Annotated in this window: 46 protein-coding genes, 1 tRNA gene and 1 pseudogene (1 of these 48 cut by a window edge); 30 read left to right on the forward strand and 18 right to left on the reverse strand. The window is 72.6% G+C overall.

Annotated elements, in window-relative coordinates:
- The first annotated feature begins 269 nt into the window (after nucleotides 1–269).
- The 8 genes from ACIBNE_RS32970 to ACIBNE_RS33005 all read left to right on the forward strand — a co-directional run bounded on the left by ACIBNE_RS32970 (nucleotide 270) and on the right by ACIBNE_RS33005 (nucleotide 13321).
- The gene (locus ACIBNE_RS32970) at nucleotides 270–929 is read left to right on the forward strand and encodes a small secreted protein (protein ID WP_399278153.1); all 660 of its coding nucleotides are present in this window, start codon (nucleotides 270–272) and stop codon (nucleotides 927–929) included.
- 178 nt (nucleotides 930–1107) lie between these two features.
- Complete coding sequence (locus ACIBNE_RS32975; protein ID WP_399278155.1) at nucleotides 1108–2625, forward strand: methyltransferase; 1518 nt, start codon at nucleotides 1108–1110, stop codon at nucleotides 2623–2625.
- 600 nt (nucleotides 2626–3225) lie between these two features.
- On the forward strand, nucleotides 3226–3423 hold the full coding sequence (locus ACIBNE_RS32980; RefSeq protein WP_399278157.1) for a hypothetical protein: 198 nt from the start codon (nucleotides 3226–3228) through the stop codon (nucleotides 3421–3423).
- Between the two features lie 348 nt (nucleotides 3424–3771).
- Nucleotides 3772–6612 carry a type I DNA topoisomerase gene (gene topA, locus ACIBNE_RS32985; RefSeq protein ID WP_399278160.1) on the forward strand — a complete coding sequence of 947 codons (2841 nt, stop codon included), beginning with the start codon at nucleotides 3772–3774 and terminating at the stop codon, nucleotides 6610–6612.
- 168 nt (nucleotides 6613–6780) lie between these two features.
- Nucleotides 6781–10128, forward strand: coding sequence for a dTMP kinase (gene tmk, locus ACIBNE_RS32990; RefSeq protein ID WP_399278162.1), 3348 nt, complete (start codon nucleotides 6781–6783; stop codon nucleotides 10126–10128).
- 61 nt (nucleotides 10129–10189) lie between these two features.
- The gene (locus ACIBNE_RS32995) at nucleotides 10190–11395 is read left to right on the forward strand and encodes a DNA polymerase III subunit delta' (RefSeq protein WP_399278164.1); all 1206 of its coding nucleotides are present in this window, start codon (nucleotides 10190–10192) and stop codon (nucleotides 11393–11395) included.
- Nucleotides 11396–11559: 164 nt separating this feature from the next.
- Nucleotides 11560–13161, forward strand: coding sequence for an alpha/beta hydrolase (locus ACIBNE_RS33000; RefSeq protein ID WP_399278165.1), 1602 nt, complete (start codon nucleotides 11560–11562; stop codon nucleotides 13159–13161).
- 86 nt (nucleotides 13162–13247) lie between these two features.
- A tRNA-Thr gene (locus tag ACIBNE_RS33005) sits at nucleotides 13248–13321 on the forward strand.
- A gap of 415 nt (nucleotides 13322–13736) precedes the next feature.
- Here ACIBNE_RS33005 and ACIBNE_RS33010 read toward each other — a convergent pair.
- Together ACIBNE_RS33010 and ACIBNE_RS33015 are read right to left on the reverse strand one after the other, a co-directional pair.
- Complete coding sequence (locus ACIBNE_RS33010) at nucleotides 13737–16016, reverse strand: NACHT domain-containing protein (RefSeq protein ID WP_399278166.1); 2280 nt, start codon at nucleotides 16014–16016, stop codon at nucleotides 13737–13739.
- A 381-nt stretch (nucleotides 16017–16397) separates the two neighbouring features.
- Nucleotides 16398–16466, reverse strand: a pseudogene (locus ACIBNE_RS33015) (YdcF family protein); the annotation flags it as partial.
- 146 nt (nucleotides 16467–16612) lie between these two features.
- Here ACIBNE_RS33015 and ACIBNE_RS33020 point away from each other — a divergent pair.
- Nucleotides 16613–17686, forward strand: coding sequence for a hypothetical protein (locus ACIBNE_RS33020; RefSeq protein WP_399278168.1), 1074 nt, complete (start codon nucleotides 16613–16615; stop codon nucleotides 17684–17686).
- Nucleotides 17687–17783: 97 nt separating this feature from the next.
- Here the strand turns inward: ACIBNE_RS33020 and ACIBNE_RS33025 are convergent, their stop codons facing one another.
- The gene (locus ACIBNE_RS33025; RefSeq protein ID WP_399278170.1) at nucleotides 17784–18599 is read right to left on the reverse strand and encodes a class I SAM-dependent methyltransferase; all 816 of its coding nucleotides are present in this window, start codon (nucleotides 18597–18599) and stop codon (nucleotides 17784–17786) included.
- Between the two features lie 215 nt (nucleotides 18600–18814).
- Between ACIBNE_RS33025 and ACIBNE_RS33030 the strand changes: the two genes are divergently transcribed.
- The 3 genes from ACIBNE_RS33030 (at nucleotide 18815) to ACIBNE_RS33040 (ending at nucleotide 23816) form a co-directional block, all read left to right on the forward strand.
- A complete protein-coding gene (locus tag ACIBNE_RS33030) occupies nucleotides 18815–21916 on the forward strand; it encodes a BTAD domain-containing putative transcriptional regulator (protein WP_399278172.1) in 3102 nt (1033 codons plus the stop codon).
- Nucleotides 21917–22005: 89 nt separating this feature from the next.
- On the forward strand, nucleotides 22006–22518 hold the full coding sequence (locus ACIBNE_RS33035) for a SigE family RNA polymerase sigma factor (protein WP_399278174.1): 513 nt from the start codon (nucleotides 22006–22008) through the stop codon (nucleotides 22516–22518).
- 53 nt (nucleotides 22519–22571) lie between these two features.
- Nucleotides 22572–23816 (forward strand): hypothetical protein, encoded by a 1245-nt coding sequence (locus tag ACIBNE_RS33040; protein ID WP_399278176.1) that lies wholly within the window; start codon nucleotides 22572–22574, stop codon nucleotides 23814–23816.
- 95 nt (nucleotides 23817–23911) lie between these two features.
- On the opposite strand, the gene ACIBNE_RS33045 is transcribed toward ACIBNE_RS33040, so the two are convergent.
- From ACIBNE_RS33045 to ACIBNE_RS33060, 4 genes are all read right to left on the reverse strand, one after another.
- Nucleotides 23912–25603 (reverse strand): bifunctional 3'-5' exonuclease/DNA polymerase, encoded by a 1692-nt coding sequence (locus tag ACIBNE_RS33045; RefSeq protein ID WP_399278178.1) that lies wholly within the window; start codon nucleotides 25601–25603, stop codon nucleotides 23912–23914.
- A gap of 210 nt (nucleotides 25604–25813) precedes the next feature.
- Nucleotides 25814–27889, reverse strand: a complete 2076-nt coding sequence (locus ACIBNE_RS33050; protein ID WP_399278180.1) for an FtsX-like permease family protein — start codon at nucleotides 27887–27889, stop codon at nucleotides 25814–25816.
- On the reverse strand, nucleotides 27883–28710 hold the full coding sequence (locus ACIBNE_RS33055; RefSeq protein WP_399278182.1) for an ABC transporter ATP-binding protein: 828 nt from the start codon (nucleotides 28708–28710) through the stop codon (nucleotides 27883–27885). The genes ACIBNE_RS33050 and ACIBNE_RS33055 overlap by 7 nt, the downstream gene beginning before the upstream one ends.
- Before the next feature lie 254 nt (nucleotides 28711–28964).
- Complete coding sequence (locus ACIBNE_RS33060) at nucleotides 28965–29831, reverse strand: NAD(P)H-binding protein (protein ID WP_399278184.1); 867 nt, start codon at nucleotides 29829–29831, stop codon at nucleotides 28965–28967.
- Nucleotides 29832–29912: 81 nt separating this feature from the next.
- Between ACIBNE_RS33060 and ACIBNE_RS33065 the strand changes: the two genes are divergently transcribed.
- Both ACIBNE_RS33065 and ACIBNE_RS33070 read left to right on the forward strand, forming a co-directional pair.
- Nucleotides 29913–30401 (forward strand): winged helix-turn-helix transcriptional regulator, encoded by a 489-nt coding sequence (locus tag ACIBNE_RS33065; RefSeq protein ID WP_399278185.1) that lies wholly within the window; start codon nucleotides 29913–29915, stop codon nucleotides 30399–30401.
- A complete protein-coding gene (locus ACIBNE_RS33070; protein WP_399278187.1) occupies nucleotides 30398–31561 on the forward strand; it encodes a DUF2786 domain-containing protein in 1164 nt (387 codons plus the stop codon). Before ACIBNE_RS33065 ends, ACIBNE_RS33070 begins: the two co-directional genes overlap by 4 nt.
- Nucleotides 31562–31718: 157 nt before the next feature.
- Here the strand turns inward: ACIBNE_RS33070 and ACIBNE_RS33075 are convergent, their stop codons facing one another.
- Genes ACIBNE_RS33075 through ACIBNE_RS33085 form a run of 3 tightly spaced genes read right to left on the reverse strand, consistent with a single transcriptional unit; the run spans nucleotide 31719 to nucleotide 34367 of the window.
- The gene (locus ACIBNE_RS33075; RefSeq protein ID WP_399278189.1) at nucleotides 31719–32216 is read right to left on the reverse strand and encodes a hypothetical protein; all 498 of its coding nucleotides are present in this window, start codon (nucleotides 32214–32216) and stop codon (nucleotides 31719–31721) included.
- Nucleotides 32213–33679 carry an ATP-binding protein gene (locus ACIBNE_RS33080; RefSeq protein ID WP_399278191.1) on the reverse strand — a complete coding sequence of 489 codons (1467 nt, stop codon included), beginning with the start codon at nucleotides 33677–33679 and terminating at the stop codon, nucleotides 32213–32215. Before ACIBNE_RS33080 ends, ACIBNE_RS33075 begins: the two co-directional genes overlap by 4 nt.
- Nucleotide 33680: 1 nt before the next feature.
- Entirely contained in the window at nucleotides 33681–34367 is a 687-nt protein-coding gene (locus ACIBNE_RS33085; RefSeq protein ID WP_399278193.1) for a response regulator transcription factor, read from the reverse strand.
- Between the two features lie 133 nt (nucleotides 34368–34500).
- Here ACIBNE_RS33085 and ACIBNE_RS33090 point away from each other — a divergent pair, with 133 nt between their 5' ends.
- The 4 genes from ACIBNE_RS33090 to ACIBNE_RS33105 are packed head-to-tail and all read left to right on the forward strand — an operon-like array spanning nucleotide 34501 to nucleotide 38257.
- Nucleotides 34501–35160: a hypothetical protein gene (locus ACIBNE_RS33090; RefSeq protein WP_399278195.1), complete on the forward strand. Its 660-nt coding sequence runs from the start codon at nucleotides 34501–34503 to the stop codon at nucleotides 35158–35160.
- Nucleotides 35161–36264: a peptidoglycan-binding protein gene (locus ACIBNE_RS33095; RefSeq protein ID WP_399278197.1), complete on the forward strand. Its 1104-nt coding sequence runs from the start codon at nucleotides 35161–35163 to the stop codon at nucleotides 36262–36264.
- Nucleotides 36265–36290: 26 nt separating this feature from the next.
- Nucleotides 36291–36983, forward strand: a complete 693-nt coding sequence (locus ACIBNE_RS33100) for an ABC transporter ATP-binding protein (RefSeq protein WP_399278370.1) — start codon at nucleotides 36291–36293, stop codon at nucleotides 36981–36983.
- Complete coding sequence (locus tag ACIBNE_RS33105) at nucleotides 36980–38257, forward strand: ABC transporter permease (protein WP_399278199.1); 1278 nt, start codon at nucleotides 36980–36982, stop codon at nucleotides 38255–38257. Before ACIBNE_RS33100 ends, ACIBNE_RS33105 begins: the two co-directional genes overlap by 4 nt.
- Before the next feature lie 47 nt (nucleotides 38258–38304).
- On the opposite strand, the gene ACIBNE_RS33110 is transcribed toward ACIBNE_RS33105, so the two are convergent.
- Nucleotides 38305–38763, reverse strand: coding sequence for a carboxymuconolactone decarboxylase family protein (locus ACIBNE_RS33110; RefSeq protein ID WP_399278201.1), 459 nt, complete (start codon nucleotides 38761–38763; stop codon nucleotides 38305–38307).
- Between the two features lie 141 nt (nucleotides 38764–38904).
- Here ACIBNE_RS33110 and ACIBNE_RS33115 point away from each other — a divergent pair, with 141 nt between their 5' ends.
- Complete coding sequence (locus tag ACIBNE_RS33115) at nucleotides 38905–41073, forward strand: FUSC family protein (RefSeq protein WP_399278203.1); 2169 nt, start codon at nucleotides 38905–38907, stop codon at nucleotides 41071–41073.
- A gap of 86 nt (nucleotides 41074–41159) precedes the next feature.
- On the opposite strand, the gene ACIBNE_RS33120 is transcribed toward ACIBNE_RS33115, so the two are convergent.
- Nucleotides 41160–41693, reverse strand: a complete 534-nt coding sequence (locus tag ACIBNE_RS33120; RefSeq protein ID WP_399278205.1) for a hypothetical protein — start codon at nucleotides 41691–41693, stop codon at nucleotides 41160–41162.
- A gap of 282 nt (nucleotides 41694–41975) precedes the next feature.
- On the opposite strand from ACIBNE_RS33120, the gene ACIBNE_RS33125 reads away from it, so the two are divergent.
- Nucleotides 41976–42212 (forward strand): DUF397 domain-containing protein, encoded by a 237-nt coding sequence (locus ACIBNE_RS33125; RefSeq protein WP_399278207.1) that lies wholly within the window; start codon nucleotides 41976–41978, stop codon nucleotides 42210–42212.
- A 133-nt stretch (nucleotides 42213–42345) separates the two neighbouring features.
- On the opposite strand, the gene ACIBNE_RS33130 is transcribed toward ACIBNE_RS33125, so the two are convergent.
- Nucleotides 42346–42879 (reverse strand): ATP-binding protein, encoded by a 534-nt coding sequence (locus ACIBNE_RS33130; protein ID WP_399278209.1) that lies wholly within the window; start codon nucleotides 42877–42879, stop codon nucleotides 42346–42348.
- A gap of 331 nt (nucleotides 42880–43210) precedes the next feature.
- Here ACIBNE_RS33130 and ACIBNE_RS33135 point away from each other — a divergent pair, with 331 nt between their 5' ends.
- From ACIBNE_RS33135 to ACIBNE_RS33160, 6 genes are all read left to right on the forward strand, one after another.
- Nucleotides 43211–44074 (forward strand): helix-turn-helix domain-containing protein, encoded by an 864-nt coding sequence (locus ACIBNE_RS33135; RefSeq protein WP_399278211.1) that lies wholly within the window; start codon nucleotides 43211–43213, stop codon nucleotides 44072–44074.
- A 57-nt stretch (nucleotides 44075–44131) separates the two neighbouring features.
- Nucleotides 44132–45589 carry an aldehyde dehydrogenase family protein gene (locus tag ACIBNE_RS33140; RefSeq protein WP_399278213.1) on the forward strand — a complete coding sequence of 486 codons (1458 nt, stop codon included), beginning with the start codon at nucleotides 44132–44134 and terminating at the stop codon, nucleotides 45587–45589.
- 75 nt (nucleotides 45590–45664) lie between these two features.
- A complete protein-coding gene (locus tag ACIBNE_RS33145) occupies nucleotides 45665–46210 on the forward strand; it encodes a DinB family protein (protein WP_399278214.1) in 546 nt (181 codons plus the stop codon).
- Nucleotides 46211–46294: 84 nt separating this feature from the next.
- On the forward strand, nucleotides 46295–46939 hold the full coding sequence (locus tag ACIBNE_RS33150; protein ID WP_399278216.1) for a PadR family transcriptional regulator: 645 nt from the start codon (nucleotides 46295–46297) through the stop codon (nucleotides 46937–46939).
- A 123-nt stretch (nucleotides 46940–47062) separates the two neighbouring features.
- Entirely contained in the window at nucleotides 47063–47974 is a 912-nt protein-coding gene (locus ACIBNE_RS33155; RefSeq protein WP_399278372.1) for an ATP-binding cassette domain-containing protein, read from the forward strand.
- Nucleotides 47975–48108: 134 nt separating this feature from the next.
- The gene (locus ACIBNE_RS33160; RefSeq protein WP_399278374.1) at nucleotides 48109–48855 is read left to right on the forward strand and encodes an ABC transporter permease; all 747 of its coding nucleotides are present in this window, start codon (nucleotides 48109–48111) and stop codon (nucleotides 48853–48855) included.
- A gap of 594 nt (nucleotides 48856–49449) precedes the next feature.
- Here the strand turns inward: ACIBNE_RS33160 and ACIBNE_RS33165 are convergent.
- Together ACIBNE_RS33165 and ACIBNE_RS33170 are read right to left on the reverse strand one after the other, a co-directional pair.
- Complete coding sequence (locus tag ACIBNE_RS33165; RefSeq protein WP_399278218.1) at nucleotides 49450–50322, reverse strand: NUDIX domain-containing protein; 873 nt, start codon at nucleotides 50320–50322, stop codon at nucleotides 49450–49452.
- Nucleotides 50323–50410: 88 nt separating this feature from the next.
- Nucleotides 50411–50863 carry a hypothetical protein gene (locus tag ACIBNE_RS33170; RefSeq protein WP_399278219.1) on the reverse strand — a complete coding sequence of 151 codons (453 nt, stop codon included), beginning with the start codon at nucleotides 50861–50863 and terminating at the stop codon, nucleotides 50411–50413.
- Between the two features lie 158 nt (nucleotides 50864–51021).
- Between ACIBNE_RS33170 and ACIBNE_RS33175 the strand changes: the two genes are divergently transcribed.
- Both ACIBNE_RS33175 and ACIBNE_RS33180 read left to right on the forward strand, forming a co-directional pair.
- A complete protein-coding gene (locus ACIBNE_RS33175; RefSeq protein ID WP_399278221.1) occupies nucleotides 51022–52266 on the forward strand; it encodes an XRE family transcriptional regulator in 1245 nt (414 codons plus the stop codon).
- Nucleotides 52257–52772 (forward strand): GNAT family N-acetyltransferase, encoded by a 516-nt coding sequence (locus ACIBNE_RS33180; protein WP_399278223.1) that lies wholly within the window; start codon nucleotides 52257–52259, stop codon nucleotides 52770–52772. Before ACIBNE_RS33175 ends, ACIBNE_RS33180 begins: the two co-directional genes overlap by 10 nt.
- Nucleotides 52773–53105: 333 nt before the next feature.
- Here the strand turns inward: ACIBNE_RS33180 and ACIBNE_RS33185 are convergent, their stop codons facing one another.
- Nucleotides 53106–54533 (reverse strand): glutamate decarboxylase, encoded by a 1428-nt coding sequence (locus ACIBNE_RS33185; RefSeq protein ID WP_399278225.1) that lies wholly within the window; start codon nucleotides 54531–54533, stop codon nucleotides 53106–53108.
- A 212-nt stretch (nucleotides 54534–54745) separates the two neighbouring features.
- Here ACIBNE_RS33185 and ACIBNE_RS33190 point away from each other — a divergent pair, with 212 nt between their 5' ends.
- Complete coding sequence (locus ACIBNE_RS33190) at nucleotides 54746–55504, forward strand: MerR family transcriptional regulator (RefSeq protein WP_399278227.1); 759 nt, start codon at nucleotides 54746–54748, stop codon at nucleotides 55502–55504.
- 15 nt (nucleotides 55505–55519) lie between these two features.
- On the opposite strand, the gene ACIBNE_RS33195 is transcribed toward ACIBNE_RS33190, so the two are convergent.
- Entirely contained in the window at nucleotides 55520–55885 is a 366-nt protein-coding gene (locus tag ACIBNE_RS33195) for a YbjQ family protein (RefSeq protein ID WP_399278229.1), read from the reverse strand.
- Nucleotides 55886–56003: 118 nt separating this feature from the next.
- Here ACIBNE_RS33195 and ACIBNE_RS33200 point away from each other — a divergent pair, with 118 nt between their 5' ends.
- Nucleotides 56004–56681 carry a DedA family protein gene (locus ACIBNE_RS33200; RefSeq protein WP_399278231.1) on the forward strand — a complete coding sequence of 226 codons (678 nt, stop codon included), beginning with the start codon at nucleotides 56004–56006 and terminating at the stop codon, nucleotides 56679–56681.
- Between the two features lie 194 nt (nucleotides 56682–56875).
- Here ACIBNE_RS33200 and ACIBNE_RS33205 read toward each other — a convergent pair whose 3' ends face one another.
- Nucleotides 56876–57443, reverse strand: partial view of a threonine/serine exporter family protein gene (locus ACIBNE_RS33205; protein WP_399278233.1) — the end only. 1112 nt of this gene lie beyond the right edge of the window; the window shows 568 of its 1680 coding nt (coding positions 1113–1680); the start codon falls outside the window, past its right edge — the gene reads right to left on this strand; the stop codon is at nucleotides 56876–56878.

Raw genomic sequence — 57443 nt, forward strand, 5'->3', positions numbered from 1 at the left:
CGGGGGCTTTGGGGGGGCGGGGCCCGGGGGGGGGGGGCGCGGGGGGGGGGGGGGGGGGGGGGGGGGGGGGGGGCCCCGCCCGGGGGGGGGGGGGGGGGGTTGTTTGCCCCCCCCCCCCCCCCCTTCCGTGCCCGAAGAGGCCCCTGGTGAGTCTTGTCTCTCTTGGTGCAAATGGCTTCAATGGCGTACGAATGGGGCGGGCGGCACACGGGCGTCGCCCGCTCGGCGTGTATGTTCCGGGGCCGAGAGCCTCGGAAGGGACCGATCCGGTGAACAAGAAGCTTGCGGCCGCACTGTCCAGCGGTGCGGTACTCGTACTGGCGCTGACGGGCTGCAGTGACGACGGCGACGACGGCAAGAAGGTGGACGACTGGGCGGGCAAGTTCTGCGGCCAGGCCCAGCCCCAGCTGCAGAAGATCGCCGACGCCAACGCCGCCATCAAGCAGCAGACGGACGACAACAGCAAGCCGGCGGAGGTCCAGAAGACGGACTCGGCGGCCTTCCAGCAGATGTCGGACGCCTACAAGGCGCTCGGCGCCGCCGTCCAGGACGCGGGCGCCCCGCCCGTCGACAGCGGCGAGAAGACCCAGAAGGAGGCGGTCGCCGAGCTGAACGCCTCCTCGGTCGCGTACGCCAACCTCAAGAAGAAGGTCGACGCGCTCGACGCGACCGACCAGGCGAAGTTCGCCCAGGGCCTCAAGGGCGTCGCCATCGAGCTCGGCAAGATCGGCGACAACAGCGACGCCGCGCTGAAGAAGCTGGAGGCGGGCGAGGTCGGCAAGGCGATGGGCAAGCAGCCCGGCTGCCAGAAGAAGACGCCGTCCCTGCCCCCGGAGAACTCCGCGCCCGCCGCGTCCCAGAAGCCCTCGGCGCCCGCGAAGCCCGCGACGAAGCCCTCGGACGGCGCGTCGGCCAAGGAAACCGAGTAGGCGCACGGCCGAGCGCGCGGGCGGGCAGAAGGCCGGGCGGGCGGGCACTCGGCCGACCCCGCACAGCCGGACAGCCGCACAGCCGTACGGGGCAGTTGGCCCCTCGCCGAAGGCCCGGCGCCCCGATCGGGGCGCCGGGCCTTCGGCGTTTGTCAGTGGCAGCGTCCACAATGGACGGGTGAGTACCACCAGCCTTCCCGCGCCCGACCTCGCGCCCCGCCTCCGCGAGGCCCTGCTCGCCGCCGCCTTCACCGCCGACGGCCTGCTCGACCTGCTCGGCGCGCCCGCGTACGCCGCGCTCGCCCGCAGCGAGACCGTGCCCGCCCTGCGCGCCACCCGGGGCGCGTCGCCGCTGGAGACGCTGGTGCGCCTCTTCCTGCTCCAGCGCTCCGTGCCGGCCGACCGTGCCGCCGCCGTGCTCCCGCTCGACGCGTGCCTGGACGGCGGCTGGCTGGTCCGGGAGGAGACGGGCGGCGCGACGGGCCACGCGGTGCGCGCCGCGGTCGACGTGCGGCCCTACGGCGGCCCCGAGGGCCAGGACTGGTTCATCGTCTCGGACCTGGGACTCGCCGTCGGCGGTGCGGGCGGCGCGAGCGGCCACGACGAGGGCGTGGTGCTGGGCGTCGGCGGCGCGTCCACCACGCTCGCCGGAATCACCGTCAGGACACCCGTGGAATCGGCCCTGGACGTCGGTACGGGCTCCGGGATCCAAGCGCTGCACGCCGCGCAGCACGCGACGCGCGTGACGGCCACGGACCTCAACCCCCGCGCGCTGGAGTTCACCCGGCTGACCCTCGCGCTCTCCGGGGCGCCCGCCGCCGAGCTGTACGAGGGCTCCCTCTTCGAGCCCGTCGAGGGACACACGTACGACCTCGTCGTCTCCAACCCGCCCTTCGTGATCTCGCCCGGCGCCCGGCTGACCTACCGGGACGGCGGCATGGGCGGCGACGACCTGTGCCGCGCGCTGGTGCGCGGCGCGGGCGAGGTGCTCAACGAGGGGGGTTACGCCCACTTCCTGGCCAACTGGCAGCACGTGGAGGGCGAGGACTGGCAGGAGCGGCTGCGCTCCTGGGTGCCGCGCGGCTGCGACGCCTGGATCGTGCAGCGCGAGGTGCAGGACGTCGCGCAGTACGCCGAGCTGTGGCTGCGCGACGCGGGCGACCACCGGGCGGGACCCGAGGAGTACGCCGCACGGTACGAGGCGTGGCTGGACGAGTTCGAGGCACGCGGGACCAGGTCCGTCGGGTTCGGGTGGATCACGCTGCGCAGGTCGGCCGCCGCGGTGGACGATCCCTCGGTCGTCGTGGAGGAGTGGCCGCACCCGGTCGAGCAGCCGCTCGGCGACCAGGTGCGGGCGCACTTCGCGCGCCAGGACTACCTGCGGGAGCACGACGACGCGGCGCTGCTCGCGGCCCGCTTCAAGCTCGCCGACGAGGTCGTGCAGGAGCAGGTCGGCCTGCCGGGCGCCGACGACCCGGAGCACGTGGTGCTGCGGCAGAACCGCGGGATGCGCAGGGCGACCCGGGTGGACTCGGTCGCGGCCGGTTTCGCGGGCGTCTGTGACGGGACGCTGGCGGCCGGTCAGATCCTGGACGCCATCGCGCAGTTGCTCGACGAGGACCCGGTGGTGCTGCGCGACCGCACTCCCGCGGCGATCCGGCTGCTGGTGGAGGAGGGCTTCCTGACGCCCGCGTGAGGGGAGCGGCGGGTGCTAAAGAGGGGGACACGGGGGCCGGAGGGGCCTGTGTGACAGCCGGTGTCCCGCACGCCGGGGCGGTTGACGGGCCGGTCGACGGGCCGGTCGCCGGATCGGACGCCGGGCTGGACGCCGGGCTGGACGCCGGGCTGGACGCCGGACCGGCCACCGGGCGGTCACGGCGGGGTCGTGCCGCGCGGTCCGCCGTCCGCAGCGTGAAACCGGCCAATATTCCACTCGTTCCGGACACCTCGGGCGCATCGGGACGGCCTGCGGCCGGGCGATGGCCGGGCGGTGGCCGGATGACGGCCGGGCGACGGGCACGTACGCCTCCGGCAGCCGTTCCGCGTACGCCTCCCCGGCCCCGTACAGGGCCCGTACGCCCCCTGCGGACCCGTACGGCCGCGGCGCTCCCAAACCCGTCACGGGCGAGAACGGCCGACCCGGCGCAACGCGGAGGGTGAACCCGCGCGTCGTTCACCCGCAGTTCGCGCCCACGACGCCCGAAGGTGCCAGCCTCACGTTTCCGGGAAGCCTTCCGGCGGAGCCGGGGCGCCAGGGCCCCGGCGGCACCGGGGGCGCGGAGGAACGGGGAACCGGATGGAGAGCGGGCCCGCGGTCTTCGCCGGAACGGCGTTCGCGCTGTTCGGCGCGGCACTGCTGCTGTGGACAGGGGCGCGTGTGCGCCACCGCGCGCCGGTCGCACACGGAGTGAGCCCCGCAGTGTCCATCGCGTTCGCGACGGTCTTCGGCGTGGGGTTCCTCGCGCTCGGTGTGTGGTGCTTCGGCCGGATCTGACGCGGCCGCGCCGCCGCCGCTCCGGGGCGGCGGCGGGCCCCGGGCGGAACTCCGGGTGGAACTCCCGGCGGATGCCCGGCGGAAAACCGCAGGCGGGAAGCGGCCGGGCGGGGCGTCCCGGGTCGGCCGGGCGGCGCGTCCCGCGCGGGGGGCGGGAGTCCGGGCGGCAGGAATGGCGGAAGTCGGGTTACCGTTCGAGTGGCCGTTGCGGGCTTTTGCCGTTTGACACGGGGGCGGGTTGTACCGTCACACTCCGCAGCGACAGCAGCGTCAACCACGCCAGCGGTGCAGCCGTACAGCGGTACCGCCGTACTGACCACCGAGCGCCGACCGGAGAGAAGAGCGAAGTTGTCCCCGACCAGCGAGACCGCACAGGGCGGCCGCCGACTCGTCATCGTCGAGTCCCCTGCCAAGGCGAAGACGATCAAGGGGTACCTCGGCCCCGGATACGTCGTCGAGGCGAGCGTCGGGCACATCCGCGACCTCCCGAACGGCGCCGCCGAGGTGCCCGACAAGTACACCGGTGAGGTGCGCCGCCTCGGCGTCGACGTCGAACACGACTTCCAGCCCATCTACGTCGTCAACGCCGACAAGAAGGCCCAGGTCAAGAAGCTCAAGGACCTGCTGGCCGAGTCCGACGAACTCTTCCTCGCCACCGATGAGGACCGCGAGGGCGAAGCCATCGCGTGGCACCTCCAGGAAGTCCTGAAGCCCAAGGTCCCCGTCCACCGGATGGTCTTCCACGAGATCACCAAGGACGCGATCAGGGCCGCCGTCGCCTCCCCGCGCGAGCTGAACCAGCGCATGGTCGACGCCCAGGAGACCCGCCGCATCCTCGACCGGCTGTACGGCTACGAGGTCTCGCCGGTCCTGTGGAAGAAGGTCATGCCCCGGCTGTCGGCCGGGCGCGTCCAGTCCGTGGCCACCCGGCTCGTCGTCGAGCGCGAGCGCGAGCGCATCGCCTTCCGTTCCGCCGAGTACTGGGACCTGACCGGCACCTTCGGCACCGGTCGCAAGGGCGACGCGTCCGACCCCTCCACGCTCGTCGCACGGTTGGCCACGGTCGACGGCCGCCGCGTCGCACAGGGCCGTGACTTCGGCTCGGACGGCCGGCTCAAGAGCGACCAGGTGCTGCACCTGGACGAGGCGAACGCCCGTGCGCTCGCCGCCGCGCTCGCCGAGACGTCCTTCGCGGTCAGGTCCGTCGAGTCCAAGCCGTACCGCCGCTCGCCCTACGCCCCGTTCCGTACGACCACCCTCCAGCAGGAGGCGTCGCGCAAGCTGGGCTTCGGCGCCAAAGCGACGATGCAGGTCGCGCAGAAGCTGTACGAGAACGGCTTCATCACCTACATGCGTACGGACTCCACGACGCTCTCCGACACGGCGGTCGCCGCGGCCCGCGCGCAGGTCACGCAGCTGTACGGCGCCGACTACCTGCCGGACAAGCCGCGCACGTACGCCGGGAAGGTCAAGAACGCGCAGGAGGCGCACGAGGCGATCCGCCCCTCGGGTGATCGTTTCCGCACCCCGGCCGAGACCGGCCTGAGCGGCGACCAGTTCCGGCTGTACGAGCTGATCTGGAAGCGGACCGTCGCCTCCCAGATGAAGGACGCGGTCGGCAACTCGGTCACCGTCAGGATCGGCGGCAGGGCGAGCGACGGCCGGGACGCCGAGTTCACCGCGTCCGGCAAGACCATCACCTTCCACGGCTTCATGAAGGCCTACGTGGAGGGCGCCGACGACCCCAACGCCGAGCTGGACGACCGCGAGCGCAGGCTGCCGCAGGTCGCCGAGGGCGACCCGCTGGGCGTCGAGGAGATCTCGGTCGACGGGCACGCCACCAAGCCGCCCGCCCGCTACACCGAGGCCTCGCTGGTCAAGGAGCTGGAAGAGCGCGAGATCGGCCGCCCGTCGACGTACGCGTCGATCATCGGCACGATCCTGGACCGCGGGTACGTCTTCAAGAAGGGCACGGCCCTCGTGCCGTCCTTCCTGAGCTTCGCCGTGGTCAACCTGCTGGAGAAGCACTTCGGCCGACTCGTCGACTACGACTTCACCGCCAAGATGGAGGACGACCTCGACGCCATCGCGCGCGGCGAGGCCCAGTCCGTGCCGTGGCTCAGGCGCTTCTACTTCGGCGAGGCCGCGGGCGACGGGGCCGGAGCGGGCGCCGCGTCCGCCGCGGGCAACGGCGACGGCGACCACCTCGGCGGGCTCAAGGAGCTGGTGACCGACCTGGGCGCGATCGACGCCCGGGAGATCTCCTCCTTCCCGGTCGGCGACGGCATCGTGCTGCGCGTCGGACGGTACGGCCCCTACATCGAGCGCGGCGAGAAGGGCGCGGACGGCCACCAGCGCGCCGACGTGCCCGAGGACCTGGCGCCCGACGAGCTGTCCGTGGAGTACGCGGAGGAGCTGCTCGCCAAGCCGAGCGGCGACTTCGAGCTGGGCAAGGACCCGGAGAGCGGCAACCAGATCGTCGCCAAGGACGGGCGCTACGGCCCGTACGTCACCGAGGTGCTGCCCGAGGGCACTCCGAAGACCGGCAAGAACGCGGTGAAGCCGCGGACCGCCTCCCTCTTCAAGTCGATGTCCCTGGACACGGTCACCCTCCAGGACGCGCTGCGCCTCATGTCGCTGCCGCGCGTGGTCGGCGCGGACGCGGAGGGCGTGGAGATCACCGCGCAGAACGGCCGCTACGGCCCCTACCTCAAGAAGGGCACCGACTCCCGGTCCCTGACGGAGGAGGAGCAGCTCTTCACGATCACGCTGGAAGAGGCGCTGGCGATCTACGCCCAGCCCAAGCAGCGCGGGCGCGCGGCCGCGAAGCCGCCGCTGAAGGAGCTGGGCACCGACCCGGTGAGCGAGCGGCCCGTCGTCGTGAAGGACGGCCGCTTCGGCCCGTACGTCACGGACGGCGAGACGAACGCGACGCTGCGGACCGGCGACAGCGTGGAGGAGATCACGCCGGAGCGCGGGTACGAGCTCCTGGCGGAGAAGCGGGCCAAGGGGCCCGCGAAGAAGACCGCCAAGAAGGCCGTGAAGAAGGCGCCCGCCAAGAAGGCCACGGCGAAGAAGGCGACGGCCACGGCCGGGGCGGCGAAGAAGACGGCCGCGAAGAAGACCGTGGCCAAGAAGGCGCCCGCGAAGAAGGCCGCCGCGAAGAAGACCGCGGCGCCGGAGGAGTAGGAGTCCCGGGCCCCGGGGGGGGTGCCGTTCCGCCCGCGGCGGGCCGGCCCCTCCGGGGAAGGGAAGCCCCGTGCGGCGGCCCGCCCGCCCGCGCTTCCGGTGGCACCCCCGGCAGCGATCTTCAGGCGGCCACCTCGGTGTGTCGGAGCCTGCGGATAGGCTGGGCGGATGACGCGCGTCACCGAGGAGCCAGAGGAGCCAAAGGTCGTGAGCCCCACCTCCGACACCCCAGACACCTCAAACCCCCTTGTCGCGGACTCGCGCGAGCGAGCCGTCCGGGCCCTGCTGCGCGTACCCACGCTCAGGCGGTTGTGGAGTGCCCAGCTCACCGGCGGCGTCGGCGACGCCCTCGGGCTGCTGGTGCTGCTCCTGCTGACGCTGGAGGCGGCCGTGGGGGAGGCCACCTTCGGCACGGGCTACCGGGGGGCCGCCCTCGCGGTCGCCGCGGTGTTCGGCGCCCGTGCCGTCGCCGGGCTGCTCTTCGGAGCCGTACTCCTGGGACCGCTCACCGCGCTCGTCGGCCCCGGCGGCGCCAGGACGGACGCCAAGACCGGCGCCAGGACGGATGCCAAGACCGGCTCCAAGACCGGCGCCACGGCTGGCACCAAGACCGGCATCAGGACGCTCGACCGGCGCTGGACCATGATCGGGGCGGACGGGCTGCGGCTCGCGCTCCTCGTGGTCGCGCCGCTGTGGATCACCTGGACCCCGGCGAACGCACCGCTCGTCCTCCTCGTCACCGTCTTCGTCGCGGCCGCCGCCGACCGCGTGTGGACCGTCGCCAAGGACAGCGCGGCCCCCGCCCTGCTGCCCGCCCCGCCGCTGGAGGGCGCCGCGGTCCGCCCGCTGCCCGACCACCTCGGGGCGCTGCGCCGCCTCTCGCTGCGCACGGACTTCCTGGCGATCCCCGCCGCTGCCGCCGCCCTGCTGGTCACCACTTTGATCGCACAGGCGCTCGGCATCGGCGTCGACTGGTTCGACCAGCACCAGGCTGCCCTCGGGGCGTACACCGCGGCCGGACTGTTCGCCGCTTCCGTATCCGTCCTGTACTTCATCGAGCTGCCCGACTCGGCCACCCCGCGCCCCCGCTCCCCGCTGGAGGGCCTGCGCCGCCCGTCCACGGGGACGGGCCCCGACAAGGGCCGCACCGGATCCGTACCGCTGATCGTGCTCGCCTGCGGCGCCGTCACCGGTGCCGTCGCGGCCGCGGCGGCCGTCTCCGTGCTGCACGCCGCCGACCTCGGCGGCGGTCCCGCGACGTTCGCGCTGCTGGTCCTCGGCCTCGTCGGCGGTACGGGTCTGGGGATCCGCACCGCGCAGAAGGTGCTGCCCGGACTCTCGCGCCGCCGCCTGCTCGCGCTCGCCGTCGCCACGACGGGCGTCGCCCTGCTCGCCGCGGGCCTGGTGCCCGACACGGCGACCGTGCTGATGCTCGCCCTCCTCGCCGGATACGCGGCCGGGGTCGCGGCCAACACCGGGCACACCCTGATCGACCAGGAGACCGAGGAGTTCCGGCAGGCCCGCACCACCGAGCACCTCCAGGCCGTGGCCCGGCTCGCCCTGGCCGTCGGCGCGATCGGCGCCCCGCTGCTCGCCGCCGCGATCGGCACGCCCGAGCTGTCGGTCGGCGAGCGGGTGCTCGCGCACGGCGGCGCGGCGTTCACGCTGATGCTGGTCGGCGCGCTGCTGCTGCCCGTCGCCGTGATAGTCCTCGCCAAGACCGACGACCGGGCGGGCGTTCCGCTCGGCCGGGACCTGCGCGACGCCCTGCGCGGCGCCGAGCCGTCCGTCGCGCCCGCCGCGACCGGCTTCTTCATCGCCCTGGAGGGCGGCGACGGGGCGGGCAAGTCCACCCAGGTGGAGGCCCTCGCGGAGTGGATAAGGGCCAAGGGCCACGAGGTCGTCGTCACCCGCGAGCCGGGCGCGACGCCCGTCGGCAAGCGGCTGCGGTCGATCCTGCTGGACGTCAGCAGCGCGGGCCTGTCCAACCGCGCGGAGGCGCTGCTGTACGCCGCCGACCGCGCCGAGCACGTCGACTCGGTGGTGCGGCCCGCGCTGGAGCGCGGCGCGATCGTCATCTCCGACCGGTACATCGACTCGTCCGTCGCCTACCAGGGCGCGGGGCGCGACCTGTCGCCGACCGAGATCGCGCGGATCTCCCGGTGGGCGACCAGCGGCCTCGTACCGCATCTGACCGTCCTGCTCGACGTGTCGCCCGAGACCGCGCGGGAACGGTTCACCGAGGCGCCCGACCGCCTCGAATCGGAGCCCATGGAGTTCCACCAGCGGGTGCGTTCCGGCTTCCTGACGCTGGCCTCCGCGGACCCGGCCCGCTACCTCGTGGTGGACGCCGGGCAGGAGCCCGCCGCCATCACGACCGTCGTGCGGCACCGGCTCGACCAGATGCTGCCGCTCTCCGAGGCCGAGATCAAGGCCCGGGAGGAGGCGCGGAAGGCCGCCGAGGAGGAGGCCCGCAGGAAGGCCGAGGAAGAGGCCGCCCGCAAGGCCGAGGAGGAGCGCCTGGAGCGCGAGCGCCAGGAACAGCTCGCCAAGCTGCGCGCCGAGGAGGAGGAGCGCAAGCGCCGCGAGGAGGAAGAGGCGCGGCGCCGCGAGGCCGAGCGCCAGGCCGAGGAGGCCAGGCAGCGGGCCGAGGAGGCGCGCCGCCTCGCCGAGGAGGAGCGGGTCCGCAGGGAGGCCGAGGCCAAGGCGGCGGCCGAGGAGCAGGAGCGGCGCCGCAAGCAGGCCGAGGAGGAGGCGCGGCTGCGCGCGGAGGCCGAGGAGCGGCGGCTGGAGAAGCAGCGGAAGGCCGAGGAGGCGCTGCTGCGGGCGGAGGAGGCGCGGCGCCTGGCCGCTGCCGCCTCGGCCGCCGCGACGGCTGCCGCCGAGGCCGAGGCGGTGAAGGCGGCGGAGGCCGCGGCTGCCGCGAAGGCGCGGGCGGCGAAGGCCGCGGAGGCCGCGGAGGCGCGGGCCGCGGAGGCGCGGGCTTCGGCTTCGGCGTCCGTGGCGGACGCGGTGCCCGGCCGTTCGGACGCGGTGTCTGACAACGAGGTCACCGTGCCGACGCCGGTGATCACGCAGGCGGACCTGGACAGGCGGGCGGCCGAGAAGGCGGCCGGGGGTACGGCTCAGGCTCCTGCCCCGGCTTCGACCGCTGCCCCGGCTTCGGCTCCGGCGGACTCCGAGGAGACGACCGTGCTGCCGCAGGTGCGGGACGTCGAGGAGACGGCCGTCCTGCCGCCCGTACGGGACGTTCCGGTACGGGACGCGGATCCGACCGACCGGGTGCCGCGCGGCATCTTCCGCGACGAGGCGCAGGCCGCGCCCGCGCGGTCGCTCGGGGACGAGCGCACCCGTGAGCTGCCCCAGGTCGGCCCCGACGGCACCCCGCGCCGCCGCTCCGACTGGGCGGAGGAGACCCCGCTGGACGATCTGCCGACGCTGGCGGACGAGCTGCTGGGCCCGCACGGGGACGACGACACCGAGGGACGCGGCGGCCGGGGCGGTCGCAGGCGCTGAGCGCCCGGGGCCCCGTCCGGTGCGGGAGGGGGTTGTCAGTCCCCTCCCGCACAATGGGGCCATGACCGTTTGGGACGACCTGGTCGGCCAGGACCACGTGCAGGAGCAGCTGGGCGCCGCCGCCCGGGACGCCGACGCGCTGGTGACGGCCGCCGCGCAGCGCACAGCCCCGCCCGAGGCGTCGAAGATGACGCACGCGTGGCTGTTCACGGGGCCGCCGGGCTCCGGCCGGGTCGCCGCCGCCCGCGCCTTCGCCGCCGCGCTCCAGTGCGTCAGCCCCGACCGAGCGCTGGGCGGTGCCCCCGGCTGCGGCTTCTGCGACGGCTGTCACACGGCGCTGATCGGCACGCACGCCGACGTCTCCACGGTGGCCGCGGTGGGCACGCAGATCCTCGCCGAGGACATGCGGGACACGGTCCGCAAGTCGTTCACGTCGCCCGCCAACGGCCGTTGGCAGATCATCCTCGTCGAGGACGCCGAGCGGCTGAACGAGAAGTCGGGCAACGCCGTGCTGAAGGCCGTCGAGGAGCCCGCGCCGCGCACGGTCTGGCTGCTCTGCGCGCCCTCCATCGAGGACGTGCTGCCCACGATCCGCTCCCGCTGCCGTCAGCTGACCCTGCGGACGCCCCCCGTGGAAGCCGTCGCCGACCTCCTCGTCCGGCGCGACGGCATTGATCCGCAGACCGCGGCGGCCGTGTCCCGCGCGACCCAGGGCCACATCGACCGGGCGCGCCGCCTCGCCACGGACGAACGGGCCCGCGCGCGCCGGACGGCCGTGCTGAAGGTGCCGCTGCGCGTCGAGGACGTCGGGGGCTGTCTGAAGGCCGCGCAGGAGCTGGTCGACGCCTCGGCGGAGGACGCCAAGGAGATTGCCGAGGAGGTCGACGCCAAGGAGACGGAGGAGCTCAAGACGGCGCTCGGCGCGGCGGCCGGGGGCCGGATGCCGCGCGGCACTGCGGGCATCATGAAGGACCTGGAGGACAAGCAGAAGCGCCGCAAGACGCGTGCGCAGCGCGACAGCCTGGACCTCGCGCTCACCGACCTGACCGGCTTCTACCGCGACGTCCTGGCGCTCCAGCTCGGCTCGGCGCGCGGCCTGGCCAACGAGGACGTGCGGGACGCGCTGGAGCGCGTCGCCCGGTCCTCGACCCCGGAGCGGACGCTGCGCAGGATCGAGGCGGTCATCGCGTGCCGCGGCACCCTGGACCGGAACGTGGCGCCGCTGCTGGCGGTGGAGGCGATGACGATGGCGCTGCGCGAGGGCTGAGGCGGCCTTCCGGGGCGGGTGCGGTTCGGGGGCGTACGCCCGTGCCCCGTATCCAACCCTGCCCCGTACGTCCGTACGCCCGCGTCCCGAACGGGCGGGGGCGGCCTCACCCGTACGAGCGCAGGGGGCGGCACCATCCGTCACCGCGCGACTACGCTCCGAGGATGGACTCCAGGCGACTGCTCCGCACTTCCGCGACCGTGCTGGCCACGGCGGGCCTGCTGCTCTCCGGCTGTACGGGAGGCAGTTCGCCGTCCAACGCGAGTACGGGGGCGAGTACCGGGGCGGGCGTCGGAGCGAGCCCGAGAGCGGCGGGCACGGCGGCCTCCGCGTCCGAGTCCGCGTCCGCAGTCGTCCCCGACGGCCTGAGGCCGTACTACGAGCAGCGGCTGACCTGGCGGGCGTGCGGCGTGTCCGGCTTCGAGTGCGCCACGATGAAGGCGCCGCTGGACTACGCGGAGCCCGGGAGCGGCGACATCGAGCTGGCCGTCTCGCGGAAGAAGGCGACGGGCCCGGGGCAGCGGATCGGCTCGCTGCTGGTCAACCCGGGCGGCCCCGGCGGCTCGGCGGTCGGCTACCTCCAGGGGTACGCGGCGCTGGGGTACCCGGCGCCGGTCAGGGCGCGGTACGACATGGTGGCCGTCGACCCGCGCGGGGTGGCCCGCAGCGAACCCGTCGAATGCCTGTCGGGCAAGGAGATGGACGCGTACACGCAGGTGGACCAGACGCCGGACGACGCGGCGGAGCGGCGGGCGCTGGTGGCGTCGTTCCAGAAGTTCGCGGCGGGCTGCGAGAAGCGGTCGGCGAAGGTGCTGCCGCACGTCTCGACGGTCGAGGCGGCGCGTGACATGGACGTCCTGCGGGCGCTGCTGGGGGACGCGAAGCTGCACTACGTGGGCGCGTCGTACGGCACCTTCCTGGGGGCCACGTACGCCGACCTCTTCCCGTTCCGGGTGGGCCGCCTGGTCCTGGACGGGGCGATGGACCCCTCGCTCCCGGCGGTCGAGATGAACCGGGACCAGACGGCGGGCTTCGAGACGGCGTTCCGGTCGTTCGCGGCGGACTGCGTGAAGCAGCCGGACTGCCCGCTCGGCACGGAGTCGCCCGCGGGCGCGGCGCGCCGCATGGAGGCGTTCTTCAAGGCGCTGGACGCGAAGCCGGTCCGTACGGGCGAGGCGCGGCGGCTGACCGAGTCCCTGGCGACGACGGGCGTCATCGCGGCGATGTACGACGAGGCGGCGTGGCCGCAGCTGCGCACCGCGCTGGCGGCCGCGCGGGGCGGCGACGGGGCGGGCCTGCTGATGCTGGCGGACCAGTACTACGAGCGCGACGCGGAGGGCGAGTACGCCAACCTGATGTACGCGAACGCGGCGGTGAACTGCCTGGACCTCCCGCCGGCCTTCAAGACCCCCGAGGACGCGGAGGCGGCGCTCCCCTCGTTCCGCGAGGCGTCCCCGGTCTTCGGCGAGGGCCTGGCCTGGGCGTCCCTGAACTGCACGTACTGGCCGGTCCCCGCGACGGGCGCCCCGCACCGCACGGAGGCCCGGGGCGCGGCGCCGATCGTGGTGGTCGGCACGACCCGCGACCCGGCGACCCCGTACAAGTGGGCGAAGGCCCTGGCGTCCCAGCTCGCGTCGGGCACCCTGCTCACCTACGACGGCGACGGCCACACGGCGTACGGCAGGGGCAGCGACTGCGTGGACACGGCGATCAACACCTACCTCCTGGAGGGCACGCCCCCGACGGACGGGAAGCGCTGCGGCTGACCTGCGGGGAGGGTGGTCGGGGGCACTCCAGAAACTGTGTAGACTTGGCCACGCTGCTGATCGCACCATGTGTGAACGGGCAGCGCGCCGCCTTAGCTCAGTTGGCCAGAGCAACGCACTCGTAATGCGTAGGTCTCGGGTTCGAATCCCGAAGGCGGCTCAGAGAAACCCTAGATCAGATGTTTCTGATCTAGGGTTTTCTGTTGTCCGGGGTCGGTGGGTTCGGGATGATGACGACCTCGGCAGGTGTATACGGACCCGCGTGAGCCCAGCGGTGCGGGAAACCCCTCTGGGGTCGAGCCGTGCTGTTGCCTCTGCGGCCTCGTACGCGACCTTCCGGTGGAACCGACCGAGTAGATGTCGCGAGTGGTCGGGGCATCACCGTGACCGAGTGTGTCGGACACGATCTTGATGCCCACGTTGGCCGCCAACATGAGGGTGGCAGCGGTCGTGCAGCCGGATCGGCGGCAGCCACACGCGTACGGCGGGTCCACGACCTGGAGTGGTCGTGGACCCGCCGGGGTGATCAAAGCCGAGCGCCGTCGAGCAGCGGTCAGCGATCCGAGGGGTGTGCCTTACTCAAGGATGCTGTCATCGCTCGACTGGGGGGCTTGGAGAATGCGCCGAACACGGCTCGCCATGCCGCGGACCGGAAGGTAGATGCGAGTATTACTTGATCGGGCGATGGTGACGAGACCCTCCCCGGTAAGCCGCTGAATCGCATCGGGAACGAGTTCCCGGTGCTTGGAATCGAGCCCGCGATAGAGAGCAGACTCCTTCCGCCCTGTGCCTCGTTGGGCGTAGATCTTCTTCAGTATCGTGAGTAGAACTTTGTTCAACGGTGTCGTCTTCAGGGCAAGGATGCCCTTGGCCGTCGACATCTGTGCGTCGAACTGCGCTACTTCGCAGTTTACGAAGCGGTCCCCTTGGAGGGCCGACCACCCAGCCACTCCTGTCATCTGTCCGATGAGGCAATTCTGGAAGTGCGGAGGTGTGTATCCCCCATGGTCGGTGAAGTCCAGTTCTTGGATCACGCAGTCGTGGAAGGCCAGCCAGTCGTAGCTCTCCGCATCGGCAGTCAGAGAGAAACTGCGGAGCTCGATCTCGTGGAGAGAGATCGGCGTGCGGGGAGCATCTCCAGGCCAGAGTCGCGTGGCTACTCGGGTGATGTCTGCGATGATGGCGTCCGAGACGCCGTTGCGTTGGAAGGCGCTGGCGGATGAGTAAGCCCGTCCCGCACTTGCAGACGTCTCCTGCTCCAGTCGCGTGGCGGCCACGTCAATGCCGACCTCGTCCAGACACGCAATGCTACCGGTCATTCCCAGCAGGGGATTTTCCGTGTTTGGTTCGAGGATGCAGGATACGACATCACCTGCACGCGCTGCGTCCGCGAGGGAGACGTCGACGAAACGTCGGGATCCGTCGACGCTATCCATGGCACCGAGACCAGGAAGCCGCTGTAGGAGCTGATAGGAACCCTCATCGGGGGCATAGCCGCACACAGACTGGAAGACCGAAGTCAGCTCTCCTTGCGAGATCGGTCCCAGCCCGTCCGTGGTGTGCCGGGCCTGGGTGGCTAGCCGTTCCAGAACCTTACGGATGGTGAACCCGTCTACACCCACCTCCATACTTGCTTCACGCTCGGCGATCCGGTCCAGCATCATGTGCCAGCCTTCACCCGAAGAGCGGCCGAACGTCCCTTCGATAGATGCCTGGAGGACATTGGACGAGCCCAAGTAGCTCAGGAGCAAGGGGCGTGAGGGGAGCCATTCTGGCAACGCATCGTGCCACCCATAGACATCGAGTATCTCCTTCACCTGCACCTCGGTCGGCTCTCCCGCCATCAGGAAAAGGGAGTCGGGGCGAGCGCCTAGTGCACTCCGCATCTCGATCTCGCTATCGAAGAAGTGCGACCGCCCAGTCAGAACGACGGAGGTCGAGCGACGTGACTCGTTGCAGAACCGCCGCACGAGTTCCACGGATCGGCGGCGAATATCACGCATTGCCGAGGTCTTGCCGATCCATCCGGGCGTTGCGATCTCGTCGAAGCCGTCCAGGATGAGCGTTACGTCGCCTGAGCGCCAGGCGCGTACCAGCTGCGAAGGTGCAGGGAATCCGATGGAACGGGCGTGGCGCTCCAGCGCCTCGACGGGAAGGATCTGCCCCTGGTGGTCGCGGAGATTAAGGAGGATGGGGAACGACCGGAAGGCGTTTATGCGGTGAGCCTTGGCCAAGCATTGGTGTAGCTCGCGGAGAAACATGCTCTTTCCGGCCCCGTAGTCGCCGTACAGAAGAACGGACTTGCCGCCTTTCACCTCTTGCGCTACGCGAGTGACCGAGAATGGCTGGCCGGTACCGCTCTCGACCGGGTCGACGGCGACGTACGGTTTGAGATCCGCGTGGTCGCCAGTACTTGGCTCTCGCGCGCTTCCGAAAGGGTAGGAGTTGCGCAGTTTGAGGTACTGCAAGGAGTCGACGAGCTGGCTCCGCAGCTGAGCGAAGCTGCAGGCGACAAGGGGTCCGTTGAACCCCTTGATCGCCATGCGTTGGTCGGCGGTGGGCTCCTCGCGTGTGACGAAGAAGCCCTTGATCGACTTGAAGGGGTGCTCGCGAGCCTTAACCAGGCACGCTTCATAGAGCTTCTTGCCGTCCTTCTCCGCCTTGTCCTTTCGCCGGGAGACCGTGCACTCGACGATCACAACCGAATCCGGTCCTACGAAGACGCCATCACGCTCGGCGGTGCCGATGTAGGTGGAGCCTTGAAACTGGTTCTCCGGGGCGAAGAGTGCGCGGGAGATCCGCAGTACTTCGGCCTCGAACTCCGATTCCTCTTGCTGCTTCTCATCTGCTGGCAACGAGCCCCCTCCGATGTGTGTCTGGCATCACATCATAGGAGTGGGGTGGAAGGCGATCACGCCCGTCCCCGTGGCCAGCCTCCTTCGCGCGGACGAGAGCAACCCGGTGCAGGTACCTATTGATCTTGAACTAATGAAGTCGTCGAGGTGAGTGACAGCCCGGTCCGGGCGAGGCGTTCATCGGTGAGGTGGGAGCGGTACTGGATCTTCCTCCTGCCGTGGCGGATGGTCAGGATGAGGTGCTCGGGTGTGGTGAAGGCGGTGTCGGAGGGCCAGCCGCGCCATAGTAGCGACCGGATGTCTACGACTGGGCTGAGGTCGAGTGCGCAGGAGGGCGGCTCGTAGACGGCGAGCCAGTAGCAGATTGCGGTAGTCGGTCCAGGCGGTGGCACCGAGGTCATGCTTGTCCAGGCCGATGGCTGCTGAGCAGGGTCGGACCTCGTGTCCCATCTGGTGATATCGCCAGATAGGCGTTCGGCTGGCCAGGGGCACGCGGTGGGCACATCTCGCTCTCGTTGGGTGCCGCAGGAGGGGCTTTTCCTCAGGATTTAGGTGGGGCTGGAAGTGAGTCCTGCGACGTAAATAGGATCGCCTTCGTGACAGGAAAAGTGATAGGCAAGGGGCCCCTGCGCGGGTATCTGCTGGAAGAAGTTCTGGCCTGGATGTTGAGGTCCAGCGGCTTCGAAGTCCTTACGCACAGGGATGACCACGACAAAGATCCGTGGAAAGTGCTGAAGGAGGACAAAAATGGACTGTTGGTGCGTGGGCGTGGAGCGTGGCATCAGGTGGACGCCCTCGGGCAGTTTCGGTACGTTCCGCCGTTCTCCTTGCCCGTCAGGCTGTTCGTCGAGGCGAAATACCTGACATCGGCGCCTGTTGGGTTGCCCACAGTACGCAACGGTCATGGTGTGATCCACGATGTGAACGAGGGTGAGACCACGACGCTCGCGCCCCTGGGGCCGAATCGGCCCAGGACTCGATATCGCTACAACTATGCGATCTTCTCGACGTCCGGATTCAGCAAGGAAGCGCAGGATTATGCGCTGGCGCATCAGATATCCCTGATCGACCTTTCTGTGCCGGATTTCGCGGTACTCAGGAATCTGGTGCGGAGAACGGCGGACGCCATTCACGCGGCGCTAGAAGTCACGCCTGCCGCGCAGCGGCCGAAGGTGTACGCGATGCGGCAGTATCTCCGGGGTCCTCTGCTGGACATGTACACCGACGACGTGGTTCTGGCGGAGGTCTTCCGCGGGCCGCTCGACCACTTGGCGAGTGCGTTGCGCAGCCGGTCGAAGCTCGGGCTCGTCCTTGCCTTTCCTGCGGCCCCGTTCGTGCTGGGACTGGCTTCGCAAGACCTGTACGGGTTCGTCGACTATGCGCGAATCCACCCCACGCATGCGGTGCGCCTCCGCCGAATCGGTCAAGCGGCGTCGCACCCGGTCTGGGAGCTTCGGTCGGCTGAGCACCCGGACGTGTACGTGTTGAGGTTCGGGCTGCCCGAACGTGTGGAGAAGTGGGTGGCAGAACAGGACGAAGGTATCTCCTCGCGAGCCCGGTACGTGAAGAGGAGCATGCTCTCGGCCATGACCCTGTACTGGATGGACGGGGACCACACGCAGACGTTCCAGCTCTTGTACGAGCCGGGTGAACTCCGCTCGGCCGACTGAGCCTTGTGGCAGCAGTGAGATGTGAAGCCCCGGGCCGGGGGTGTTCGGCCTGGGGCTTTGGGTGGGGTGTTCTGGTGCTCGGGTCTCTGGGGTGGTTTTAGGGGTTTGTGGCTTGGGCCAGTAGGGCTTTGTGGGGGAGGTGGAGGGTTTGGGGTGGGGTTAAGTGGGGGGTGGATAGTGACTTGTAGTGGGATTTGATCTTTGCGCGGATCTCCGGGGGCTGGGACGTGATGGTCTGGCCGATCGTGGCCACTCCCGCTGCCGGGCCGCTCCACCACTCGTCCAGGGTCGTTTCGTGGTCCCAGTGCAGGGTGGTGCAGGTGGCGTCGGGGAGGTTCGTGGAACGGAGGAGGGTGGTAAGTCCCTTTTCGGTCCTGGGGAATTCGGCTTCCGGAGGGAGAGACGGCAGGTCCGGGGGCGGGGTTGCTCCCGCCGCGCGGACCGCTCGCGGCAGCAGGGTCTGGCCGGCCGCCGCGGGGGCGGCCCAGATGGTCAGGGCCAGGCGGCCGCCCGGGCGGGTCACGCGGCGCAGTTCGGACAGGGCCGCTCGGGGATCGCCCACGTGGTTGAGGACGAAGTTGGCCGTCACCGCGTCGAACCGGCCGCTCTCGAAGGGGAGGTCGGGGAGTGCCGCCAGGTGTACCGCTGTCGCGGGGACCGACTTGGCCGTCAGGGCGACCATGCTCGGTTCCGCGTCCACCGCCGTGACCTCCGCGCCCCTGGCATGTGCGGCCAGGGCGACCGTGCCGGTCCCGGTGCCCACGTCCAGGAGCCGGGTGCCCTCCCGTACGCCCGCCGCGTCCAGCAGGAGCGGGATCGGGTGGGCGCAGAGCCTGGCGAAGCCGCTCGCGTAGGCCGCCGCCTTGCCCGCCCACTTCCGGCGCTCGGACTCGTCGAATGCTGTGCTGGTCATGTGTGCCTCCGGACGTGACGAGATCCCCGGCCACTCAGCGATGACCGGGGACCTCTCTGTCCCCGAATCCGGCCGTCACGGCGACACTCCCCCGAGTGTGGTGCGCCACGCCGAGCGCCGGCGGCCGGACTCGATGGGGTGATCGAAACAGTTCGCGCCAACAGATCGCTAACATGTGGCCAACGCTGTTGGGAGGGGCCTACGGGGAGGCATCCATGCGGTTCGGGATGCTTGGTCCTCTGACCTTGCACGATGCGGCCGGTCGGCCCGTTCCGCCGGGGAGCGGCAAGGTGCGCGCGCTGCTTGGCGCGCTGCTGGTGCGGCCGAATACCGTCGTTCCCGTCGACGCGCTCACGGCCGCGCTGTGGGGCGACCGGCCGCCCGCGTCCGCGCGTTCCTCCCTCCACAACCACGTCACCCGGCTCCGCCGCCTCCTCGCCGAGGACGGGCGGCTGCGGGCCGAGGACCCCGGCTATCTGCTCCGCGTCGAGCCCGGCGAGCTGGACAGCGAGGTCTTCGAGGAGTCGCTGCGCGCTGCGCGCGACGCGCGTGCCCGCGGCGACTGGGCCGCGCTCGACGCGCACACGGGCGCGGCGCTCGCGCTGTGGCGCGGGACGCCGCTGGACGGGGTGCTCGACGCGTCCGCGTCCGACAGTCGGCAGCCCTTCGTGCGGCGGCTGACCGAGGCCAGGATGCTGGTACTGGAATGGCGGTACGAGGCGCAGCTGCACCTGGAGCGGTACGACGGGACGCTCGTCGAACTCGCGGCGCTGGTCGCCGAGTTCCCGCTGCGCGAGGTGTTCCACCGGCAGCTGATGCTGGTCCTGCACCGCAGCGGGCGGCAGGCCGAGGCGCTCGACGTCTACCAGGCGCTGCGCCGCACCCTCGTCGAGGAACTGGGCGTCGATCCCGGTCCCGCGGTCCGCGCGGCGTACGCGGAGGTGCTGCGGGGCGGGGGCGAGGAGGGCCCGGGAGGTGTTGGGGACTCGGGGGGTGTTGGGGACTCGGGAGGTGGTGAGGGTCGGGGAGGCTCGGAGGGCCCGGGACGCTCGGGAGGCCCCGGACGCTCGGGACGCTCGGAGGGCGTGGGGAGTGGGGAGGGGGCTGGGGGCGGTGGGGTCGAATCCGGCCGTGAGCCGAGCGGCGTCGGCCGTCCGGCCGCCCCCGCTCCCCGTACCGCATCCGGCCGCCCCGCCCAGCTCCCGCCGCCTCCCGGACACTTCACCGGCCGGGCTCCGCAGGTCGCCGCCCTCCGAGCCGCCCTCCTCGGCGGATCCGCCGCGGCCCCCGCCGCGCCCCGGGTCGCCGTGCTCAGCGGCATGCCCGGCGTCGGGAAGAGCGCACTGGCCCTGCACGTCGCGCACTTCCTGCGCGACCGCTTCCCCGACGGGCAGCTCTACGTCCATCTGCACGGCGCGACCCCCGGCATGGCCCCCCTCGCCCCCGCGCACGCCCTCGCCGCGCTGCTGCGCGACCTCGGGACCGATCCCCGGCACGTCCCCGAGGAGCCCGAAGCCGCCGCCGCCCTGCTGCGCTCGCTGCTCGCGCCCACGCGCACCCTCCTCGTCCTCGACGACGCCGCGTCCGCCGCGCAGGTGCGGCCCCTGCTGCCCGCGGGCGACGGGTGCGCCGTCGTCGTCACCAGCCGCTCCCCGCTCGCCACGCTCGACGGTGCCGTCCGCGTGGCGCTCGGGCCGCTCTCCGACACGGAGAGCGCCGGGCTGCTGCGGTCCCTGTCCGGGCGCGAACTCGGCGACAGCGGGCGCCTCGTCGAGCTGTGCGGGCGCCTGCCGCTCGCGCTGCGGGTCGTCGCCGCGCGCCTCGCCGCCCGTGCCGCGCTCACCCCCGACGCGCTCGCCGGGCTGCTGGACGCCGAGGACGGGCGCCTCGACCACCTGGAGTACGACGACCTGAGCGTGCGCCGCTCCCTGGCCGTCGCCCACGACGGGCTCGGCCCCGACGCCGCTCTCGCGCTGCGCCGTCTGGGGGCCGTCGACCTCGCCGCGTACGAGACGCCCGTCGTCGCCCGGCTCATGGGCACCGACGAGCGCCGCGCGGCCGCCGCGCTCGACCGGCTCGTCGGCGTGGCCCTGCTGGAGGAGGTCGCCTACGGGCGGTACGTCCCGCACGACCTCGTACGGGACTTCGCGAGGGAACTGGCCGGCACGCAGGACTCCCCAGGGCAGCGCGCCGCCGCCGTCGACAGGACGCTGCGGTGGTACGGGGAGTGCGCGCGGCAGGCGTCGCTCACGGTCCTCCCGCCGGGCCCCGAAGGGGAGTTCAAGGTGCCCCCGCCCCTCGGTGACGCCCCGCCCTTCGGTTCGGAGGAGGAGGCGGCGGCCTGGGTCGAGCGGGAGCGGGAGACCCTCGTCGCGCTCACCGAGCGGTACGCGAAGCCGGGGGCGGTGGCGGGCCCGGCGGAGGCGGACGCCCGGAGCGTCGTGCTGCGACTCGTCCGCGCCTGCACCCCGTACCTCCAGAGCCGCGGCCGGTTCCAGGAACTGCGCCACCTCAACGAGCTTGCGGTCGACGCCGCGCGGGCCGCCGGAGACCCGGCCGCCGAGGCGCACGCCTGCCACGGCCTCGCGGGAGCGCACTTCCTGTCCGGTCGGCTTGAGGCGGCGCTCGCACTCAACGACGTGGCCGTCGAGCTGTGGCGCACGCTCGGCGAGGACCGGCGCGTCCAACGCGGCCTGAGCAACCGCGGCATGATCCTCGAACGGCTCGACAGGCGGCAGGAGGCCACCGAGGCACTGGAGGGCGCCCTGGAGTACACGCGGCGGCTCGCCGATCCGCACGGCGAGGCGATCACACTGAGCCACCTGGGCAACCTCCGCGAGCATTCCGACGCGCGCGCCGCGCTCGACTGCCACGAGCGAAGCCGTGCCCTCGGCGTACGGCTGGGGAGCACGATGTTGCAGTACGTCGGGCACTGCAACATCGGCTACGCCCACCTCAAGCTCGGCGAACCCCGGGCCGCCCTGCCGCACTTCGACGAGAGCCTGCGGCTGCTCGGGGACGACGGCGACTGGCACGCCCAGGCGCAGTCCCGCATCGGGCGCGTGCGGTCCCTGCGCGAGCTGGGCCTGACGGACGACGCGGAGCGCGAGTGCGCGCTCGTCCTGCACCGGGCCGAACAGCGCGGCGACGCGAGGAGCGTGGGCCTCGGACGCATCCAGCGCGGGCTGCTGGCACGGGCCCGCGGGCGGGAGGAAGAGGCGCGGGCGCAGTGGCGTGCGGCGCTGGCCGTGCTGGAGGAGGCCGGTGTGGAGGAGGAAGAGACCTCTGTGGCGAGGGAGTTGCTGGCGGCGCCCTGAGGAAGGGCGGAAGTCCTCCTTGGTTCCACGTGAAACATTCCGCGCCGCCCGTCGCGTCGAAGGGGTGTGGGACGAGGAACGGGGAGGGCATGAGAAGCGCACGTGCGGAGGAGTTCCGTGAGTTCGCGGCCGGGTGCACAGGGCGGCTCTACCGCTCGGCCTGTCTGCTGACCAGCGGCGACACGCATCTCGCCGAGGATCTGGTGCAGGAGACGCTGGGGCGGATGTACGTCAGGTGGGGGCGCCTCACGAAGATCGACAACCCTGCCGCGTACGCCCAGACCGTTCTCGTACGCACCTTCCTCTCCTATCGACGGCGTCGGTCGGCGGCCGAGCGTCCGACCGGTGAACTGCCCGACACCGCACCGGGACTGACCGACGACCCCGCGCTGCGCGTCGCGCTGCTCCAGGCGCTCGGCGGGCTGCCGCCCAAGGACCGGGCGGTGGTGGTGCTGCGCTACTGGGAGGACCGCAGCATCGAGGAGACGGCGGACGCGATGAACGTCAGCTCCGCCGCCGTACGCACCAGGGCGACGCGCGCCCTGGCCAGGCTGCGGGACGCGCTCGGCCCCAGCCTCATGGAGTCCAGCCTCATGGGCTGACCCTGCCGGGTCGGCCGTCTTGACCTTCTGTACGACTGGAGTGGTGGTTCACCGTGTCCTTGAATGAAAACGGCAGGCCGGAGGAGGCCGGAGCGGCCGAAGGGGCCGACGACGTCGGTGTGCTGGTCAGGCGCGCCGGGGAGACCTTCGTGCCCGCCGCGCCCGGGGCGCTCGCCGAGGCCGGCATCCTGCGCGGACGCCGGAGGCTGGTCCGCCGCCGGGTGACCGCCGCGGTCGGCAGCGCGCTGGCGTTCACGCTGATCGCGGGCGGCGCGGTGTACGGCGGGGAGCTGCTGCGCCGGGACGAGGGAGTGTCCGCGGCCGGTTCGCCCGCGACGCGGCTCGAAGTCTCGGCGGCGCAGATGGCCAAGATCCTGGAGAACGCCCTCGACGTCAACGGCCCCTACCTGTCCAAGACGCACGTGGAGGCCGACGGCAGCACCGGAGGCGCCCGGCCCACGGCGAAGGCGTCCATGACGTTCGACGACAGCACCGGCTGGGCCCGGGTCGACGTCGCGGTGCGGCGCGTCGACCCCAAGTCCGACGCGGCGAAGCAGTTGCTGACCTGCCCGAAGGACGACGACGTCGAGTCCTGCACACCGGGCGCCGACAACCGCGTGCTGAAGCTGCGCAAGACCGACCGGGGCGTACTGGAGTGGCAGGTCGCCCTGGTCGGCAGGTACGGATACGCCGTCGAGGTCAGTGAGTTCAACGCGCGGGACGAGAACGAGGAGACGCGGCGGGCGAGGCTGCCGATGACCGTACGCAGGCTCCAGGACGTCGCGCGGTTCGTGGACGCCTCGTTCGACGAGGTCGGCAGGGTCGCCCCGACAGAGGGCTGGAAGATCCTGGCGTCCCTGCTCCCCGAGCGGCTTGAGGTGCGCAGGCACTCCGAGAACCAGGGCAACGGGGAGCTGTGGGTGTACGACCCGAAGACGCGGGCGACCACGTACATCAACGCGTTCAGGATCGTCTTCCCGAAGAAGGAGTTCCCCGAGGCGCTGCCCAACGAGGTCCGGCGGGCGTCCCGCCAGGTGAAGGGGGAGAAGACCGGCGTGGTGCTGCGGGAGGCGGACGTCTGGCGGCCCTTCCTGACCCAGTGGCGGATCTCCGCGTACAACGCGGAGTCGCCCAAGGGGCGCGCCACCACGGCCGAGCCCGCGCTCACCCTGGAAGAGGTGAAGGCGATCGCGGCGGATCCGGCGTGGCTGGTCGAGCGGTTCGAGAGGAGCTCCGAGGAGCTGGAGGAGCGCGACGCGTACGAGAAGAAGCTCAGGGACGGCCGCGCCGGTTCCTGAGCGCGTCGTGCCGAGGGGCTCGTGCCGAAGGGTTCCTGCCGGGGGGCTCGTGCCGAGGGGCTCCTTACTCCCGGAGGCCCCTCGGCACCGGCGCGTCACTTCGCGTCCGAATAGCGCTCCACGACCGCCGTGGTGAACGGGAAGTGCACCGGGGTCTCGCCGAACGCGATCCGCCCGGCCAGCTCGCCCGCCTCGCGGATCGCCCGCGCCACGGCCCCGGCCTCCTCCTCGGGGCAGTGCACGATCACCTCGTCGTGCTGGAAGAAGACCAGCTGCGCGCGCATGTCCCAGGTCGCCCTGCGCAGCGCCGCCAGCATCAGCAGCGCCCAGTCGGCCGCGCTGCCCTGCACCACGAAGTTGCGCGTGAAGCGGCCCCTGGCGCGGGCGTTGCTCGACGCGTACCCCGGGGTGAACCCGCTCTCGGGCGCGGCGGACTCCGGCTCCTCCTGGGGGATCCCGGCCTCCTCGTCGGCGTCGCCCGCGCCGGCCGCGGGCGGGCTGGTGCGGCCCAGCCACGTGCGCACCAGGCGGCCCTCCTCGCCCGCCTTCGCCGCCTCGTCCACGTACGCCACGGCGAGCGGGAAGCGGCGGCGCAGCGCGGCGAGGTTCTTCAGGCCGTCGCCCGAGGTCTGGCCGTAGACCGCGCCGAGCACCGCCAGCTTGGCGTGGTCGCGGTCGCCCGCGAACGCCCGCGCGGACAGCCGGGTGTACAGGTCCTCGTCGCTGCCCGCGACCTCCATCAGGCCCCGGTCGCGGGAGATCGCGGCGAGCACCCGCGGCTCCATCTGGTCGGCGTCGGCCACGACCAGGCGCCAGCCCTCGTCCGCGACGACCGCCCGCCGTATCACCTTGGGGATCTGGAGAGCGCCGCCGCCGTTGGTGGTCCAGCGCCCGCTGACCGTGCCGCCCGGGGTGAACTCCGGGCGGAACCGGCCGTCGCGCACCCAGTCCTGGAGCCAGCTCCAGCCGTGCGCCGTCCAGATGCGGTAGAGCTTCTTGTACGCGATCAGGGGCGCGACCGCCGGGTGGTCGAGCTCCTCCAGCTCCCAGCGGCGGGTGGACTTGACCTTGATGCCCGCTTTGGCGAACGCCTTCACCACGTCCGCGGGCAGGTCGGGGCGGACGCGGTGGCCGAACGCGGCGGAGACCTCGTCCGCGAGCTCGGCGAGCCTGCGGGGTTCGCCGCCGCCCGCGTAGCGCTCGCCGAGGAGTTCGCGCAGCACCTCGCGGTGGACGTCGGCGCGCCAGGGCAGGCCCGCGGCGTGCATCTCGGCGGCGACCAGCATGCCCGCGGACTCGGCGGCGGTGAGCAGGCGCATCCGGTCCGGGTGCTCGGCCGCCGCGTGCCTCCGCTGTTGCTCGGCGTAGACCTCGACGAGCGCGTCGAAGGGGAGCGCGGTGGTGGGGGCCGGGTCGAAGAGGGAGTCCTGGGAGCCGGGGACCGCGGCCCTCGGGGGCGGGTCCCGGGGGACCGGGGCGTTGTGGAGCCTCGCCCAGGCGGCGGCGGCCGAGCGGGGTTCGCCGAGGCGGCCCTCGTGGCCGAGGAGGAGGAGTTCCGCGGCCTCGATGTCGTAGCAGCGCTCCACGCGGACGCCTGCGGCGAGCAGGCGGGGGTAGACCTCCTGGGTCGCGCGCCAGACCCAGCGCCGGACGTGCGGTCTGGCGCGGACCGCCGCCACGAGGTCCGGCTCCTCGGTGGGTCCGCCGGCGGGGCGGCCCTCTTCCGTGAGGGGGGTGAGGAGGGCGCCGTGGTTCCCGTGGGGGGTGAGGGCCCAACGTTCGGTCATGTTCGCGAGTGTTGCAGGCGGCACTGACAGTGGGCGTGAGCCGTGGGGCGAGCCCGCTCGGGGGCGGGTTGGCCGGTGCGGCATCTGCCCCCCCGCTCCCGCGCAGTTCCCCGTGCGGCATCTGCCCCGCTCCCGCGCAGTTCCCCGTGCCCCTGGCGGGGCGCGCCCGTGCTCGCGTACGGGTGGCCGCACGGCCCTGGCCGGGCTCGTTCAGCGCCGCACCCTCGGTACCGCGTACGCCACCGCCGCGCACGTCAGTGCCACCGCCGCCGTCTCCCACGGCACCCGTACCCGCACCGGCGCCCCCAGCAGCGACAGTGCCGTGCCCAGGCCGCCCAGGTTGACCGCCGTCACCGCCGCGCCCAGCACCACGCCCACCGCCACCGCGAACAGCGCCTCGCCCGCCGCCACCCGCCGCACCTGGCCGCGCGTCGCCCCCGCGAGGCGCAGCGCCGCGAGTTCGGGGGCTCTGGCGCGTACCGCCATGAGCAGGGTGCCCACCAGGGACAGCACCGCGTACACGAGCGCGATGCCCAGGATCAGGAGCATGCTGAGCCTGGTCTGCGCGCCCGTCCCCGGGCGGGTGGCCGACAGCCACGCCTCCGCCGTGCGCACCTCCCCGCCGGTCGCCGCCAGTGCCCGCGGGTCCGCCCCCGCGGGCAGGGTCGCCTCGATCCGGTCCACCCGCGCCCCCGGCGCGTTCGCCGCCGTCACGTACGCCCCGTTGTCGCCGGTCCCCTCCGCCAGGACCGCCACGATCCGCAGCGTCGCCGGGCTGCCGTCGCCGCGCCACAGGTCGACGCTCTCGCCGACGGTGTGCCCGGCCCACTCCTCGTTGACGATCACCGAGCGGTCGTCGAGGTCCCGTACGTCGCCCGCGACCACCGGCAGCCGCGTCAGCGCGGCGAACGCCGCCGGATCGGCCACCGCGCGCGCCTCGGACGCGACGAGCGCGGTGCCCTCCTCCCGTACGTACAGCGCGGTGGACGCGGTCGGCGAGAGCGTCGCGCCCGGGACGGCGACCGGCTTCAGGTCCCGCCCCGTCACCACCAGCTCCGCGCCCGTGCGCGCCCGCGCCTCCGCCGCCTTGGACGCCGCGACCGACTGGGCCGAGCCGAGCAGCGAGCCCGCCAGCGCGACCGTCACCAGGGCCGGTGCCGCGACCGCCGCCGTACGCCGCCGGGAGGCCGTCGCGCCCGCCCGTACGAGCATCCCGGTCGCCCCCGGCAGCCGCAGCAGCCGCGCCACGGGCCGCACCAGCAGCGGGGCGAGCGCCGCCGCCGCGGTGATCAGGACCATCGGCTGGGTGACGTACGTCTTGCGCTTCAGCAGCCCCGAGGGGTCCGTCCACAGGGTCCACGCGAGGAGCCCCAGCGCGCAGGCCAGCAGCGCGAATCCGGCGAGCCGCCGGCCCAGGGGCAGTGCGTCCGCCTCCACGTCCGCCTCGCGCAGCGCGGCCAGCGGACCGGTGCGCCCGGCGCGCCGCGCCGCGGCCCACGCTCCGGCGAGCGCCACGGCGACACCCGTCCAGAAGGCGGTGTGCAGCGGCCAGGCGGCGTCCTTGATCGTGAACCAGTGCGGGGCGTGGCCGCCGTCCACCAGCGCCCGCGCCAGCCACGGTGCCGCGAGGCGGCCGAGCGCGCATCCGGCGGCGGAGGCGAGCGCGCCGACCACGGCGGCCTCCGCGAGGAGCATCCGGCGCACCTGCCCCGGCGTCGCGCCGGTCGCCCGCAGCAGTCCCAGCTCCCTGCGGCGCAGCGCGACGGCGAACGCGAAGGCGGACGCGGTGACGAAGACCGAGACGAAGGCGGCGACCCCGCCCGAGGTGCCGAGCAGCGCGTTGACGGTCATCAGGGCCTCGTCGTCGCGGTGCGGGTCGGGGTTGGCGCGGCGGCGGTCGTCGCCGGTGAGGACCTGGGCGCGGTCGCCGACGAGGCGGCGTACGGCGGCGGGTTCCGCGCTCACGCCCACGGCGTCGGGGTTCGCGTCCCGTACGACGGGGCCGAGCGTGCGGAGTTCGGCCAGGAGTTCGTTGTCCACAGGGTGTGGATGAGCGAGCGGCTTGGAGAGGGGGCGGTGCTCGCCCGGCACGGTCAGGGTGTCCCGCCCCTTCACGATCACAGGTGAGGAGGCGAACCGTTCGACGCCGCGCTCGGGCGCGTCGAAGGACGAGGCGAGGCCCAGGCCCATGGTGGCGACCAGGGCGGCGCCGAGCGCGAGCGCGACGAAGGGGGCGGCGAGGGCCGACCAGCGGGAGCGGAGGGAGGAGAGGACGAGGGTCAGCACGCGGTGCGCTCCGGGGCGTTCGTGAGCGCGGTGCGCCCGGGGGCGGTCGCGGGAGCGGTGTGCCCGGGGGCGGTCGCGCACGTCGTACGGTCCGGTCCCGCCGCACCCGGCAGGTCGGCCGCGCTCTCCAGGCCCGCCATGCGGGCCGCGACGCCCTCCGCCGAGGGCGCTTCGAGCTCGTCCGTGATCCGGCCGTCCACCAGGAAGACCACCCGGTCCGCGTGGGCGGCGGCCACCGGGTCGTGCGTGACCATCACGACCGTCTGCCCGTCCGTGTCGACGAGGCCGCGCAGCATCGCCAGGACCTGGCGGCTCGTCACGGTGTCGAGCGCGCCCGTCGGTTCGTCGCCGAAGAGGACGTCGGGGCGGGTGATCAGCGCGCGGGCGAGCGCGACGCGCTGCTGCTGGCCGCCGGACAGCTCGCCGGGCCGGTGCCCTGCGCGCCCGCCGAGCCCCACGCGCTCCAGGGCCGTGCGCACCTCCGCCCGTGCGGGCCGCCGCCCCGCGAGCCGCAGCGGAAGGGCCACGTTCTGCGCGGCGGTCAGCGAGGGCAGCAGGTTGAACGCCTGGAACACGAAGCCGATCCGCTCGCGCCGCAGCAGGGTCAGCCGCCGCTCGGTCAGCTCCGTCAGCTCGGTCTCCCCGATCCGTACGCTGCCGGAAGTGGGCCGGTCGAGACCGGCGGCGCACTGCAACAGCGTCGACTTGCCCGAGCCGGACGGGCCCATGATCGCGGTGAACGTCCCCCGGGGGACGGCGAGGTCGACGCCGTCGAGGGCGCGGACGTCGCGGTGGAAGCGGCGGAGTGCGGTGAGGCGCACGGCGGTCGACCCAGTGGCCGGGGTCGACCCAGTGGCAGGGGCCGACCCACCGCCTGCGGTCGACCTCGTGCCTGTGGTCGGCTCTGTGCCCGTGGTCGGTTCCGTGCCTGCGGTCGGCTTCGCGCCTGCGGTTCGCTTCATGCCCCAAGCCAACCGCCGTACGCCGCGCGGAACACGACCACTGGAGGGCGTCCCGGGGGTATGCCTGGCCCTACCCCCTTCCGGGGCGCGGGCCGGTCCTCGTCCCCTGTCTCCTATCCCTTGTCTCCTACTCCCTTGACCGCTGCCGCGTACACCTCGGCCGCCGACCTCGGCGCGCGCCCCAGCAGCTCGCGGAGGTCCCCTGTCCCGGTCCCGATCGACGTCCCGGTCCCGATCGACGTGCCGTCCAGGAAGCCGGCCGCTATCGCGGAGTACGTGGACGCCAGCATCGGGACCTGGAAGTCCTTCACGCCCGACGCCGCGACCGCGCTCCGCGCCCGCGCCAGCGTCACCGGGGCGTACGTCGCGCCCGTCGCCGCCGCCAGTTCCGCGCCGCCCAGGGGCTCCTCGCCGACCAGTTCGTACACGCGGCCCGCGTGCGCCGCCGGGTCCAGGGCGACGCGGACCGCCGCGTCCGCCAGGTCCTCGCGGGCCACGGCCGCCAGCCGCCCGTCCGCCAGCGGCGCGGTGATCACGCCGTCGGCGTCCGGCCCCGCGACGTACGCCAGGAACTCCGCGTACAGCCCGTTGCGCAGCACCGTCCACGCGAGCGAGGCGGAGGCGCGCAGCCGCCGTTCCGTCCAGCGGTGCGCCAGTGCGTACGTGAGGTGGTCGCCGTCGCCCGAGAGGCTGGTGTAGATCAGGTGCCGCACCCCCGCCTCCTCGGCCGCCGCGATCGCCGCACCGTGCCGGGCGATCACCTCGTCGTCCTCGCCCTCGCCCGCCGATACCAGCAGCAGGGTCTCCACCCCGGCGAACGCCTCCGCCAGCGACGACGGGTCGTCGAAGTCGACGCGGCGCCGCCGTACGGGGTCGTCCCCGGCTCCCGTACGGCTGCCGAGCAGGACGTCCGCGCGCCCCGCGAGACGCTCCGCGACCAGCGAGCCGAGCGCTCCCGACACTCCGGTGACGAGCAGCATGGTTCCCCCTGATGAGTGGTTTGACCCGGTGACTGGGACCATTGTGATCAGCGGGTTCCACGGGTGTAAGGAGGCACTTTGATGTCAGTGGGGCACACGGAGGTAACCACCCCGGTGGTCGTCTGCGAGACCTCCCAGCAGGAGTGCGGGGTCCGCGACGTCCTGGACCGGCTCGGCGACCGCTGGTCGGTGATCGTCGTGGTCGAGCTGGCCGCGGGCTTCAAGCGCTTCAGGGAACTCCAGCGCGCCGTGGACGGCATTTCGCAGCGCATGCTCACCCTCACGCTGCGCCGCCTGGAGCGCGACGGCCTCGTGCTGCGCACGGTCTACCCCACGGTCCCCGCGCAGGTCGAGTACGAGCTGACCGCGATGGGGCACAGCTTCACGCACCTCATCAAGGCGCTCGGCGACTGGTCGATCGGCCACCGCGACGCGATCGCCGAGGCGCGGCGCGACTACGACGCGACCGCCGGAGCGGCGGCAGCGGCGGCAGCGGCTACGGCGGCTACGGCGGCGGCTACGGGAGCCGCGGCGGGCCGGACGAGGAACACGGAGGGCTCCGGGGCGTGAGCGGGACCGAATCGACCGTCGCGCGGGCCTTCGCCGCCGCGCTCTACGCGCAGGACGACCACGGCCTCGACACCGGCGCCTCGCTGCTCGCCGCCGACCCGGCGGCCGACGCGGAACTGCGGCTGCGCGGCGTCGAGTTCGTGCGCCGCGCCTGGGAGCGCGGCTGGCAGCCCGCCGACGTCGTGCGGGCCGTGCGGCGCGCACTCGACGAACACCACGTCCGGCTCGCCGCCGAGCTGGTTCTCGCGGAGGTCGTGCGGTACGGCGAGGGCGGTCTTCCGCCGCGCTGGCGGGGACAGTTGGACGCGCTGGAACGGGAGGGGGCGTGGAGCTCCGACCGGTTCTCGTACGCCACGGCCGTGCTGGAGCTGTACCGGGCACTGCTCCGGCTGCCCGCGATCGAGCCCGTCGGGCCCGTGCCGGGGGAGCCCGGGGGGCCCGGGGGCCCCGCCTCCGCCCTGCCGCCGCCGCACGCGGGGGAGTCCAAGGTGCTCGGGCGCATCCGGGCGCTGCTCGCCAAGGCGGAGGGGACGAACTTCCCCGACGAGGCGGAGGCGTTGACCGCGAAGGCCCAGGAGCTGATGGCGCGGCACACCGTCGACGAGGCGCTGCTCGCTTCCCGTACGCCCACCGGGGAAACGCCCGGGGCGTGCCGGATCGGGGTCGACGCGCCGTACGAGACCGCGAAGGCGATCCTGCTCGACGCGGTCGCCTCCGCCAACCACTGCCGGGCCGTGTGGAACGGGGAGTTGGGGTTCACGACGGTCGTCGGCTTCGAGGCGGACCTGGAGCAGATCGAGCTGCTCTACACCTCGCTGCTGGTGCAGGGCACGGCCGCGATGACGCGCGCGGAGGCGGAGCAGCGGGCGGGGGGACGCAAGCGGACGAAGACGTTCCGGCAGGCGTTCCTGATGGCGTACGCGCATCGGCTCGGCGGGCGCCTCGCGGAGGTCGGCGAGCGGGTGGCGGCGGCCGGGGAGGGGTCGCTGCTGCCGGTGCTGGCGGCGCGGGACGTGGCGGTCGCGGACCGCGCGGACGTGATGTTCCCGAAGACGGTGCGGACGCGGGTGCGGGGCGTGGACGACGCGGCGGGTTGGGAGCGGGGGACCGAGGCGGCGGACCGGGCGGCGGTCCGGGGACGGGGGCGGCTGGAGGGGTAGGGGGCGGCGCGGGGGCGGGCCCGCCCGGGGCGGGTGGGTACGCGCGGCGTGTGCCCCGCTCCCGCGCGGTTCCCCGCGCCCCTACGGGGGCGCACCTGGGCTCGCGCCCGCGCGGCGGAGCCGCACATCGGACACAGGCCCGCGCCCCGTCCTGAGGTCACCCCTCCAGGAACAACGAGCATCTGAACGGGCCCCGGTCCCCCTCGTCCGTCACCTTCAGCGTGACCTGGACGTCGTTGGCGCGCACCTTCGGTGCCAGTACCGCCTGGGCGCGGGCCAGGGTGCACACCAGTTGCTCCCGCGCGAGCCGTTCCCGCTCCCCGGAGAGGTCGTAGAGCGAGTGGACGGTGACCCGGTCGCCCGTGCCGCGCGCCTCCCGTACGTCCCTGACCAGCGTGCGCAGCCCCGCCTCCGCGGCCACGCCCGGTTCCGGGCCCGAGCCCAGCAGTTTCAGCGCCCCGTCCAGGCTGACCTCCGCCTCCGGTCTGGACACGCCCTTCAACTGGCCGTTCTCCGTGACGAAGTACAGCCGCAGGCCCTTGGCCGCACCGGTCGCCGACTCGCCCGCGTCTATCACCCCGGTCGGCCGCACCCCGCACCCCGCGACCACCGCCACGAGCGCGGCGGCGCCGCACACCGCCGTACGGATCCTCATCGCCGCCCGTCCTCCTCCGCCGCCCGCAGCGGCAGCCGCAAGGTGAACACCGCCCCGCCCTCCGTACCGTTCGCCGCCTCGATCGTGCCGCCGTGCAGGCGCGCGTTCTCCAGTGCGATCGCCGTGCCCAGGCCGCTCCCGCCCCCGCCCGCCGTACGGGTCCTCGCCGCGTCGCCCTTGTAGAAGCGGTCGAAGACCCGCGCCAGCACCTCGGGCGGCAGCCCGGGGCCGGAGTCCGACACCCGTACCGTCAGCCGGTCGTCCGCGACCGTTGCCGCGACCTCCACCGGCTCCGCCCCGTGCCGCAGCGCGTTGCCGACCAGGTTGGCCACGATCACGTCCACCCGGCGGCGGTCCAGCACCGCCCGTACGCCCTCGGGGAGGCGGACGGCCACCCGGTCCGACCAGCCGCGCAGCGCCAGCGTGCCGCGCACCAGCTCGGCGACGTCCGTCCGGGCGAGGTTCAGCCGCGCCGCGCCCGAGTCGAAGCGGGACATCTCCATCAGCTCGTCCACCAGCCGCGCGAGCTTCGCGGTCTCCGCGCTGACCGTGCGCGCCGCGTGCGCCGCGTCCGGCGGGAGCTGGTCGGCGTCCTCGTCCAGGACGGTCGCCACCATGGTCATCGCGGCCAGCGGCGTGCGCAGTTCGTGCGAGACGTCCGCGACGAACCGCCGCGCCCGCTCCTCCTGCGCGCGCAGCTCGCTCACCGAGGCCTGGAGCGCGTCCGCCGTGTCGTTGAAGTCCCGGGCCAGGTCGGCGAGTTCGTCGCGGCCCTTGGCCTCGACCCGGCTGGCGAGGTCGCCTTCGGCGAGCCGCCGCGTGGCCCGGCCCAGCTTCCGCACGGGCCGCAGCACGGTCCCCGCCGCGAGCAGCGCCAGCACGGCTGCGAGCAGCACCACCGGTACGAGGCCCTTGCGGACCGCGTCCAACAGTCCTGCCGTGTCCTCCTGTTCGGGCCGCAGCGAGACGATCGCGAAGGCTTCGAGGCCGGACGGCGGTCCCGCCGCGTGCCGGATCCCGGAGTCGAAGGTCACGGGCGTGCCGACCACCACGTACGGCTCGCCGGCCCGCTCGACCCGCTGGAAGCTCATCCGGTTGCGCTCGCGCACCGCGGCGCGCAGCTCGGCGGTGATCCTGCCGCGGTCCGCGTACCGGTCCGACGCCTCCTCCAACTGCCCGAAGCGGGCCACCACCACGGGCGAGCCGCCGAGCCCGGCCGACACGTCGGAGGCGAACCGGGCCAGCGAGGCCCGCGTCGGCGGCACGTCCGTCTCGGGGGCGACGGCGGCGATCCGGGCCCTGAGGTCGGCGGCCGCGTTGTCCTGGGCGCGCTTGAGCACGGCGGTGCGCGACTCGCGGTAGGCGAGCGCGGTCGCGGTCACCGCGCTGACCAGCGCGACCAGCACGAAGACGACGACGAGCCTGGTGCGCAGCCCGCCCAGGAGGCGTACCTTCGCGGGCACCTCACACCGGCCCGAAGCGGTAGCCGAAGCCCCGTACGGTCTGGATGTACCGCGGCTTCGCCGCCACGTCCTCGATCTTGGCGCGCAGCCGTCCCACCGCCGCGTCCACCAGCCGGGAGTCCCCGAGGAAGTCGTGCTCCCAGACCGACTTCAGGAGCTGCTCCCTGCTGAACACCCGGCCGGGCGACGCGGACAGCTCCAGGAGCAGCCGCAGTTCCGTCGGGGGCAGCGGGACGGGCGCGCCGCGCCTGGTGACGGTCAGGCCCGCGCGGTCGATGACGAGGCCCGCGTGCTCCTCGCCCCGCACGGCGGACGCGACCGGCTCAGCGCGGCGCAGCGCCGCCCTGATGCGGGCCTCCAGGACGGGCGCGGTCACCGGCTTCACCACGTAGTCGTCCGCGCCCGCCTCCAGGCCGTCCACGACGTCCCGGTCGTCGCCGCGCGCGGTCAGCATGATCACCGGCAGGGTCGCGCCGCTCGCCCGGACGCGGCGGCACACCTCGAAGCCGTCCATGCCGGGCAGCATCAGGTCGAGCACGGCCAGCTCGACGCCCGTGCCGCGGGCCAGCAGCGCGAGGGCCTGCTCGCCGGTGGCGGCGACGGACACCTCGTAGCCGTGGCGGCGCAGCACCAGCTCCATCCCGTCGCGTACGGACGCGTCGTCCTCGATCAGCAGAACATGCGGCATGGGCCGATTATGTGCGAGGAACCGCCCAGGTCAGCGGTGCTGGGCGGGGCGGAGGGCGGGCTCGGGCGCATTGTTACGTTCCCATCATGCGGCCATGCACCGGCCACCATGTGGGCGGCCGACAGTGACGGCCATGACCCGAACCCACGCCCGAGCCCACGCCCTCACCCACTCCCGTTCCCGGCTGCGCGCCGCCGCGCTCCTCGCCGCCCCCGTCCTCGCGTTCGCCGTCGCCTGCGGCGGCGGTGACGGCGGCGGTACGAAGAAGGCCGACGCCATCGCCGAAGTCCCCGAGGAGACCGCGCCGAAGACCGGCCCGCAGGCCGGGCAGGCCGCGAAGAAGCCCGAGGGCAAGGGCGCGTTCTACGACGCGCAGGTCAAGTACGTGCAGTGCATGCGCACCAAGGGCGGCGCCAAGGACTTCCCCGATCCCAAGCTCAGCGGCCACCTCGACCAGGGGAAGATCGCCGTCGTCGTGGAGGAGGTCGGCGACACCGCGATCTACAAGGGCGGCAAGGACGGCGTCTGCTTCCCCGAGATGTCGAAGGCGATGGAGCTGGAGCCGCCGCGCGACAAGCAGAAGGACTACGAGTCGATGCTGGCGCACGCCAAGTGCATGCGCGACAACGGCGTCTCGAAGTTCACCAACCCCACGATGTCCGGCGGCAACGTGATGCCGGGCGGCGACCCCAACCCCGCGTCGCCGGAGCTGGACCACGATTCGCCCGCGTACAAGCAGGCCCGCGAGACCTGCAAGGACAAGCTGCTCGACGGCCTCGACGGGATGCAGTAGATGGGCCGGCACAGGAGCCGCAAGAAGTGGGCCGCGGCCGGGACGCTGGTCGCGGTCGCCGCGGCCGGGGCGGGCGCGCTGGCGCTGCGGGGCGGCGACGGGGACGCGGGCGGCGGCCGTACGGGGCCGCCCGCCACGGCGGCCGTCGTGCGTACCGACCTCGTCCAGTCCAAGACGGTCGACGGGAAGCTGGACTTCGCGGAGCGCCGCGCGGTGAAGGCCGCCGTCGAGGGCACGGTCACGGTCGCCGCCGCCCCGGGCCGGACCGTGGCGCGCGGCGAGGCGCTGTACGAGCTGAACGACAAGCCGGTGACGCTGCTGTACGGGCCGGTGCCGATGTTCCGCGAGATGAAGAACGGCGACCGGGGCTCCGACGTGCTGCAACTGGAGCGGAACCTCGCGGCGCTCGGCTACGACGTGCGCCCCGACGTCTGGTACGGCAAGGACACCGAGGCGGCGGTGAAGCGCTGGCAGAAGTCCCTCAACCGCGCGACGACCGGCAGGGTCGGCAAGGGGGACGTGGTCTTCCAGCCCGAGCGGGTCAAGGTCGTCGAGGCGGACGCGCTCCTCGCCGACCAGGTGGGCGCGGACACGGCGGTGCTCACGGTCGCGTCGACCAAGCCGGTCGTACGGGCCGGGCTGGACCAGGCCGACGCGGCGTTGACCGCGCCCGGCACCCGGGTCGAGGTGACGCTGGGCAGCGGGAGGACCGTGCGCGGCAAGGTCACGGGGACGGTGCGCGAGAGCGCGGGCGACGAGGCGGCGGGCGGCTCGGGCGGCGGCGGTGCGCGCGGCGACGGGATCACCGTCGAGGTCACCCTGGACGAGGGGAAGGGGGCCGTGTCGGGCGAGGACGCGCGGGCGACGGCGAGCGTGAGGTTCGTCAGCGAGGCCCGCAAGGGCGTGCTCGCGGTGCCGGTGGAGGCGGTGGTCGCGCTGCGCGGCGAGAGCGGCGGGTACGGCCTGGAGATCGTCACGGGTACGGGCGGGAACGCGGGCACGCGCCTGATCCGCGTGGAGACCGGCATGACGACGGACGGGCGGATCGAGGTCAGCGCGCCCGAGCTGAAGGAGGGCATGAAGGTCGGGGTGGCTAAGCAGTGAGCGGCGAAGTGGTGAGCGGCGAGGCGGTGAGCGGCCGAGCTGCGAAGGACACGGCGGTGCCCGTCGTCGAGTTGCTGGACGCCACCAAGACGTACCCCGGTCCGGTCCACGCCCTGCGCGGCGTGACGCTGCGGGTCGACGCGGGCGAACTCCTCGCCATCGTCGGCCCGTCGGGCTCGGGGAAGTCCACCGTGCTCAACATCGTCGGGACCCTGGACCGGCCGACCACCGGCACGGTGCGGGTCGCCGGGTACGACGTCGGATCGCTCTCCGACGCCCAGCTCTCCGCGCTGCGCGCCCGGCACATCGGCTTCGTCTTCCAGCACTTCCACCTCGCGCCCGGCCGGGACGCGGTCGACAACGTCGCGGACGGCCTGCTGTACGCGGGCGTCCCCCTCAAGGAGCGAAGGGCCCGCTCCCGTAAGGCACTTGAGCGCGTCGGCCTCGGCCACCGCCTGGGCCACCGGCCGAACGAGCTGTCCGGCGGCGAGAAGCAGCGCGTGGCGATCGCCCGCGCGCTGGTGGGGGAGCCCTCGCTGCTGCTGGCCGACGAGCCGACGGGCGCGCTGGACACCGCGTCGGGCGCGGTGGTCATGGACCTGCTGCACGAGCTGAACGCCGAGGGGACCACGGTCTGCGTGATCACCCACGACAACGAGATCGCGGACGCGCTGCCGCGCAGGGTCCGCTTCCGCGACGGCGAGGTGGTCCACGCATGACGGCCGCGGACACCCCCTCGTACGCGAAGACCCCCGCGCCCCCGTGTTCCGCACCCCCGAGTTCCGAACCCCCGCTTTCCGCGCCCCCGCGCCTCAGGCCCGCCCGGCTCCTGCCGCGCGACGTCCTGCGCACCGGGGCCGTCGGGCTGCGGGCCAGACGGGCCCGCGTGGTGCTCTCTGCGCTCGGCATCGCGATCGGCATCGCCACGATGGTCGCCGTCGTCGGGCTCTCCGAGTCCAGCCGCGCCGACCTGATGGCCAGGCTGGACCGGCTCGGCACGAACCTGCTCACGGTCGAGGGCGGCGAGGACGCGCGGGGCGGGCAGCTGAAGCTGCCCAAGTCGGCCGTGGCGATGGTCGAGCGCATCGGCCCCGTCCAGCACGCCACCGCCACCGGGAACGTCGACGCGCGCATCCGCCGCAGCGACGTCGTCCCCGCCGAGCGGGCCGCGGGCGTCACCACCCAGGCCGCCCGCCCCGACCTGCTGGCCGCGCTCGGCGCCGAGGTCGACCGGGGCGTGTGGCTGAACTCCGCGAGCGAGCACCTGCCGGTCACGGTCCTCGGCACGGTCGCGGCCGAGCGGCTCGGCATCACCGAGCCGGGCGCCAAGATCATGATGGACGACACCCACGTGGTCGTCGTCGGCATCCTCAAGCCCGTCGAGCTGTTCCCCACGCTCGACCGGGTCGCGCTCGTGGGCTTCCCCGCGGCCGAGAGGCACTTCGGGTTCGACGGCCACCCCACCACGGTCTTCGAGCGCTCCACGGACGCCTCGGTCGAGGACGTGCGGGCGGTCCTGCCGCGCACGGTGAACCCGGGCGGGGCGGGCGGCGTCAAGGTCTCCCGCCCCTCCGACGCGCTCGCCGCGAAGGCCGCGACCGACGAGGGCCTGACCACCCTGATGCTGGGCCTCGGCGCGGTCGCGCTGCTGGTCGGCGGGGTGGGCGTGGCCAACACCATGGTCATCTCGGTCCTTGAGCGCCGCTCCGAGATCGGGCTGCGCCGCTCGCTGGGCGCCACCAGGAACGCCGTCAGGCTCCAGTTCCTCACCGAGTCCCTGCTGCTGTCCGCGCTGGGCGGTGCGACGGGCGCGGTGCTGGGGGCGGCGGCGACGGGTGCCTTCGCGTACGCGCAGGGGTGGACGGCGGTGGTGCCGCCCTGGGCCCTGGCGGGCGGCTTCGGCGCGACGCTGGCGATCGGCGCGGTGGCCGGGCTCTACCCGGCGATCAGGGCGGCCAGGATGCACCCGACGGAGGCGCTCAACGCGACGTGAGGCCGGGGGCGGGCGGCGGGGGAGGGGGCCCGCCGCCCGTACCGCCGTCACCAGGTCTGCGTGCCCGCGGGCTGCCGGGTGGTGACGTTGATGCGGTTGAAGAGGTTGGTGACGCCGATCCACAGCACCAGCGACGCGAGCTGCTTCTCGTCGTAGTGGTCGGCCGCCGCGTCCCAGACCGCGTCCGGCACGGCGTCCGGGTTGTCGGCGATCCGGGTCACGTACTCGGCCAGGGCCAGCGCGGCGCGCTCCTCGTCCGAGAAGTGCGGCGACTCCCGCCAGGCGGCGACCGCGTGCAGCCGCTCGTCGGTCTCGCCGGACTTCTTCGCCGACCTCACCCCGAACTCCACGCAGAAGCCGCAGGCGTTGACCTGGCTGGCGCGCAGGTGGACCAGTTCCAGCGTGGACTCGGGGACGCCGCCCTTCTTCGCGGCCTCGATCAGCCCGAAGATCGCGGGCATGGCCTCGGGGATGACGGTGGCGGGGTTCTGCATGCGAGCCTTCACGGTGTGCTCCTTCTTCGCGGTTCCTCGTTGCCTTCACAGCACTGACCGATCGCGGGGAGCGAATGTGACAGCTTCCGGGAAAGAGATTTTCCGGCGCCCGTAAAGTCCGGCTCGTCCCCTCTTGCGACTAGGCTCGTGCGCATGAGCTGGCTCCGGGCGCTGAAGGAGACCGCCCGCTCGGGCCTGACGATCGAGCGGCGGCGTCTCGAACCGCTGATCGCCGTGCGCGGAGCCGCCGGGCTCGCCCTGGTGATCGGGGTGAGCCTCACCCTCTTCGGGCCCGCCGTCGCCGCCAGCTCGGCGTTCGGCGCGTTCCAGGCGGCGATCGCCACCTTCCAGCGCAGCTGGCGCCCCCGGCCCGTGCTCGCCCTCGTGTCCGGCGCGAGCCTCGCCGTCTCCACCTTCACCGGCTACCTCACGGGCTCCCACCCCGCGCTCTTCCTGGCGCTGCTGGCCCTGTGGACGTTCCTCTCCGGCCTGGCCTGGGCCACCGGACCGACCGTCGGCATCATCGCCTCGTCCAACGTGGCGATCATGCTGGTCACGGTCACCCTGCCCGCCTCCGTCGCCGAGGCCGCCGGGCACGCCGCGATGATCGCCTTCGGCGGGGTCGTCCAGGCCGCGCTGGTCGTCCTCTTCCCCGTACGCAGATGGGGCGCCCAGCGCGACGCGCTCGCCGACGCCCTGGCCGCCGAGGCGGACTACGCGCGCAGGCTGCGCCACGACCCCGTCGCGCCCTTCGACCCGCAGCCCCTGATGACCGCCAGGCTCGCCGCCGCCGTCAGCGAGCGCCAGGCCCGCCGCCGCCCCGCCGAGCTGCACGGCACCCGGGGCCTCGCCGAGCGCGTCCGCCCGGTCCTCGCGTCCCTCGCCGACCCCGCGATCGGGGTGCCCGCCGAGGGCCCCGAGCGCGACCGGGTCCGCGAACTGCTCGCCGCCGCGGGCTCCGTCCTGGACGCCGCCGCCCGCGCGATCCGGCAGGGCGAGCCGGTCAAGGCCCCGCCCGCCGCCCTGGCCGCGCTGCGCACCCCGGACACCGGCGCGATCCTGCACGGCCCGGCCCGCCGCGCGGCCACCCGGCTCTCCGCGCTGCTGGCCGACGTGCTGGAGACCGCCCAGGGCCAGGGCACCGGCGAGGGCGGCGGCGCGGGCACCGGCGCGGGCGGCGGAGCGGGGCAGGACGGCGGAAAGGGCAGGGGCGGCGACCCGCACCGCCCGCGCGCCACCCTGCCGAGCCTCGTCCCCGTCGCGCTGCGCACCATGCGCGCCGAGCTGCGCGCCGACTCGCCGGTCCTGCGCCACGCGGTGCGCGTCACGGCCGTCGCCACCACCGGCTACCTGCTGGGCGGCGCGCTGCCGCTGGGCCACGGCTACTGGGCGCCCATGACGTCCGTGATGGTGATGCGCCCCGACTTCTCGCAGACCTACGCCCGCTCGGTGGCCCGCTTCGGCGGCACCCTGGTCGGCGTCGCGCTCGCCACGGCGGTGGTCAGGGCGGCGCACCCGGACACGTACACCTCGGGGGCGATCGCGGTCGTCTGCGCCTTCGCGATGTACCTGGTGATGCGGACGGGGTACGCGGCGGCCAACGTCTGCATCTCCGCGTACGTGGTGTTCCTGCTCGGCATGGCGGGCACCGACTGGTCCCAGTCCGTGCCCGAGCGGGTGGTCCTCACGCTGCTCGGCGGGTTCCTGGCGATGGCCGCGTACGCCGTCTACCCGGCCTGGGAGACGCCCAGGCTGCGCACCCGCCTCGCGGACTGGCTGACCGCCGACGGCCGGTACGCGGCGGCGGTCGTCGCGCACTACGCGGACCCGCCCGGGGCGGCGGCCGAAGGGCGGGCGGGCGGCGAGGGGCGCGACCTGTCCGACGTGCGGGCGGCCCTGCTCGGTGCCAGGGAGGCCCGCATCGCCTGGCAGGACGCGCTGGCGCGGGCCGCCGACGAGCCCGTCAGGCACCGCGGCCTGTCCCGCGCGGCGGCCGACGGCGCCGGGCACGCGCTGGCCCAGCTCGCCCGGGTCGCCATGCTCCTCGAAGCCCACCTCCCGGACCGGGGCGCGGCCCGGGTGCCCGGCGCGGCCCGGCTCGCGGACGCGCTGCGCCGCTCGACGGAGGAGGGCGCGCGGGCGGTGCGGGAGCGCAGGGCGCCCGCCTGGGAGGAGGTCAGGGCGGAGCTGGCGCGCTGGGACGGCGACGCGGTGCCCGATCCCGACCCGGTGCTGCGCAAGGGGGCGGGGCTGCTGCTGGCCGCGCTGGACGAGCTGGCCGAGGCGCTGGCGGACGCGCCCGCCGAGCGCGCGAAGGGCTGACCGGAGGGCGGGAAGCCGAGAAGACCAGAGAAGACAGAAGAGGGCGGTCGGCCGCCGCCGACCGCCCCCTTCCTGCTACCGGTCCGTCAGGGCTGCGGGAGCTCGGGGATGTCACCGGCCTCGGGGACGTCGCCGGCCCCGGGGACCTTCGACATGTCGGGGAGCTTGCCGGGCTCCGTCTTCGTCAGGGTGTCGGACTTGCCCGCGTCCCAGGAGACGGTGATCGACGTGCCGTCGTTGGACTCGACCGAGCCCATGGTGCGGTCGGTGTTCCCGTCGGCGCAGGTCAGCGAGAGCGTCACCTTGCCCTTGCTCTTCGCGGTGCCCGAGCAGACGTGGCCGTCGGCCACCAGCACGGCCTGCTCGCCCTTGACACTGAGCACCACGGGCTTGGCGCCGCCCACCGACATCCAGCTGCCCTCGACGGACTCGTCGCCGCCCTTGGCGGCGCCGTCGTCCTTCTTGTCGTCGCCGCCCGTGGCGGCACCCGTGCCGCCCGACGTGGACTTCTCCTCCTTGCCCTTGCCGGAGTCGCCCTTGTCGTCGCTGCCGCAGCCGGTCAGTGCGAGGAGCGCGGCGAGCCCTGCCGCGGTCACACCGTTTCGTACGAGCTTGTGCACGTTTGCTGTCCCCCTAGTCGGATCCAAGAACGCGTCAAGCTACCAGGGCGGCTCCGCTTCCAGATGTGGTGACTTCGCGGTGACCGTGGCCGAAAGGGCATCCGATCGGCCGCGGAACGCGTCTGTAGGTGTACGGGGGTCCAGACGGCGGCGGTGCTGTAACCGAATAAGCACCCCGCGTGCACGTGCATCCGCTCATGCATCCGCTCATGCATCTGCATATGAACACGGCTATGATCCCCAAAAGTTGACACCTGCACCTTGCAACTCGGGGAGCGTCCTGTGCACCACGTGTACAACGGCATGGCGGCCACAGAGCTTCACGGAGTCGTCTGGCAGAAGAGCAGGCACAGCAACTCCCAGGGATCCTGCGTGGAGTTCGCGAAGCTGCCGGGAGGGAACGTCGCCATGCGCAACTCGAACTTCCCCGACGGGCCCGCCCTGGTCTACACGCCCGCGGAGATAGAGGCGCTGCTGCTCGGGGTGAAGGACGGCGAGTTCGACCACCTGGTCGCCTGATCACCAACCGCCCCTGTGCGCGCGGTGGTCGGCGCGCGCCGCCCGGCGGCACGTGTCAGCGCGCGGGGCCCCGGTGCGGCGCGCTCGCCCCCGGCCCCCGGCCCGGGGGCGAGCGGTCCGCTCGGCGGTTGGTCTACTCGGCGGGCTCGGCCGCCGGAAGGCGGAACAGCGCCCACACGACCTTGCCGTGCAGCGCGCCCGCCAGGGGGTGCCAGCCCCAGCTGTCGCTGAAGGAGTCCACGAGGAACAGGCCGCGCCCGCACTCCGCGGAGTCCGGCGCCTCGCCCGCGACGGGGCTCTCCCCGCTGGGGTCGCGCACCGCGCACACCAGTCGCGAGGTCCAGTGCATCAGGTGGAGCCGTACGGGAGGCTGCCCGTGCACGCCGGGCTCGCGCTCCTCGTGCGCCGCGTCGGCCGCGGTCACGTCGGCGGGCAGGGCGTGCCGCAGTGCGTTGGTGACGAGCTCGGACACGACCAGGGCCACGTCGTCGAACCGGTCGCCCAGGTCCCATTTGCGCAGTGTCGCCCTGGTGAACTGCCGTGCGCTGCGTACTGCTTCGTACCGAGGGGGCAGTGCGCACGAGGCGGAGCTGGAGACGGTCGAAGGATCGACGGGCGGCAGACCCTGTCTTAAGGGCTCGACCATGGTCGATCCATTCGTCCCCATGCGAGGCACTCCCCGGTTTCGCGGCCGTAGCGTCACTGCGGTGGCACAGCTCAAACACTGGTCAAACGGCGTCACAACACGAACGAGCACGCAGGTGCGCGGGGACCATCGTTCCGAACGCGCAGGGCAGATGCAAGGGCAGATGCACGTGCACGCGCCGGACCTGTCCATGACCGTGCCGTTTCTTGCTCATATCTTCCCCAGGTTCTCTTCGCGTCTTTCCCAAAGGCTTCTCATTTCCGTAATCGAATGAGTACGGGCTGAAGCGTTTTGATGGCAGAATCCGGCAGTCGGGGGCGACAGCACAGCGACGGATGGGGAGGGTGGACCGGTGACCGCAGCCGAGTCGAGCGGATCCGTGGTGCGGCGCATCCTCCTGGGCTCACAGCTCAGGCGGCTCCGCGAATCGCGAGGGATCACGAGAGAAGCGGCCGGCTACTCGATCCGCGCTTCCGAATCGAAGATCAGCCGCATGGAGTTGGGACGGGTGAGCTTCAAGGCGAGGGACGTCGAAGACCTGCTGACCCTCTACGGAGTCACGGACGAGGCGGAGCGCGAGTCGCTCCTCAACCTCGCGCGCGAGGCCAACGTGGCCGGGTGGTGGCACTCCTACGGCGACGTGCTGCCCGGGTGGTTCCAGACCTACATCGGCCTCGAAGGCGCCGCCTCCCTCATCCGCATCTACGAAGTGCAGTTCGTGCACGGCCTGTTGCAGACCGAGGCGTACGCGCACGCGGTCGTCTCGCGCGGCATGCCGAACTCGGCGTGCGCGGAGGTCGACCGCAGGGTCGCGCTCCGCCTGGAGCGCCAGAAGGTGCTCGTCTCCGAGCGGGCGCCGCGCTTCCACGCGGTGCTCGACGAGGCGGCGCTGCGCCGCCCGTACGGAGAACGCGACGTGATGCGCGGCCAGTTGAAGCACCTCATCGAGATCAGTGAACAGCCCAACGTGACGCTCCAGGTCATGCCGTTCAGCTACGGCGGGCACGCGGGCGAGAGCGGCGCCTTCACCATGCTGCGCTTCCCCGAGTCCGACCTCTCCGACCTGGTCTACCTGGAGCAGCTGACCAGCGCGCTCTACCTGGACAAGCCGGAGGAGGTCGCCCTGTACGAAAGGGCGATGGAACGGCTCCAGGAGGAGAGCCCGGGGCCCGAGGAGAGCCGCGATCTTCTCCGCGGCCTCCTCCAACTCTCCTGAGACATCAGTACGATGAAATCTCCTCACCGGGAGTCTGCACCTGCAGTAAGGGATCGCATGTCCTTCTTCACCGAGCTGGCCCACCAGTACATCGACGGCGCGTGGCGAACCGGCTCCGGGTCGTGGGACATCATCGACTTCAACCCCTACAACGGCGAGAAGCTCGCGGCGATCACGGTGGCGACGGTCGCCGAGGTCGACGAGGCGTACCGGGCCGCCGAGCGGGCGCAGCGGACCTGGGCGGCGACCAACCCGTTCGAGCGCAGACTCGTCCTGGAGCGCGCGCTGGTGGTCGCCGCCGAGCGCCGGGACGAGATCATCGACGCGATCATCGACGAGACGGGCAGCACGCGCTCCAAGGCGGAGCACGAGGTCAGGCTCGGGCTCGACTTCATGCGCGAGGCGATCCAGCAGGCGGTGCGGCCCGAGGGGCGCATCCTGCCGTCGCCCACGGACGGCAGGGAGAACCGCGTCTACCGGCTGCCGGTGGGCGTCGTCGGCGTCATCGGCCCGTTCAACTTCCCGTTCCTGGTGACCGTGAAGTCCGTCGCGCCCGCGCTGGCCCTGGGCAACGCGGTCGTGGTCAAGGCCAACCAGAACGCCCCGGTGACCGGCGGCGCGCTGATCGCCCGGATCTTCGAGCAGGCGGGGCTCCCGGCGGGGCTGCTCAACGTGCTGGTCACGGACATAGCCGAGATCGGCGACGCGCTGATCGAGCACCCCGTGCCGCAGGTCATCTCCTTCACCGGCTCCGACCGCACGGGCCGGCACGTCGGCGCGGTCGCCGCGAGCCACTTCAAGCGCACGGTGCTCGAACTGAACGGCAACGGCGCGCTGGTGGTGCTGGAGGACGCGGACGTCGACTACGCGGTCGAGGCCGCGATCTTCAGCCGGTTCACCTTCCAGGGCCAGGTCTGCATGGCCGCCAACCGCATCCTGCTGGACCGCTCGATCGAGGCGGAGTTCACCGAGAAGTTCGTCGCCGAGGTGAAGGCGCTGCGCACCGGCGACCCGCGCGAGCCCGACACGCAGCTCGGCCCGGTCATCAACACCTTCCACGCGGACGCCCTGACGGGCGTGGTGGACCAGGCGATCGCGGACGGCGCGACGGCGCTGGTGCGGGGCAGGACGCGCGGCAACCTCGTCGAGCCGACGGTCCTCACCGGCTTCCCCGAGGGCGCCCCGATGCTGCGCCAGGAGCTGTTCGGCCCGGTCGTGGTCCTCGTGCCGTTCGACGGCGAGGACGAGGCGGTGCGGATCGCCAACGACACCCCGTACGGCCTGAGCGGCGCGGTGCACACCCGGGACGTGGAGCGGGGCGTACGGTTCGCCAAGCGCGTCGTCGCCGGGATGTTCCACGTCAACGACTCCACGATCCAGGACGACCCGCTGGTCGCGTTCGGCGGCGAGAAGGCGTCCGGGGTGGGGCGGCTGAACGGGGACGCGGCGGTGGAGGCGTTCACCACGCAGAAGTGGATCTCGGTGCAGCACGGCAGGACGGACTTCCAGCTGTAGCCCATTGAGGACAGTAGCTGTCCGCAAGACCCCGTACCTTCGGAGTATCGGAAACGGCCGAGAAGGGCGGACACCATGGTCATGCACGTTCCCGCAGAGGCGCACGGCGACGAGCGCGGCGCGCTCCTGGCGTTCCTGGACGAGCAGCGCGGCGGCATCAGGCGGACGCTGCTCGGCCTGAGCGACGAGCAGGCGGCGACGAAGCCGAGCGCCAGCGAGCTCTCGCTGTCCGGGCTGCTCAAGCACGTCGCCGAGGCCGAGGAGGGCTGGATCTCCCGGGCGAAGGGCGTCGCCCCGGCCGTCGCGCGCGACGAGACGAACTGGCACGAGTGTTTCGTGCTGGTCCGCGACGAGACGGTGGCGGGCCAGCTGGCGTACTGGGACCGGGTCGCGGCGCGCACCGAGGAGTTCATCCGGGGGCTGCCCAGCCTGGACGAGACGTTCGCGCTGCCGGACGAGCCGTGGTTCCCCAAGGAGGACGTCTCGATGCGCTGGGTGCTGCTGCGGCTGATCACCGAGGTGGCGCGGCACGCCGGGCACGCGGACGTGATCCGCGAGTCCCTGGACGGCAAGACGGCGTTCACGCTGGTCGACGAGGCGCGGGCGGCGCGGGAGGACTAGCGGGACCGGAGGGCCGGGGCGGGCACGGGCGGGGGGCCGAAGGTAGCCTAGTCAAAATTGAGTAGGCACCTCGGAGGCCCCCTGATGTCAGCGATCCGGCTGCTGGTCCTGGGCGCCGTGCGGCAGCACGGCCGCGCACACGGCTACCAGGTCCGCAACGACCTGGAGTACTGGGGCGCCCACGAGTGGTCCAACGCCAAGCCCGGCTCGATCTACCACGCGCTCAAGCAGATGGCGAAGCAGGGGCTGCTGCTCGCCCACGAGACGGCGCCCAGTGCGGTCGGCGGCCCGCCGAGGGTCGAGTACGAGCTCACGGAGGCCGGCACCGAGGAGTTCCTGCGGCTGCTGCGGGACTCCCTCACCGCGCACGACCGGGGGACCGACGTCCTGTCGGCGGCCGTCGGCTTCATCGTGGAGCTCCAGCGCGCGGAGGCCGTCGCGCTGCTCAAGGAGCGGGTGCGGGGCCTGGAGGCGTGGCGCGCGGGCGTCACGGACTTCTACGTGCCCGAGGAGGGGCCCGAACCGCTCGGCCACATCGGCGAGATCATGAACATGTGGGTGCACTCGGCCGACGCGGGCGCGGAGTGGACGCGGGGCCTGATCGAGCGGATCGAGCGGGGCGCGTACACCTTCGCGGGGGAAGCGGGCGAGCGGTTCGTCGGGGTGCTGGCCGATGGCGAGGAGAACCCGTACGCGACGGGGGAGCGGCACCCGGGGGACGATCGGTAGTCAAGCTTGACTAACGCCGAAGGCGGCGTTACCTTCTCCTCTCGCCCGTAGCTAGTCAAACTTGATTAGCGAGACGGGTTCGGCCGGGAAGGACGGATCTTGACTGACACGGACGCGATCGTCATGGACGGAGTCCGCAAGAGGTACGGCGAGAAGCACGCGCTCGACGGCCTCGACCTGAGAGTGCGGCGCGGCACGGTGCACGGGGTGCTCGGCCCCAACGGCGCGGGCAAGACCACCGCCGTACGCATCATGGCCACGCTGCTGCGCGCCGACGGGGGCCGGGTGGTGGTCGCGGGGCACGACGTGCGCGTCGACCCGGCGGGGGTGCGCCGCCGCATCGGGCTGCTCGGCCAGCACGCCGCGCTGGACGAGGAGCTGGGCGGGCGGCAGAACCTGGAGATGTTCGGCAGGCTGCACCACCTCGGCGCACGGCGCGCGGGCGCCCGCGCCGACGAACTGCTGGCCCGCTTCGGCCTGGAGGACACCGGCCGCAAGGCCGTCAAGCAGTACAGCGGGGGCATGCGGCGCCGCCTCGACCTCGCCGCCTCCCTGATCACCGACCCCGAGGTGCTCTTCCTCGACGAGCCGACGACCGGGCTCGACCCGCGCGGCAGGGCCGAGGTCTGGGCGTCGGTGCGCTCCCTGGTCGGCACCGGCACCTCCGTGCTCCTCACCACGCAGTACCTGGAGGAGGCCGACCAGCTCGCCGACCGGATCTCGGTCGTCGACGGCGGGCGGGTCATCGCGGACGGCACGGCGGACGAACTCAAGGCGAAGGTCGGCGGCGACCGCGTCGAGGTCACCCTGCGCGACATCGCCGAACTCCCGCACGCGGCACGGCTGCTGGGCGCGGACGCCGAGGTGGACGAGGCGCGGGGGACGGTCAGCGCGCCCGCGCCCGACCGGATGGCGGCGCTCACGGGGGCCGTACGGGCCCTGGAAGGGGCCGGGATCGCGGCACAGGACGTCGCGGTGCGCAGGCCGACGCTCGACGAGGTGTTCCTGCACCTCACGAAGGAGGGGGAAGCGTGAGCCTCGACTCGGTGCGGGAGAGGGACGGCGGGCGCGGGGCGGGCCGCGGCGCGGTGCGGGAGAGGGGCGGCGGGGGCGGCCAGGGCGGCGCGGGCCTCGGCGCGGGTCTCGGCGCGGTCACCGATTCCTGGACGATGACCCGGCGGGAGCTGGCGCACTGGGCGCGGCAGCCCGTGCAGGTGGTGGTGGGCCTCGTCTTCCCCGTGATGCTCATGCTGATGTTCGGCTACCTGATCGGGGGCGGGCGGGGCGTCGAGGGCGAGTACGTGGAGTTCCTCGTGCCCGGCATGCTGGCGATGGCCATGGGCTTCGGGCTCGACGCGACGATGGTCGCGGTCACCCAGGACCTCAACAAGGGCGTCATCGACCGCTTCCGGTCGATGCCGATGGCCAACGGGGCGGTGCTGGTGGGCCGTTCCGCCGCCGACATGCTCCAGTCGGCGGTGTCCCTCGTCGTCCTCGTCGGGGTCGGCCTCGCGATGGGCTGGCGCTGGCACGGCTCGTTCACGGCGGCGCTGGGGGCGCTGGGGCTGCTGTTGCTGTTGCGGTTCGCGATGCTGTGGATCGGCATCTACCTGGCGCTGGTCGCCGGCAAGCCCGAGATGGTCGTGGCCGTACAGATCCTGGTGTGGCCCGTCGCCTTCCTCTCCAACGCGCTGGCGGATCCCGGGACGATGCCGGGGTGGCTGGGGGCGACGGTGGAATGGAACCCGATGTCGGCGACGGCGACGGCGGTACGGGACTTGTTCGGCAACCCGGGAGTGGGGGGCGGATCCTGGGCCTCCGACCACGCGACGCTGCTTGCGGTGGCGTGGCCGGTGGGGTTGGTGGCGGTGTTCTTCCCCTTGGCGGCGGCGAGGTTCGCCCGCTTGGACCGGTAGGGGGGCGGGGTCCTTTTGAGGTCCCGTTGCCTCGGGTGCGGCGTTTTGCGCGGCACGGGGTGCGGGTCCTTGTTGGGGTCCCGTTGCCTCGGGGTGCCGTTTTTTGCGCAGTTCCCCGCGCCCCTGGGTGGATGGGGTGATCCGGTCACTGGGGTGATTGTCCGGGGGGCCGGGGGCGCTCCAGGGTGCACTCCTCGGATCACGAGCCGTGGCCGTTTGCAGTCCTGGGTAACCCGGGTCTTGGCTCGTGCTCCTGCGGGGAGCACCCTTCCGACCCCCACCCCGGTGCGACGCGGGGTGCCCGGGGGCACGGCCCTCGCGGAGGGGTGACGGTCCCCGTGCCGGGGGTGAACTCGTGCGTGCCGGTGGTGGCTTGCCCGTGGCCTCGCGCCCCTGACGGGGCCCTGTGCGGGGCGGGTCCGTTCGGCACGGGTTGCGCCCCGTTAGGGGCGCGGGGAACTGCGCGAGGGTGGGGCAGGTGCCGCGCGTTCCCATCCCGCGTAAGCGGGCTCGCCACCGGCAGGTTTTCGGGAAGGGGTGGGGAGGGGCCCTGCCCGCCGCAGGCGAAAGGCGGCGCCCCTGGGGCGCGCCCGCCTACACCCGGGCGGGCTCCCCACGCTGGTAGAGCGGCAGGCGCATCCCGAACTCGTACGCGCGGGCGGCGGCGCGGATGCGGGCGGCCTGGTACGGCAGGGCGTGCTTGTCCAGGTCGCCCATGGGCACCCACCGCAGCGCGGACAACTCGGCGATAGCGCTCTCCGGAAGGCGCACGGCACGGGCCTCCTGGGGCGTCAGAATCCCCCCGTCCACGACGATGTTGATGCCCTCGGCGCTGTCCTCGTGCGCGGGCATCTGGTCGATCATCAGCGCGTGCGAGATGTGGCGGCGCAGCCCGGTCTCCTCGAACAGCTCCCGCGCGGCAGCCGCCGCCACCGTCTCGTCCGGATGCGCGCCCCCACCGGGGAGTTGCCACCCGAGGCGGCTGTCCGCGTGCTTGTACGTCGGCTTCACCAGGAGGACGGATCCGTCCTGGTCGCGGATGAGGACGACGGCGCCGATGCGGCGGCGGGGCGGGTTGGCAGGGTCGATGTCGGCGTGCGCCATGGGCATTCCGTTCTCCAGAAGGGTTGAGAAGTCCCGCAGCCCGGAGGACACGGGGAGCAGATGACCGCCGGGGTGGTCGGCGAACAGTTCGCACGGCGCTCCGCAGGGGTCCATGACCTGGACACGGGAGTCGGTGTGCTGCCAGCGCACCCACACCGCACGCCCGGAGGGTCCGGGCAGGAACAGCAGGTGCGCGGCGTGGTCCGCGTCGCCGTGCCGGGTCAACTCGCACTCCACGGACGGCAGTACGTCCTGCGGATCGGCATCACCGCCGGCGAGTTCGACGGCACGGCCCACCACTGGGGGCGAGTAGAAGAAGCGTTCGGAGCAGCGGTTCACGAAGGGGTCCCCCAGGGACTTCATGGGCGTACGAGGGGTGCGGCGAGGAGCCAGCCGATCGCGGCCCACGCGGCGAACGTGGCCGCGAAGACGAGCGCGGTACGCAGGTACTTCACGTGCGGGCGGGGCGCGGGATGCGGGGCGTTCGGCGGTACGCCCGTATCGGGGGCACGACACCCACACGTACGGCATGCAGCACGTACGTCCCGGTGTGATCGGTCGCCGAGACGGTGACGGGCAGCCCGTGGCGCAGCCGCTCGTACGCCACCTGCCGACTCGCCGGATCCGCACACCACGCCCGCAACTCAGCGGGCACGCTGGGAAGTTCGTTCAGTGCGGGACTGGTCACCAGTACGCCCCGCTGCGCGGGCTCGACCCAGTGCGCGTCCGGGCCGGGATCGAGCCCGTCCGCCACCCGATGCGCCTGCGCGAACAGCCACCCCACCGCCATCCCCACGTACGGAGTGCGGAAGATCCCGAGCGCCACCCGCACCGGACCGCCGTTCACCGACCCCGTGGCGGACACTTCCGCGCGGTAGTTGCAACGGGTCAGGTCCGTGGTCATCGAAGCACCTCTTCGTGGTGGCAGTGGTTGCGACAGGACAAGTCCACCTGCGGGCCACCTGCGGTGACAGGTGCTTTTGTCGGCCGACGGGTGCGTGAACCCGGTGATTTTTACCTTCGAGCTATCGCTCTGGGTTTCCATGCCACTACCGTGCGCGCATGGCGGAGAATCGGGTGCTCGCCGAGGCCATGGCAGAACTCGGCCTCTCCCAGGCGGGTTTGGCCCGCAGGATCAATACCGAGAACGAAGTGCTGACCGGGCGGGAGGGGCGTCTGACGGACCGAGACGTGCGGCGCTATCTCGAAGGCAAGACCTTGTGGCCGCACGCAAGGCAGCGGCTCTGCCTTGAGGAGGTGTTCGGACGCCCGGCCGTCGAACTAGGGTTTGTCCCGCGGGGTAAGACTGTCCAGGCCCCGCCGGAGGACTCTGTGCACCGCCGTACTTTTGTCACAGCCGCAAGCGGCACTGCCCTCACCACAGCCACCCCCGGCTTGTCCCGCCTCGGGATGAGCGATGTGCTTCGGTACGAGCGTGAGTACGTCCAAATTCTTGAGGACGACTGGAGGGTCGGTGGGGCGAGGCGGGTGGAAGCCGCTGCGGTTGAACTGTCCGTGCGCATCACGTCGACGCTTTCGACGGGGAACGCTTCTCCGCGGGTTCGCCAGAAGTTGTACTCCCTGGCCTCTGATGCGATCAGCACAGCGGCCTTCGCCGCAATCGACGCCAAGGCGTGGAGCCGAGCACGCAAGCATTTGGACAGAGCAGTCACATTCGCGGGGCTGTCCGGAGACAGCGAGACCCAGTACCACGTGTGGAATCACCTTGCGATGACGGCCGGACAGCGAGGGGACTTCATCGAGGTGGCGGCGGCCGCTGATGCCATGAAGTCGTTGTGGGTCGCCCGGTGCGACCCTGCATATGCCTCCCTCGCCCACATGCGCAACGCAAGAGCACTGGCGCGGAGCCACCAGCGCAGTGACGCCTTGAAGGCCCTCGCAGCGGCAGAGAAATCCTTCGCCCGCAGCGCGGAAGGCGACCGGCCGACATGGATCGGCTTTTACGACCAGAGTGAGGTCGACGGCCTCTCTGCGAGCCTGTGGTTCTCCCTGGGAGACTTTGACCGGGCCGAATACTTCTTCCACAGGACACTGTCGGGCATTCGGCCGGAGTTGGTGCGGAACCGTGCTCTGTACTCGGCTCATCTCGCGCTGGCCCAGGCCAGTCAGGGGGAGCTGGAACTGGCCTGCTCAACAGGGCAGAGCGCCTACGAAATGCTCACCCCGGGATCAGGGTCGAAGCGCACCACGGACACATTGGGGAAGGTCCGGCAACTAGTCGCTTCGGCAGGCTCGACCGCGTCCGAAATCACCGCCTGGATCGAGAGGTCACAGCAGTGGAGCTGAAGCACTACGGCCAAGAGCACGCGCAGGACATCCGGACCATGCTTCTGGACATCCACGACGAGGTCTACGAAGGCATGCCCGGGGCCTTCGACTCCCGGGAGCGTTTCGCGCGGTTCGTCGACGGGTGGAGCGGCAGGGACGGATGGGTCTGCGTGGTCGGCTTCGACGAAGGGGAGGCCGTGGGGTATGCCTACGGTGCGCCCTTCAGTCCGGGCGGCTGGTGGCGCGGCTCCGAACGGCCCGGGAACCTGGAAGAAACGGAACGGGCTTTCGCCCTATCCGAGTTGATGGTGCTGCCGCGCTGGCGCAAGACGGGCGCCTCGCTTGAACTGCACGACGGGCTCCTCGCGGGCAGGGACGAGGAGGCGGTCACGTTGTTCGTCGACCTGTCGCACCCCAAGGTCGTGGCGCTGTACGAAGCGTGGGGGTACGAGAAGGTCGACGAGTCGAAGCCGTACGACGACTCCCCGACGTACGCGGTGATGCTGAAGCGGCTCACGTCGTGAAGCCCGTACGGGGGACGGTCACCCCTCCGCGAGGGCCGTGTCCTCCGGGACCGCAGGGGCTCCCCGGGGTGGGGGTCGGAAGGGTGCTCCCCGCAGGAGCACGAGCCAAGACCCGGGCTATCCAGGACTGCAAACGGTTCCGGCTCGTGATCTGAGGAGTGCACCCTGGAGCGCCCCCGGCCCCCCGGGCAATCCATCCCCGTGACCGGGTCACCCCATCCACCTAGGGGCGCGGGGAACTGCGCAAAAAACGACGCCCCCGTGCAACGGGACCCCAACAAGGGCCCCGCACCCCGTGCCGCGCAAAACGCCGCCCCCAGGCAACGCGCCCACCTAGTGGTGGAACCCCGACACCTGACCGGCGCCCCCGGCGCCCCCCGCGCCCCCCGCGTCCAACTCCCGTACCGCCCATTCGAGATCCCCCACCAGCAGCGCCGCCAGGTCCGCCGAGAAGCCGTTCCTGCACACCACGCGCAGCACCGCCAGGTCCTGGCGGTCCGCCGGGAAGGTGTACGCGGGGACCAGCCACCCCCGCTCCCGCAGTCGGCGCGACACGTCGAAGACGTTCCACCCCGTGACCGCCGGATCCCCCGCCGTCGTGACGGCGAACACCGGCAGCTGATCGCCCCGCGTCAGGAGCCGGAACCGCCCCGTCGCCTCGATGCGCTCCGCCAGCCCCCGGGCCACGTCCCGCGACGCCTGCTGGACGGCCCGGTAGCCGGCGCGCCCCAGGCGCAGGAACGTGTAGTACTGCGCCACCACCTGCGCGCCCGGCCGGGAGAAGTTCAGCGCGAACGTCGGCATGTCACCGCCCAGGTAGTTCACCCGGAACACCAGCTCCTCGGGCAGCGCTTCGGCCGACCGCCACAGTGCCCACCCCACTCCGGGGTACACGAGCCCGTACTTGTGCCCCGACGTGTTGATCGACGCGACCCGGGGCAGCCGGAAGTCCCAGACCAGGTCCTCGTCGAGGAAGGGCGCGACCATCGCGCCCGACGCCCCGTCCACGTGGACGGGCACGGAGAGGCCGGTTCGGGACTCCAGCTCGTCCAGCGCCGCGCACACCTCCGCCACCGGCTCGTACGACCCGTCGAAGGTCGACCCGAGGACGGTCACGACCCCGATGGTGTTCTCGTCGCAGAGCGCCGCGGCCGCCGCAGGGTCGATGTGGAAGCGCTCGCCCTCCATCGGCACGCACCGCGCCTCGACCTCCCAGAAGTTGCAGAACTTCTCCCAGCAGACCTGCACGTTGACGCCCATCACGAGGTTGGGCCGGGCGCTCGCCGGGTACCGGTCGGCGTTCCGCGCCGCCCACCGCCGCTTCAGCGCGAGCCCCGCGAGCATGCACGCCTCGCTCGACCCGGTCGTCGAGCAGCCCACGGCCGCCGCCGGGTCCGGCGCGTGCCACAGGTCGGCGAGCATCGCCACGCACCGCCGCTCCAGCTCGGCCGTCCGCGGGTACTCGTCCTTGTCGATCATGTTCTTGTCCCGGCACTCCGCCATCAGCACCCCGGCCTGCGGCTCCATCCACGTCGTGACGAAGGTGGCGAGGTTGAGCCGGGAGTTGCCGTCCAGCATCAGTTCGTCGTGGACGAGCTGGTACGCGGTGGAGGGCGCGACCGGCCCTTCGGGCAGCCGGTGCTTGGGCGGGGCCGAGGCCATCTGGCCGACCGGGTCGGCCAGCCCGAAGAACGGGTTCACGTCCAGGCGCAGCAGCTCCTCGTTCTCCGGGCGTCCGTTCCCACCGCGGTGCAGTGGCATGTCCGGCTCCTCCCACGCGTACGACGGGCCGAAATCACACTAAGCGGACACGGGCGGGCGCAACACTCGGCGAACCGGCCGCGGGGCCCGCACCCGCGAGGCCCGCACCTGCGGGGCCCGCACCCGCGAGCCCCGCACCCGCGGGGCTTGCACCTCACGCGACGTGAGGAGCCAGGCTGGAGCGCGTACCAAGGAATCGGAGGGACGGAGCGATGGGCTACTCGGTCGGACAGGTCGCGGAATTCGCCGGGATCACCGTGCGCACGCTGCACCACTACGACGAGATCGGGCTGCTGACCCCCGGCGGGCGCAGCCCCGCCGGGCACCGCCGCTACAGCGACGCGGACCTCGACCGGCTCCAGCAGGTCCTCTTCTACCGGGAGCTCGGCTTCCCGCTTGAGGAGGTCCAGGCCCTGCTGGACGACCCGGACACGGACCCCCGCGAGCACCTGCGGCGCCAGCACGCGCTGCTCACCGGCCGCATCGAGACCCTCAAGAAGATGGCCGAGGCCGTCGAGACCGCCATGGAGGCACGGAAGATGGGCATCAACCTCACGCCCGAGGAGAAGTTCGAGGTGTTCGGGGAGCACGACCCGGAGCAGTACGCCGAGGAGGTCGAGGAGCGCTGGGGCGGCACCGCCGCGTACCGCGAGTCGCAGCGCAGGGCCGCCTCGTACACCAAGGAGGACTGGCGGCGGATCAAGGACGAGAACGACGACTGGGGGCGCAGGCTCGCCGCGTACATGGGCACGGGCGCGGGCCCGGAGTCCGAGGGGGCGATGGACCTCGCGGAGGAGCACAGGCAGCAGATCTGCCGGTTCCACTACGACTGCTCGTACGAGATCCACCGCGGGCTCGCCGAGATGTTCGTCGCGGACGAGCGGTTCACGGCCTCGCTCGACGCGTACGGGCCCGGCTTCGCGGCCTACCTCCGGTCGGCGATCCTGGCGAACGCCGACCGGAAGGAGTGAGGCGTACGGCAGGAGTCAGAGGGGCCTGATGACGACGGCCGTGCCGTAGGCGCAGACCTCCGTGCCGACGTCCGCCGCCTCCGTCACGTCGAAGCGGAACGCGAGCACGGCGTTGGCACCGCGGGCCCGCGCCTGCTCGATCAGCCGCTCCATCGCCTGGTTGCGGGTCTCGACCAGCGTCTTGGTCAGCCCCTTCAGCTCCCCTCCGATCATCGACTTCAGCCCCGCGCCGATCTGGCTGCCGAGGTGCCTGGAGCGCACGGTGAGGCCGAAGACCTCGCCGATGACCTGCTGCACCTGATAGCCGGGTACGTCGTTGGTGGTGACCACGAGGACGTCCGACTGGGCGGTCTGACCGCCGCCGTACTCTTCGATACCCATGGGGACAGGCTCCCGTGCCCGCGGGAGGTGCGCCACATGGAACCGGGGTGCACTCCGAAGCGTTGATAGCTTTGGGCAGCCACACAGCCGCCGATCGACCTTCTGGAGCCCGGTAACCGTGAATTCGCTTGCGCTCGGACCGAGCTGGCTCGACCCGGACCACCTGATCGGCACCTTTGGGCTGATCGGGGTCCTGGTCATCGTCTTCGCCGAGTCCGGACTGCTCATCGGGTTCTTCCTGCCCGGTGACTCGCTGCTGTTCACGACGGGCCTGCTGGTCACGGCGGGCAAGCTGGACACCCCGCTGTGGCTGGTGTGCCTCCTGATCGTCCTCGCGGCGGTCATCGGCGACCAGGTCGGTTACCTCTTCGGGCGGAAGGTGGGGCCCGCGCTCTTCAAGCGGCCCGACTCCAAGCTCTTCAAGCAGGAGAACGTCGAGAAGGCGCACGAGTTCTTCGAGAAGCACGGGCCGAAGTCGCTGGTCCTGGCGCGGTTCGTGCCCATCGTGCGGACGTTCACGCCGATCATCGCGGGCGTCAGCCGGATGAACTACCGCTCCTTCATCACGTTCAACGTCATCGGCGGTGTGCTGTGGGGTGCGGGCGTGACGCTGCTGGGCGCGGCGCTCGGGAACGTGGACTTCGTGCACCAGCACATCGAGGCGATCCTGATCCTGATCGTGCTGATCTCGGTGGTCCCGATCGCGATCGAGTTCCTGCGGGCGCGGAGCCAGTCCAAGAAGGGCGGCGGCGACGGCGAGGTGCCCCCGCAGCGGGGCCGCCACGCGAAGCGCTGACCCTTTGCGGGGTGGCGAGCCCGCCAGGGGTTCGTGGGTACGCGCGGCATCTGCCCCGCTCCCGCGCGGTTCCCCGCGCCCCTGACGGGGGCCCTGTGCCGAACGGGACCGTCCGGCACGGACCGTCCGGGGGCGCGGGGAACCGCGCGAGCAACCCACCACCGGGCAGCGGGGCCCGCAACGGCCCCGTACCCCTAGAACCCCCGGGTCCGCTTCGCCGCGCGGCGGTTCCCGCCGCCCGGCGCGCGCAGGAAGAGGCGGGACATCTCGCCCCCGAGGTTCACCCCGATCGCGATCGCGAGCGCCAGCGCCGCCGCGGTCGACAGCTTCGCCAGCCCCTCGTTGAGGTCGTTCTGCGCGATGGCCAGCAGCCCGAAGTACGTCGCGCTGCCGGGCAGCAGCGGCCCGATCGCCGCCGTCACGTACGGCAGCGCGGACGCGAACCGGTACCGCGACATCAGCTGTCCGAACAGCCCCACGACCCCCGCCGCGACCGCCGTCGCGAGGACGGGCGACAGGTCCCCGGTGTACGCCATGGACCCGAAGATCACCCACGCCACGCCCCCGTTGAGCGTCACGATCAGCACGGTCGACCGCTCCTGTTGGAGCAGCACCGCGAAGCACAGGCTCAGCGCCATCGCCGCGAGCGTCTGCACGACCGGCCGGTCCACGGTCATGTTCGCCGTCGCCGGGTGCAGCCCGGCCCCGAGCGCGAGGCCGAAGTAGAGCATCGTCAGCACGCCGCAGACGATCCCGACGATC

It is taken from the genome of Streptomyces sp. NPDC050504 (assembly GCF_044458065.1).
GTDB lineage: Bacteria > Actinomycetota > Actinomycetes > Streptomycetales > Streptomycetaceae > Streptomyces.

Bases quoted from the DNA above. Each gene is read 5' to 3' on its own strand.
- ACIBNE_RS32980 (WP_399278157.1), top strand. From the start codon at position 3,226: ATGGAGAGCGGGCCCGCGGTCTTCGCCGGAACGGCGTTCGCGCTGTTC.
- tmk (WP_399278162.1), top strand. From the start codon at position 6,781: ATGACGCGCGTCACCGAGGAGCCAGAGGAGCCAAAGGTCGTGAGCCCC.
- ACIBNE_RS32995 (WP_399278164.1), top strand. From the start codon at position 10,190: ATGACCGTTTGGGACGACCTGGTCGGCCAGGACCACGTGCAGGAGCAG.
- ACIBNE_RS33000 (WP_399278165.1), top strand. From the start codon at position 11,560: ATGGACTCCAGGCGACTGCTCCGCACTTCCGCGACCGTGCTGGCCACG.
- ACIBNE_RS33025 (WP_399278170.1), bottom strand. From the start codon at position 18,599: ATGACCAGCACAGCATTCGACGAGTCCGAGCGCCGGAAGTGGGCGGGC.
- ACIBNE_RS33030 (WP_399278172.1), top strand. From the start codon at position 18,815: ATGCGGTTCGGGATGCTTGGTCCTCTGACCTTGCACGATGCGGCCGGT.
- ACIBNE_RS33035 (WP_399278174.1), top strand. From the start codon at position 22,006: ATGAGAAGCGCACGTGCGGAGGAGTTCCGTGAGTTCGCGGCCGGGTGC.
- ACIBNE_RS33045 (WP_399278178.1), bottom strand. From the start codon at position 25,603: ATGACCGAACGTTGGGCCCTCACCCCCCACGGGAACCACGGCGCCCTC.
- ACIBNE_RS33060 (WP_399278184.1), bottom strand. From the start codon at position 29,831: ATGCTGCTCGTCACCGGAGTGTCGGGAGCGCTCGGCTCGCTGGTCGCG.
- ACIBNE_RS33065 (WP_399278185.1), top strand. From the start codon at position 29,913: ATGTCAGTGGGGCACACGGAGGTAACCACCCCGGTGGTCGTCTGCGAG.
- ACIBNE_RS33075 (WP_399278189.1), bottom strand. From the start codon at position 32,216: ATGAGGATCCGTACGGCGGTGTGCGGCGCCGCCGCGCTCGTGGCGGTG.
- ACIBNE_RS33085 (WP_399278193.1), bottom strand. From the start codon at position 34,367: ATGCCGCATGTTCTGCTGATCGAGGACGACGCGTCCGTACGCGACGGG.
- ACIBNE_RS33090 (WP_399278195.1), top strand. From the start codon at position 34,501: ATGACCCGAACCCACGCCCGAGCCCACGCCCTCACCCACTCCCGTTCC.
- ACIBNE_RS33095 (WP_399278197.1), top strand. From the start codon at position 35,161: ATGGGCCGGCACAGGAGCCGCAAGAAGTGGGCCGCGGCCGGGACGCTG.
- ACIBNE_RS33105 (WP_399278199.1), top strand. From the start codon at position 36,980: ATGACGGCCGCGGACACCCCCTCGTACGCGAAGACCCCCGCGCCCCCG.
- ACIBNE_RS33115 (WP_399278203.1), top strand. From the start codon at position 38,905: ATGAGCTGGCTCCGGGCGCTGAAGGAGACCGCCCGCTCGGGCCTGACG.
- ACIBNE_RS33130 (WP_399278209.1), bottom strand. From the start codon at position 42,879: ATGGGGACGAATGGATCGACCATGGTCGAGCCCTTAAGACAGGGTCTG.
- ACIBNE_RS33140 (WP_399278213.1), top strand. From the start codon at position 44,132: ATGTCCTTCTTCACCGAGCTGGCCCACCAGTACATCGACGGCGCGTGG.
- ACIBNE_RS33145 (WP_399278214.1), top strand. From the start codon at position 45,665: ATGGTCATGCACGTTCCCGCAGAGGCGCACGGCGACGAGCGCGGCGCG.
- ACIBNE_RS33150 (WP_399278216.1), top strand. From the start codon at position 46,295: ATGTCAGCGATCCGGCTGCTGGTCCTGGGCGCCGTGCGGCAGCACGGC.
- ACIBNE_RS33155 (WP_399278372.1), top strand. From the start codon at position 47,063: ATGGACGGAGTCCGCAAGAGGTACGGCGAGAAGCACGCGCTCGACGGC.
- ACIBNE_RS33160 (WP_399278374.1), top strand. From the start codon at position 48,109: ATGACCCGGCGGGAGCTGGCGCACTGGGCGCGGCAGCCCGTGCAGGTG.
- ACIBNE_RS33165 (WP_399278218.1), bottom strand. From the start codon at position 50,322: ATGAAGTCCCTGGGGGACCCCTTCGTGAACCGCTGCTCCGAACGCTTC.
- ACIBNE_RS33170 (WP_399278219.1), bottom strand. From the start codon at position 50,863: ATGACCACGGACCTGACCCGTTGCAACTACCGCGCGGAAGTGTCCGCC.
- ACIBNE_RS33175 (WP_399278221.1), top strand. From the start codon at position 51,022: ATGGCGGAGAATCGGGTGCTCGCCGAGGCCATGGCAGAACTCGGCCTC.
- ACIBNE_RS33185 (WP_399278225.1), bottom strand. From the start codon at position 54,533: ATGCCACTGCACCGCGGTGGGAACGGACGCCCGGAGAACGAGGAGCTG.
- ACIBNE_RS33190 (WP_399278227.1), top strand. From the start codon at position 54,746: ATGGGCTACTCGGTCGGACAGGTCGCGGAATTCGCCGGGATCACCGTG.
- ACIBNE_RS33195 (WP_399278229.1), bottom strand. From the start codon at position 55,885: ATGGGTATCGAAGAGTACGGCGGCGGTCAGACCGCCCAGTCGGACGTC.